A 56,645-nucleotide genomic window follows, 5' to 3' on the forward strand; every position below is an offset into this window, starting at 1 on the left:
CCCTGAGCCGAACTCCTGAAGCCGACGGTCCGCATCGTCCGGGAGCCATCGGGCGGGGGCGTGGATGGGCGGTGGTCGCGGGTGGACGGCGGGACCGCGCCGGGCGTCGAACGGACGCCGCCCGTGCTCCGGCTGCCTCCGCCCGGGGCGGCAGCGCCCCGGAGCGACCGGGGACGGAACGACGGCGACGTGCCCCGCGGGTCCTCACCGGGACCGTTCACGGTACGGACGCCGCCCGCGGCCGGCTCCCCGAACCCGCCTCAGTCCCCCACCACCACCGTCCGCTGGGCCGAGAAGTCCCCCCAGTTCCCGTCCGGGAGCCTGGCGCGCAGCTTCAGCGAGTGGCGGGTGCCGGGCGGGTCGGTCACGGTGAGGGTGTACTTCGCGGGACCGGGCGGGGGTTCGGCACCCCAGACGATGGTGGTGGCGAGTCTGCCGTCGAGGAAGAGCTGGTGCTCCCGGACCGGGACACCGGTCGCCGGTGGGGTCCAGGTCAGCTCGACCGTGTGGACGGAGGGGGCGGTGCGACGGATGGCCGCCGTGAACCCGGTGGGGGCCGTGTCGGGGCCGGCACCCGGGGCCCTGTCGGTCGTCAGGTCGAGCGGGGCGCTGTCGGGCGAGGAGTTGTCGGCCGCGTCCCGGGCACGGACGGTGAACGTGTAGACCGTGCCCGGACGCAGACCGGTGACCCGGGCCGTGGTGGCGGTTCCGGGCACGCTGTGGATGCGGGAGTCCGCCTGGTAGACGTCGTACGCCGTCACTCCCCGGTCGTCGGCCGAGGGCACCCAGGCCAGGGTGACCGCACGGCTCCCGTCGGCACGGCCCCGGAGCGCTCCCGGGCGGTCGGGCGGGCGCCGGTCCTCGACGGCGGGTTCGAGCGTGACGACGCGGACCGGCGCGCTCTGCGCCGAGGCGTTGCCTGCGGTGTCGAGGGCGCGGACGGTGAACGCGTACGAGGTGGAAGGGGTGAGGCCGTCGATGTCGGTCATCCGGGTGGCCGCCGGGAGGGACGTGACCTTCGTGCCGTCACGGAAGACCTCGTAGCCGCTGACGCCGGTGTCGTCCGTGGAGTGCTCCCACATGACGTGCACGGAGGTCGCGCTGCTCGCCTGGACGGTGGTGCCGCCCGGTACGGAGGGACTGCGGGTGTCCGCGGCCCCGGTGCCACCGCCGCATGCCGCGACCAGCAGCACGCACGTACACGTCGGCACGGGGAGGAACAGGGGGCGTTGCACCGGACTGCCTCCATCCGCCGGGGCAATGGTCCAGACCTGTATCGCACAGTCGGCCGCCCCGGGCAAGAGGGCGGAGGGCACGCGGGCGCGGGCGGGGCGGGGCGGAGGCTGCCCGGGAGTCAGGAGGGAGAGTCGCCCCCGGGGGCCTGACGTTCGCTGTGGCCCAGCGTCCTCCCGGGCGCGACCCGGTCCCTGACGGCCCGCTTCACGGCGGTCGGCTCGGGAAAGCCCTGTTCACGACGGTCCCAGACGACCTCTCCGTCGACCCGTACAACGAATACGCCCCCGATCCCCGGCCTCAGTGCCACCTCGACGAGCTCGGTGCGGTCGAAGGTGCCGAGGAGCTCCTGCGCCAGCCATGCGGCGCGGGGCAGCCAGCGGCACTGGGTGCAGTACTCGATCTGCAGCCGGTGGCCCGCCGTTTCGCACTCCGGCCCGGCTTCCGGCACCTCGTCCGCCGCGGACATCCGGCACCCTCACCTTCCCGTGCCGCGGCGGCGCGCCGCGGACCGTCCCACCGTCGCCCTCGCCGTCTTCGCGGCGTGCGCCGCCAAGTCTGCCACCCTGCCGTCCGGATGACGCCCCCGCAGGTCCTCCAGGACGCGGGCCGCGCCCGCCGGGTCCGTCTCCGCCAGTGCCGTCAGCAGGGACGGGGCGCCGCCCGGCCAGCCGGCGGCGGCCTCGTCGAAGGCGTCGACCAGGGCGGTGGGAACGGGCTCGGGGACGCGGTCCGCGTCGGCGGCGGCCACGAAGACCCGCATGTCCGCCGCCCAGCGGGCGTCCAGTTCCTCCAGCAGCAGCGTGGCCCGCGCGGTGAGGGGCACGAGGGCATCGTCCGCCGGTTCGCCCCGGGAGTGGAGGAGCCGGTGGGCGTGGGCACCGATGACGGGGTCGGTGAGCGCGGCCCTCAGGGGTCCGTCGGGGATGTGCGCCCGGTCCAGACGGTCGAACAGACCCGTCGTCAGGGTGCGGTGGAAGTCGGCGGACTTGGTCGCGGAGACGGCGTCGAGCAACTCGCTCCACGCCGCGTCGGTGGCGCCCCTGGCCGTCGTCCACGCCGTGACGGCCGCGGCGGCGACGGCCGGCGGCCAGTACTGGACGGCGGCGACGGCACGTGCCGCGCCCCAGGAGACGAGCTCGTGCTCGTCGGGGGCGGCGACGTGGCCCACGGCGAGTACGTGGCGGACGACGGCGTTGCCGAGCGGGGTGAGGCCGTAGGCGTCGCCGGTGCGGAAGACGCAGCCGGTGCGGGCCAGTTCGTCGACCACCGCGGCGAGCGCGCGGGCCGGGCCGTCGACCGCCGCGCGGTCGTCCTCGGTGAGACCGGGGACGCCGAGCAGCCCGGACAGTTCGGCGAGCGGCGGCGTCTCGTACCCGGGCGGGGCCGAGGCGGGGACGACGGCCGGGGCGTCCTCCAGATCGGGCGGGACGGTCAGGTCGGTGTGGCCGGACGCCTTGCGGGCCACGGACTCGGGGGTGCCGCCCCGCGCGTACAGCCCGTAGAGGACGTGCGCGGCATCGAGGGCGTACTCCTCGTCGGCGGCGCGGTCCGGGTCGGAGCCGGCGGCGATGCGCTCCACCACGGCGGCGAGGACGTCGGCGCCGAGTTCGACGAGTTCCTGCGGGGTGCCGCCGGTCCAGACGGCCTCGGCCGGTCCGGGGAAGCCGCACTGCTCGGCCACGTCGTGGACGTCGTCGCTCCCGGCCGCCAGTGCCGCGGGCAGCGGGGCCGCGTGCAGCAGCGCCCGGATCTCACCGGGGCCGGGCACGGCGGCGGGCGGGGGCAGCGGAGTGGCGGAGTCGCCGTGGTGGTCGAGGTGTTCGTCGAGGAAGCGGTCGGCGAGGACGACGTGCGGCAGGGCCTCGGGCCCGGGGGCCAGTCCCTCGTACGGACCGGAGAGCGCCTCGGCGAGGCCCGCCGCCGTCCAGCGGTCGGTCAGGGCCACCGCCAGCGCCTCCAGCTCGGACGTGAGCGCCTCCTCGGGGCGGGCGGCCTCCAGGGCGGGAGTCGCGGGCAGCAGCGGCCCGGCCGGTGAGGGTCCTTCGACGTCGTGGGCGAAGGCGGCCAGCAGGGCGTCGGTGAGGCGGATGCGGGCCGCGAAAGTGGCCGCGGTGACGTCCGAGCGGTGCAGGGGTTCGGGGAGCCCGGGCCGCTCCGCGTGGGGTGCGGAGTCGAACGCGGCGAGCCAGGCGCGTACCGCCTCGGGGTCGTCCGCCTCGACGCCGTCCGCCCGCAGCAGCGACGCGTACCAGCGGGGCCAGGTCAGATTGCGGGGGTCGCCCAGGGCCCGGAGGAACTCGGGTACGGCGTCGCCGGCCGCGGCGAGGACGCGGGCGTGGCGCTTGGCGTTCAGCCGGCCCGCGTCGCGCACGCGGTCCGCCAGCGCGGTGAGCACGGACGGGACGGCGGCGGCCTCGTCCGGGCTCGCCCACAGCAGCAGGGGCAGGTCCTCGACGAGGACCCGGCGCACCAGCTCGGGTGTCGGCTCGGGCACGCCCGCGCGGCGGTCCGCGCCGTGCAGCGCCAGCAGGGTCAGTACCGCGTCCGCGGGGCGGGGCGGCAGGGCGGTCTTCCGCTCCGTCTCCGCCCAGGCGAGGAATGCGTCGAGGCCGGTGTTCAGGGCAGTGGTACGGGTCACCTGGGGAGCGTATGGGCGTTACCCGGGCAGGAGGGCTTGCCCGTGCGGAGGATGGCCCGATCGGGCGAGGGACGGTCGCCGTCGCGCGGCACGCGCGGTCCCCCGTACGGGCCGCACGCCGTACGAGGGACCGCGCCCGGCCCGCGGGCCCAGGGCCGCACCGGGACGCGTCGGCCCGCGCGGCTTCGCCCGCGGCGGCTCCCCGCCGATGAGTTCCGGCCCGCCGGGAGGTCTGCACCTTCATGGAGACCGACAGCACCAACGGTACGAAGAGCGGGGGCACGCCGGACCTGGGTCCGGTGGCCGCCTCCGTGGCACGACTGGCCGAGGGGGTGACGGACGCGGGCCTCGGGAAGCCGACCCCGTGTCCGGAGTACGCCGTACGGGAACTGCTCGCCCATGTCATCGGGCTGTCCGCGGCCTTCCGGGACGCCGCCCGCAAGGACTTCGGGCCGTCGACCGCCGTCGACCCGGGAACCGTGGAGTGGGTCCTGCGGGACGGCTGGCGCTCGGACCTGCCGAGGCTGCTGCACGAGATGGTGAACGCCTGGCGCGACCCCGGGGCGTGGGACGGAGACACCCGGGCGGGCGGGATCGTCCTCCCGGCCGCCGTCGCGGGGAGGGTCGCCCTCAACGAGCTGCTCGTCCACGGCTGGGACCTGGCGCGCGCCACCGGCCAGGACTACGCACCGGACGAGGCCGCCCTGCGGGTGTCCTACGGCCTGCTGGCCCCGGCGGCGGACGACGGGGGCCGCGGCGGCATGTTCGGCCCCGTGGTCCCGGTGCCGGACGACGCCCCGCTGCTCGACCGGGTCATCGGCCTCAGCGGCCGTCGTCCGGACTGGCGTCCCGGAAACTGAGGCGGGCACCTCGCCCGGCCGTTCAGCCCGCAGGGGGCCGGGGCTGAACGGACGTGGGCCGGGCGGGCCGCGGGTGCGGCGGCCGGCGGCTCGTGCGGTCCGGCGGCTCGTACGGTCCGGCCGCTCGGCCTGTCGTCCTCACTGCCGTACGCGCCCCGGGCCCGGATCCGCCGTACGCACCCGTCCGTCGCCGCCGGGGCGGCCACGGACGGTGAAACCCGACCACGCACGGCGTGCGGTCGGCCGCACGCCGTCGCCGTACGGGACGGCGGGTCCCTCGGTGCATCGGAACCGGATCGGGCTCCCGTTCCGCCTCGGCAGGTGACGCCTCGCCGGTGCGGGTCCCGAGAGTCCACCGTCGCCGGGAGGTGTGTGCCGTGTTCTCGGCGCACGCCTCCCGGCGGCGGCTGCCGCGGACCCCGCTCGGGTCCGCGGCCCGCCGGCCGAGGGCCGTCCCCCTCGACCGGACTACCCGGGGTGTCAGGCCTGCGCGGCGATCCGCGCGAGGCGCTGGGCCTCGTCCCGCGTGGAGCGGGCGATGGCGTCCTCGTCGGCCTTGAGCAGCCGGCCGTTCTCGACGACCGGCTCACCGCCGACGAGGGAGAGCGTGACCGGGGCCGCCGCACCGAGGACGAGGGCGGCCACCGGGTCGGCGATGGAGGCGTGGGCGAGGGTGTCCAGCTTCCAGAGGACCAGGTCGGCGAGCTTGCCCGACTCCAGGGAGCCGATCTGCGAGGCGCGGCCGAGGACCCGCGCGCCGCCGTAGGTGCCCAGTCGCAGCGCCTGACGCGCATTCAGCGCGGCTTCGCGGTGCACCGGGTTGAGGCGGTTGACGAGCAGCGCGTTGCGCAGCTCGGTGTGCAGTTCGCCGGACTCGTTGGACGCGGTGCCGTCGACACCGAGGCCGACGGGGACACCGGCCCTCAGCATGTCGGGAACGCGGGCGATACCGGCGGCGAGGCGGGCGTTGGACGAGGGGCAGTGGGCGACACCGGTCCTCGTCCGGGCGAACGCCTCGATGTCGGAGTCGTTCATGTGGACGCAGTGCGCCATCCACACGTCCTCGCCGAGCCAGCCGGTCGACTCGAAGTAGTCGGTCGGGCCCATGCCGAAGAGTTCGTGGCAGAACTTCTCCTCCTCCACGGTCTCGCTGCCGTGGGTGTGGAGGCGTACGCCCTTGCGGCGGGCCAGCTCGGCGCCCTGCTTGAGCAGTTCGGTGGAGACCGAGAACGGGGAGCAGGGCGCGACCGCGATCTGCGTCATCGCGTCGAAGGAGGCGTCGTGGTGCGCGTCGATGGTCTCCTCGGTGGCTGCCAGGGCGCCTTCGAGGGTCTCGACGGCGAAGTCCGGCGGCAGGCCGCCGTCCTTCTCGCTGCGGTCCATGGAGCCCCGGGCCAGGGTGAAGCGGACACCCATCTCGGACGCGGCCCGGATGATGGCGCCGGAGAGGTCGCCGGAGCCCTTCGGGAAGACGTAGTGGTGGTCCATCGCGGTGGTGACGCCGCCGCGGGCCATCATCGCCAGGGAGCCCTGTGCGGCGGAGTACGCCATCTGCTCGTCGATGCGGGCCCAGGTCGGGTAGAGCGCGACGAGCCAGTCGAACAGGTTGTGGTCGGTGGCGAGGCCGCGGGTGATCCACTGGTAGAAGTGGTGGTGCGTGTTGACCAGGCCGGGGGTGGCGAGGTGGCCGGTGCCGTCGACGCGGCGGACCACGTTCTCCAGGTTCTCGGGGGCCCTGCCCGGACCGACCGACTCGATGCGGTTGCCGGCGACGACGATATGGCCGGAGGCGTACTCGGTGTCGTCGGCGTCCACGGTCGCGATCGAGCAGTTCTCGATGACGATGCGCGGGGCTGCTGCCGATGCTGCCATGGCGGTGCGTCCTTTGACTTTCAGTGGCGGTGCGGGCACGGCAGGACCCTGGAGGATTTGAGTGCCACGGCCCGGGGGCCGTGGGTGCCGAAGGAGTGGGAGGACCGGGTGGGCGGGACCGGCGCGGGCGTGTCCGCCCCACGTGCACGTGTCAAGGAAACCACCTGTTCCCCCGTGTCCGGTACGGCCCCGTCCGGTCCGGCGGTCGGGGCCGGTCCGGTCCGGTCCGACGGGCGGCTCCCCGGCCGCGTCGACCGGGGCGACCGGGGTGACCGTCAGAGGTTGGTCAGGTCGACCGGGATCCGCGCCTCGGCGCCGTCCCGCAGGATCGTCGCCTCGATGAGCCCGTAGGGCCGGTCGGCCGCGAAGTAGACCTCGTTGTCGTTCTTGAGCCCGAAGGGCTCCAGGTCGACGAGGAAGTGGTGCTTGTTCGGCAGGGAGAAGCGGACCTCGTCGATCTCCGCACGGTTGTTGATGATGCGCGCACCCATCTGGTACAGCGTCTGCTGCAGCGAGAGGGAGTAGGTCTCGGCGAAGGCGTGGAGCATGTGCTTCTTCACCTGCTCGTAGGACTTGTCCCAGTTGGGCGTCTTCTGCTCGTCGTCGGTCCAGTTGAACCGCCAGCGGCCCGAGACCTCCGTGGCCAGGATGCGGTCGTACGCCTCCTGGAGGGTCGTGTACTTGTCCTTGACGTAGCCCCAGAACTCGGAGTTCGTCGAGTTCATCACGACCAGGTCCTTCAGCCCGGAGACGACCTCCCACGACTCCCCGTCGTAGGTGATCTGGGTGAGACGGGTCTCCTGGCCCTTGCGGACGAAGGAGTGCCTGACCTCGTCGGCACCGATGAACTTGGAGTTGGCGTCGGAGGTCGCGATGCGCTCCCAGGCGTACTCCTCGATGCGGATGCGCGCGCGGTGGATCGGCTCCTGCGAGGTCACGAAGTGGCGGGCGAGGTGGATGCCGAACTGCTCGGCGGACTCGATGCCGTACTCCTTGGCGAACGCGTACACCGTGTTCTTGGTGGTGTCGGTCGGGAGGACGTTGGCGTTCGAACCGGAGTAGTGGACGTCCTCCATGTCGCCGGAGAGCGCGACCGAGACGTTCAGGTCCTTGATGTGGTGGGTGTCGCCGTCCCGCGTGATCTTCACGACGCGGTTCTCGGCCTTGCCGTACTGGTTCTGTCCCAGGAGTACGGGGCGGCCGGGTCGGGATGTGGCGGTCATTGTCTGCTAGCTCCCTCGGTAAACGGAGTAGCCGAACGGGTTGAGCAGCAGCGGTACGTGGTAGTGCTCACCCGGCACGACGGCGAACGTGATCGCCACCTCCGGGAAGAACGCACCGCTGTCCCGATGCGCGGGGGCGTCCTGCTGGGCCTCGGCTTGCTTCTTCGCGAAGTACGGCTCGGTCTCGAAGTCGAGCCGTACGTAGGTCGTGCCCTCCGGCAGTGCCGGCAGGTCCTTGCACCGGCCGTCCGCGTCGGTCGCGGATCCGCCGAGTGCCGCCCACTCGCCGCCGGAACCCTCGCGGGCCGACAGGGAGACGGCGACGCCCTCGGCGGGGCGGCCCCTGCTGGTGTCCAGGACGTGGGTGGACACGGACGCCGTTGTCTCGGTGCTCATGCGCTCTCTTCCTCCACGAGACGGGTGAGCCGGATCCGGTTGATCTTCCCCAGTTCGGTGCGGACGATCTCCCGCTCCTGCTCGGGCGAATGACCGATCCGCTCCCGGACGGCGTCCCTCATCTGCTCACCGGTACGACCGGTGGCACAGATCAGAAAGACATGGCCGAACTTGTCCTGGTAGGCCAGGTTGAGTTCGAGCATTTCGGCCCTGAGCTCCTCGGAGGCGCCGGCCATCCCGCTCTGCTCGCGGGAGGAGGTCGGGTCCCCGGGCTTCGGCCGGCCGATCGGCGGGTGTCCCGCCATCGCTTCGGCCAGGTCCTCGGCGGTCAGCTCCGCCATGGCGGCGTCGCTGGCGGCGAAGAGGGCCTCGACCGTGGCGTAGGGGCGCCGGGCCAGCAGTTCGCCGCCCCAGGCCGAGCTGGCGCACACCTCGTGCAGCACGGCCAGGGCCTCGCTGTCCGTCGAGGTGTTGAACCGGGTGAGGCCCGGTACGGAAGTCGAAGACACGGGAGCCTCCGTGGCTGTTCTGCAAGGTGCGTCGGACGGGCTGCGGATAGCTAACGCCTTCCCCGGACAGCCCGTCAACACTTTGTTGAAACTTCCTGGACGGAAAGGCCGCCGTCCCGACATACGGACGGCGGCCGCGTACGGTTCGTGACCGCCTAGTCACCCTTGGCGGCGTGCTCCCGGTTCAGGTAGTTGTAGACGGTGAAACGGCTGACCCCGAGCGCGCTCGCCACCGTCTCCACCCCGTGCCGTACGGAGAAGGCGCCGCGCGCCTCCAGCGTCCTTACGACCGACTGCTTCACCTTGCGGTCGAGGGCCGACAGCGGCATGCCGTAACGGCGCTCCATGGCGGCCAGGATGTGGTCGAGCGACTCGGACAGCTGCGGCAGCCGCACGGCCAGCACCTCGGCACCCTCCCAGGAGAGCACGACATCGTCCGGCTGGGCCTGGTCGGGGCGGAGGATCTCCGCACCCATCGCGTCCACCAGCGGCTTCACGGCGTCGACCAGGGGGTGGTCTCCCGACTCGGTCACTGCTCCCCCTCCTCGTCCTCGTCCGCGCCGTCACGCACCTCCGGCGCGGCGTCCTGCTCCCCGATCACGTTGAGCTGCAGCGAGACCCGGGTGGCGCCTGCCGCCAGTGCCCGGCGCAGCAGCGAGTCCACCGCGGTGAGCACGGCGTCCGCCCCGCCCTCGGCCGTGTTGCCGAAGGGGCCCACGTCCACGGCGTCCAGGTGGGCCGCCTGGATGACCTCGCGGGCGACCAGTGCGTGGGCCGGGGCCTCGTCGAGGTCGAAGGGTTCCGTCGTGAACTCCACTCGCAATCGCATGACCCCACGTTAAGCCCGCCCGCACGCCCGTCCGCCGCGTGGTACCGCAGAATCCGGCGCCCGCGTGCGACGGAACCGCTCGACTCCCGCGTAGAGCCGGATGACGGAGCCGCACGCCCGGGGGTGGCACGGCGGCAGGACGAGGGAGGGGTGGGCCGGCATGACAGGTCACGGCCGCAGAGCACTACGGGGAGCGGCGGTCGCCGCGACGGCGATGGCGGTGCTGACCGCCTCACAGGCGCAGGGGGCCCCGGCCTCCGCCCCCGCACCCGCCGAGGAGGCCGGGACGCCCGGGCCGAGCGTCTCGGGCGATTCCGCGTACCGCACCGAGCTGCCCCCGCTCCGGGTGCGAGGGCGGGGCGGCCCGGCCGACCGGGGTGCGGGCGAAGGGAGCGCACCGGCGGGCGCCGGCGCTCTCCCGGTCGGCGTGTTCGCCGCCTATCGGCAGGCCGAGTCGGAACTGGCGCGCAGCGCCCCCGGATGCGGGCTGCGCTGGCAGTTGCTCGCCGCGATCGGGCAGGTCGAGTCCGGGCATGCGCGCGGCGGGCGGGTGTGGCCGGACGGCACGACCGTCACGCCGATCCTCGGGCCCCGGCTGGACGGCAACGGCTTCGCACGGATCACCGACACGGACGGCGGCGCGTACGACGGGGACACGGTCTACGACCGTGCGGTCGGGCCGATGCAGTTCATCCCGTCGACCTGGGCGGTCTGGGGCACCGACGGCAACGGCGACGGCCGGGCCGACCCCTCGAACGTCCACGATGCGGCGCTCGCCGCCGGTCTCTATCTGTGCGCGGGCCGCCGGGACCTCTCGGACCCGGCCGACCTGGACCGCGCGATCCTCGGGTACAACCGCTCGACGGCCTATCTGCGCACGGTCTTGGCTTGGTACGGCTACTTCCTCCAGGGCCACCTGGTGGTGCCGGACGCGGGGGCGCGCGGCACCGCCGCGCCGCGCGCCACAGCGGCGCCCTCCCGCACGGCCCGGCCCGCCCCGCCCGGACCGAACGCCTCCGCGCGGCCGAAGGGGAACGGCGGCGCGGACAGCGCACGGCCGCCCCGGTCCCCCGCGTCGCCGCAGCCCCGGCCCGCGGAGCAGGACACCCTGGGCCCGTCCGCACCCGCGCTGCCCGCCGCGCCCGTGGCGTCCCTCCCCGCGCCCCGGGCTCCGCTGCCCGGCGGCGGCGTACCTTCCGGCACGGAGCCGCTGGTGGGCAACGGTACGGACTCGATGCGCGCCACCCCCTCCACAACCCCGGATACCCGGCGGTAATGTCGCCCCCCGCCGGGCAGGACGGGACCGGTGGGGCGAGCGCGAAGGGGCCCTCATGGCGACGGACACGCATACAGCGCATTCGGGCGGGCCGCGGGAGAGGGCCGCGGACGGCGGGCCGGACGAGCGGGCGGCATGCGGCGGGCCGCAGGAGCGGACGGCGCAGGAGCGCTGGCAGCGTGCCTGGAGCCATCGCGAGGACCTGCTCAAGGTGGCGCGCCGCCGGTCGATGAGCCCGGAGGACGCCGAGGACGCCGTGCACGAGGCGATGCTGCGGGCGGCGGAGAACCCCCACCTCGACGACGAGCGGCTGGGGGCGTGGCTGACGACGGTGACGATGCGGCTGTGCGTCGACCGGTACCGGCAGGTCAACCGGGAGGCGGAGGTGCGCAGCAGCCCGCGGCTGGTGGCGCCGCGGCCCGCGCCGGTCGACGAGGTCGTGTGCGACCGGGCCGAGGCCAGGTGGCTGGCCGTGCGCAGCGGTGAGCTGCCCGCGCGGCAGGCGGAGGCGCTGCGGCTGAAGTCCGAGGACCTCGACGTCGGGGAGGTCGCCCGGGAGATGGGGCTGAGCTACCGGACGGTGGAATCGCTGCTGGCCCGGGCCCGGCGGACGCTGCGGGCGTCGCTCGCGGGCACGCTGGGACTGGTGCTGTGGCTGCTGGGGCGCAGGCCCCGGACGGGGGGCCAGACTCATCTGGTGGTCGCGGCGTCGACCGCGGCGACCCTGGCGGTCGCCGGTTTCGTCGTGCCGTACGGCTACGACGGGGACGGGCCGGAACCCCGCCCCGCCACGTCCGAGACCGCCGACGAGTGGTCGGCGGACGACGACCGGGGCCGGGGCGCCGACGGGCCGGGGACCTCCGCCGGCCCCCCGGCTCCCGCCCCGGGTGCGGCGCGGACGCCCGGCGGCAGCCGGCCCCTCCCGCTGCTCCTGCCGGACCCGGCGCTGCCCTCGCTGCCGCCGGTGCCCCCGCCCGCGGTGCCGTCGGTACCGGACGTGCAGGGCGTGCCGGACGTGCAGGGCGTGCCGTCGGTACCGGACGTGCCGGGGGCGCCCGAGATCTCCGGGATCCCGGCGCTGCCCGACCTGACGGCGGCCGAGGACACCACCGTCCGCGACGCACCCCCCCTGCCACGGGCCGTCGTCTCCGGGGGCCCCGCGCCGGGAGACGACGGCCCGTCCCGCGCCGTGCCGTCCGATGCGCCGTCCGCACCGTGGGCTCCGGGAGACGCACCCTCGCCCTGAGCCCCCGGGGCGCATCCCCGTCCACGCGCTCGGGCCCGGAGCAGGCATCCGCCCACGAGACTCCGCACCGGTCGCGCGGCGAGCGCACCGGTCCCGTCCGCGCCGACGCGGCCCCCGGCGCACCGGTGCGGCCACCCCGCCGCCCCCCGCCCAAAAAAGTCGGTCCTCGCCGCGACGGACGCCCCGCCCCTCCCCGTAGAGCAGATGTCGTAGCTGCTCAACGGCTGAAGGGTGTACCGGATGGGTGTCGAGATCCGTGTGGAGGGGCTGACCAAGTCCTTCGGCCGGCAGGTCATCTGGCAGGACGTGTCGCTGACGCTGCCCGCCGGGGAGATCTCGGTCATGCTCGGCCCCTCGGGCACGGGGAAGTCGGTGTTCCTCAAGACCCTCGTCGGACTGCTCAGGCCCGACCGCGGGTCGGTGCGGATCGCTGACCGGGACATCACCCGGCTTCGCGAGCACGACCTGTACGAGGTGCGGAAGCTGTTCGGCGTCCTCTTCCAGGACGGCGCGCTGTTCGGGTCGATGAACCTGTACGACAACATCGCCTTCCCGCTGCGCGAGCACACCCGCAAGCCGGAGACGGAGATCCGTCGGATCGTCCTCGAGAAGATGGACATGGTCGGCCTGATAGGCGCCGAGGAGAAGCTGCCCGGCGAGATCTCGGGCGGCATGCGCAAGCGGGCGGGGCTGGCGCGCGCCCTGGTGCTCGACCCGGAGATCATCCTGTTCGACGAGCCGGACTCGGGACTCGACCCGGTGCGGGTGGCCTATCTCAACCAGCTGATCGTCGACCTCAACGCGCAGATCGACGCCACCTTCCTCATCGTCACCCACGACATCGCCTCGGCCCGTCAGGTCCCGGACAACATCGGGCTCCTCTTCCGCCGGGAGCTGGTGATGTTCGGGCCCCGCGAGCGGCTGCTGACCAGTGACGAGCCGGTCGTGCGGCAGTTCCTCCACGGCCGGATGCAGGGTCCGATCGGGATGGCGGAGGAGAAGGACGCCGCCCAGGTCGAGCTGGAACTCGCGCAGCTGGACCGGGGCGCGGCGGCCGACGACGGCGTCGACGCCCGGGTGGTCACTCCCCGCCTGCTGCCGAGCCCCGGCATCACCCGCCCGCCCCGCTGGGAGGCCATCGCGCGGCGCGAGGCGGAACGGCACGGTCGCAAGGAGGTTGCGGGAACATGAGCCTCTCCCCCACCGGGGCCCTGCGGCACTCCGGCAGCCTGTTCGCGATGGCCCTGGACGTCCTCCGGACGCTGCCCCGGCGGCCTTTCCAGGTCCGGGAGTTCATCCAGCAGGCCTGGTTCATCGCCAGTGTGACGATCCTTCCGACCGCTCTGGTCTCCATCCCCTTCGGCGCGGTCATCGCGCTGCAGATCGGCAGTCTGACCCGGCAGCTCGGCGCCCAGTCCTTCTCGGGCGCGGCCTCGGTGCTCGCCGTGCTGCGGGAGGCGTCGCCGATCGTGACGGCCCTGCTGATCGCGGGAGCCGGCGGCACGGCGATCTGCGCGGACCTCGGCGCCCGCAAGATCCGCGAGGAGATCGACGCGATGCAGGTGCTGGGCATCGACCCGATCCACCGCCTGGTCGTCCCCCGGGTGCTGGCGTCGATGGTGGTCGCGGTGCTGCTCAACGGCCTGGTGTCGGTGGTCGGGGTCGCGGGCGGCTACTTCTTCAACGTCGTCCTGCAGAACGGCACTCCCGGCGCCTATCTGGCGTCGTTCACCACGCTCGCCCAGCTGTCCGACCTGTGGGCGGCCGAGCTGAAGGCCCTGGTGTTCGGGGCGATCGCGGCGATCGTCGCCTCGTACAAGGGGCTGACGGCCAAGGGCGGACCGAAGGGCGTGGGCGACGCGGTGAACCAGTCGGTGGTCATCACCTTCATGTTGCTGTTCGTCACGAACTTCGTGATGACCGCCGTGTACTTCCAAGTCGTTCCGCAGAAGGGCTGACCGTGGCGCTGATCGACCGTCTCGTGGGACGACCGCTGCGTTCCCTGGAGGAGCTGGGCGCCCAGCTGTCCTTCTACGGGCGCTCGCTGGCCTGGACCGGACGTACCCTCCGCCGCTACAAGAAGGAGGTCCTGCGGCTGCTGGCCGAGGTCAGCTTCGGCCGCGGCGCGCTCGCCGTCGTCGGCGGGACCGTGGGCGTGATCGCGTTCCTGTCCTTCTTCACCGGAACCGAGGTGGGACTCCAGGGGTATGCGGCGCTCAACCAGCTCGGCACCTCCAACTTCGTCGCCTTCCTGTCCGCGTACTTCAACACCCGGGAGATCGCCCCGCTGGTGGCGGGACTGGCTCTGTCGGCGACCGTCGGCGCCGGGTTCACCGCCCAGCTCGGTGCGATGCGGATCAACGAGGAGACCGACGCCCTGGAGGTGATGGGCGTCCCGTCGCTGCCGTTCCTGGTGACGACCCGGATGATCGCGGGGTTCGTCGCCGTCATCCCGCTGTACGTCGTCGGGCTGCTGTCCTCCTACTTCGCGGCCCGGACGATCACGACGGGCTACTACGGCCAGTCTGCCGGCACCTACGACCACTACTTCCAGCAGTACCTGCCGCCCGTCGACGTGCTCTGGTCGTTCGGCAAGGTGATCGTCTTCGCCGTCGTGATCATCCTGGTGCACTGCTACTACGGCTACTACGCCGGTGGCGGACCAGCGGGCGTCGGCGTCGCGGTCGGTCGCGCGGTGCGCACCTCCATCGTCGCCATCAACATCCTGGACTTCTTCCTCAGCCTGGCGATCTGGGGAGCCAGCACGACCGTACGGATTGCGGGGTAGTGCCGATGTCCGTCCGACTGCGGATCAACGGAATCGTCTTCATCGCCGTGCTGGGGCTGCTGCTGTCGCTGTCCGTGGCCGTCTACCGGAAGGCGTTCACCCCCGTCGTCCGGGTCACGCTGGAGACCGGCACCCTCGGCAACCAGCTGGAGCCCCAGGCCGACGTCAAACTGCGCGGGCTGCTTGTCGGCGAGGTCCGCGGGGTGCGGGCCGACGGGGAGAAGGCGTCGCTGGACCTCGCCCTCAACCCGGAGCACGTGCCGCGGATCCCGTCCGACGTCCGGGCCCGGCTGCTGCCCAAGACCCTGTTCGGGGAGAAGTACGTCGACCTGGTCCCCCCTGGCGGCACCCGGGCGCGGGCGATCCGCGCCGGGGACGTCATCACCCAGGACCGCACCGCCGTCGGCATCGAGGTGCAGCAGCTGATGAACGATCTGCTGCCGCTGCTGCGCACGGTCCGCCCCGCCGAACTCAACGCCACGCTCACGGCGTTCTCCACCGCACTGGAGGGCCGGGGCGACCGGATCGGCGCCAACCTGGCCCGGGTGGAGGACTATCTGCGCCGGCTCAACCCCCATATGCCGTCGCTGCAGGAGGACATCTCGCGGTTCGCGGACGTGGCCGAGGTGTACGGGGACGCCGCACCGGACCTGATGAGGATCCTGCGCAACACCCTCACCACGAGCCGCACCGTGGTGGAGAAGCGGGAGCAGCTGGCCGCCCTGTTCACCTCCACCACCGGCGCCGCGAACACCGCGAACGGGTTCCTCGACGACAACGGCGAGCGGCTGATCACCCTGGGTCGGGTCTCGCGGCCCACGCTGGCGCTGTTCGCCCGCTACTCGCCCGAGTACCCCTGCCTGCTGGACGGTCTCGTCCGGCAGGAGGCCGCGTCGGCACAGACCTTCAGAGGCGGAAAGATGCGTATCACCCTTGAGTTCGTCCATCCGCGGCCCGGGTACCGTCCCGGGGAGGAGCCCCGCTGGGGGGAGCGTTCGGGCCCCGACTGCCACGGCATGCCCCGGCCGCGGGTCCCGGCACCGGACGTCAAGCTGGACGACGGCACCGCCCGGGTCGGGCCGGCCGGCGCGGCGGGACGACAGGTGTCCGCGACCGGGGCCGAGCAGCGTGCCGTCGGATCGCTCGTGGCGCCGGTCCTGGGCGTACCCGCGGACGAGGTGCCCGCGGTGGCCACCCTGCTGTTCGGCCCGATGGCCCGCGGGACGGCGGTGAGCGTCGCATGAGGGCCGGGTCCCTGCGGCGGGCCGGGGAGACCGCCTCGCCGCTGATCAAGTTCGGTCTCTTCGCGGTGGTGACGGTGCTCGCGACGGCGCTGCTCGCCGCCACCATCGCCACCGTCTCCTTCACCCCCGAGCACACCTACCGCGCGGTGTTCAGCGATGTCACCGGCCTGGAGGAGGGCGACGACATCCGCGTCGCCGGCGTGCGGGTCGGCGAGGTGCGGGAGATCGGCGTCAAGGACCGGACGCTGGCGGAGGTCACGTTCACCGTGAGCGAGAACCGCCCGCTGCTCACCGGCACCGGCGCGGTCATCCGCTACCGCAATCTGGTCGGCTCGCGTTACGTCGCGCTGACGGAGGGCCCCGGCGACGGGGCGACACTGCCGCCCGGGAGCCGGATCCCCCTCTCGCGCACCCAGCCCGCGCTCGATCTGAACGCCCTGCTGGGCGGGTTCAAGCCGCTGTTCGCGGCGCTCAGCCCCAAGGACGTCAACCAGCTCGCCACCGAGATCGTCAGGACGCTGCAGGGCGAGGGCGGCACGGTGAACAGCCTGCTCGCGCACACCGCCTCGCTCACCAGCACCCTCGCCGACCGCGACGAGCTGATCGGCTCGGTGATCGACAACCTCAACACCGTGCTGGCGACGCTGGACAAGCGCGGCGCCCGGTTCTCCGCGCTGATCAAGCAGCTCCAGCGGGTGGTCTCCGGTCTCTCCGCCGACCGGAAGCCGATCGGCGAGTCGCTGGCGAACATCAACAGCCTGACGGAGGCCACCTCCGGCCTGCTGGAGGACGCCCGCCCGCCGCTGCGCGACGACATCGCGGAACTGCGAGAACTGACCGGGACGCTGAACGACAACGAGAAGACCGTGGAGGGCGTGCTGAAGCGGCTGCCGAACAAGCTCGACAAACTGACCAGGACCGCCTCCTACGGTTCCTGGTTCAACTTCTACCTCTGCGACTTCGACGGCCGTGTGGTGCTGCCGAGGACCCGGGAGGTCATCACCCCCGAACTCCACGTCGCCCGGGCGAGGTGCGCATGAAGGGGCGTCCGAGGACCCGCATGATCCCGTTCCGGGAGCGCAACCCCGTGACCATCGGCGCGGTCGGCCTCACCACGCTCGCGCTGCTGGCCGTCGCCGCGTTCAACGCCGACGACCTGCCGCTGATCGGCGACGGTGAGAGCTACAGCGCCGCGTTCTCGGAGGCGGGCGGGCTGAAGCCCGGCGACGAGGTGCGGGTCGCCGGGGTGAAGGTCGGCAAGGTCGACGAGGTGGACCTGGACGGGGACCACGTCAGGGTGGTCTTCCGCGTCAAGGGGGAGCCGGCTTTCGGCACCCGGACCGGTGCCGCCATCCGCGTCAAGACGATCCTGGGCTCCAAGTACCTCGCCCTGGAGCCGAAGGGCCCGGGGCAGTTGAGGCCGGGCAGCGAGATCCCGCTGAGCCGCACCACGCCCGCGTACGACGTCGTGACGGCGTTCAGCGACCTGACCACCACGACGGAGCAGATCGACACCGAGCGGTTGGCCACGGCGCTGGACACGATCTCCACCACCTTCGAGGACTCCCCGGCCGAGGTGCGGGAGTCGGTCGAGGGCCTGTCGCGGATCTCCCGTACGGTCGCCTCCCGCGACCAGGCACTGCGCGAACTCCTCGAACACGCCGACGGGGTCAGCACGGTTCTCTCCGAGCGCTCCCGGGAGTTCTCCACGCTGGTCAAGGACGGCGACGCGCTCTTCCAGGAGATCTCGCGGCGGCGGGCGGCGATCCACGCCCTCCTCAAGAGCTCCGCCTCGCTCGGGGTCCAGCTGTCGGGCCTGGTGAAGGACAACAGCAAGGAGATCGGGCCCGCGCTGAAGGGCCTGAACCAGGTCGTCGACATGCTCGAACGCAACCAGGCCGCACTCGACCGCAGTGTCCGGCTGCTCGCGCCGTATGTGCGCGTCTTCGCCAACACCCTCGGCAACGGGCGCTGGTTCGACAGCTACATCCAGAATCTGGTCGCCGCTCCGGTGGTCCCGCGGACGGGAGGTCCCTCGTGAAAGCGCCCCTGTCGCGCATACGCCTGCCCCGCACGGCTCTGGCGCGCATACCTCTGCCCCGCATACGTGTGATGCGCACGGCTCTGGCGCGCATACGTCCGCCCCGCACGTCCCTGGCGCGCACACGTGTGCCGCGCACACCCCTGATGCGGGGGGTGGCGCTGGTCGCGGCCCTGGCACTGGTCGCGGTGGGCCTGCTGCTGTGGCCGCGGCAGGAACCGGTCCGGGTCACCGCGTACTTCCCCCGGACGGTCGGCATCTACCCGGGCTCGGACGTCCGGGTGCTCGGTGTCCGCATCGGCGAGGTCAAGGAGATCACTCCGGAGGGCCGCCGGGTGCGGGTGGTCCTGGAGTACGGGCCCGAACGGAAGGTGCCCGCCGGGGCGAAGGCCGCGATCATCAACTCGTCGGTGGTCAGCGACCGTTACGTGCAGCTGCTGCCCGTGTACCGGGGCGGCCCGGTGATGCGCGGCGGCGCCGTCATCCCGGAGGAGCGCACGGCCGTACCGGTGGAGCTGGACCGGGTCTTCGAGAGCCTGCACACCACCTCCGAGGCGCTCGGCCCGCGCGGCGCGAACGACGACGGCGCGCTGTCGCGGCTGCTGGGTGTGAGCGCGGACAACCTCCAGGGGCAGGGCGAGGCGATCCACCAGTCGGTGGAGGACCTCTCCCTGGCGGTGACCACCCTGTCGGACGGGCGGCAGGACCTGTTCTCCACCGTCCGCAACCTCCAGGTGTTCACGGCGGCGCTGGCCGCGGACGACAAGAACGTCCGGTCCTTCAACGACAGCCTCGCGAAGGTGGCCGGACAGCTCGCCGCGGAGCGCAAGGACCTTGCGGCGGCGCTGCGACACCTGGGCGTGGCGCTCGCCGACGTATCCGACTTCGTCCGGGCGAACAAGCGGTCGCTGGCGTCGAACGTGGAGGGTCTGAGCAAGGTCACCAAGGTGCTGGTCACCCAGCGCGCCGCGCTCGCGGAGCTGCTGGAGGTCGCCCCGGCCGGGCTGTCGAACCTGCAGAACGCCTACAACCCGTCCGCCGGGACGCTCGACACCCGCAACAACGTCGAGCACCCGCAGGACCCGGCCTCGCTGCTCTGCTCGCTGCTGCGCACGACCGGGGAGGCGAAGGCCAAGGACTGCGGGGACCTGCACAAACTGTTCGAGTCCCTGCCGGAGCTGGAACCGGCCGGCACCCGGGCGGTCTCCGGCACCGGCCCGGTCGACCGGACGCTCGGCGGAATCCTGGAGGCCCGCGCATGAGGACACTGCGCACCGGCACCGCGGCGTGGGCGGCTGCCGGCTCGCTGCTGCTGACGGGCTGTGAGTTCAGCGGTCTGCACGACGTCGCCCTGCCCGGCGGCGCCGCGGCCGACGGCAACGCCTACCGGGTGACCGTCGAGTTCAGGGACGTGCTCGACCTGGTGCCCCAGTCGGCGGTGAAGGTGAACGACGTCACGGTCGGCGCGGTCGAGAAGGTCGAGCTGGACGGCTGGCACGCCCGGGTGCGGCTGCGGGTCGCGGACTCGGTGGCGCTGCCCGCCAACGCGGTGGCCGAGCTGCGGCAGACGAGCATGCTCGGCGAGAAGTACGTGGCGCTGTCCTCACCCGCGGACGCCGCCCCGGCCGGCCGGCTGGAGGACGGCGACCGGATCCCGCTCTCCCGCAGCGGCCGCAACCCGGAGATCGAAGAGGTGCTCTCCGCGCTGTCGGCGCTGCTCAACGGCGGCGGGGTGGCCCAGCTGAAGACCATCACGACCGAGCTCAACAAGGCGCTGGAGGGCCGGGAGAACCGGGTCAAGTCCCTGCTGACCGAGCTGGACACCTTCATCGGGGGTCTCGACGGCCGACGCAAGGAGATCGTCCGGGCGCTGGCCGGCATCGACCGGCTCGCCGAGCGGCTGGCACAGGAGAAGAAGACCATCGCCGGGGCCCTCGACACGGTGCCTCCGGCGCTGAAGGTCCTGGCCGACCAGCGGCGCAGCCTGACGGCCATGCTCACATCGCTGTCGAAGCTGGGGAAGACCGGCAGCCAGGTGATCAACGCGTCGCGGGACGACACCGTCGCGAACCTGAAGAGCCTGCGGCCGATCCTGGAGCAGCTCAACGCGGCAGGTGCCGATCTGCCCAACGCCCTGGAACTGCTGACGACGTATCCGTTCCCGCGGAACGCCGTCGACGCGATCCACGGCGACTACGTCAATCTGAAGATCACCGCCGATCTCGACCTCGCCTCGGTCTACGGCAATCTCGCCGACGAGCCGTCCAGGCCCGGTGTGCCGGAGGTGCCCGGCGTACCGGATCTGCCGGACCCGCCGGAGCTCCCGGACGTGCCCGGCATCCCGGACGTGCCCGGCGTCCCGGCGCCCACGGCGCCGCCGGGCGGGCCGGGCGCGCCTTCCGCCCCGAGCCTCCCGGGCGGCGGAGGCGGTCTGTGCCCGCCGGTGTGCACCACCGGGCACGCGTCGTACGGGAGCGGCGACGGCGACGGACGTCCTCCGGGGGTCGATCTCGCCCTGGCGGAGCTGATGCTGAAGGGGATGCAGCCGTGATCACACGCATGGTCAGGATCCAGCTCGCGGCCTTCGCCGCGGTCACGGCGATCGGCGTGTCGTACGTCGGGGCCCGCTACACCGGCCTGGTGGACGCCGTCCTCGACCGCGGTTACACCGTGCGCGCCGACCTCGCCGACTCGGGCGGGGTGTTCCAGGGCGCCGAGGTCACCTACCGGGGAGTGCCCGTGGGCCGGGTCGGGGAGCTGCGGCTGACCGGGCGGGACGGCGTGTCCGTGGACCTGGACATCGAGGACGGTGCCCGCATCCCGGCGGACACGGTGGCGGTGGTGGCGAACCGCTCCGCGGTCGGCGAGCAGTACGTCGACCTGCAGCCGCGCGGAACGGGCGGCCCGTACCTGCGCGAGGGGAGCGTCATCGCCCGCGGTGACACCCGGGTGCCGCTGCCCACCACCGACGTCGTCCTCAGTCTGGACCGGCTGGTGAACTCGGTCGGCAAGGAGGACCTGCGGATCACGGTAGACGAACTCGGCAGGGCATTCGCGGGCACCGGTCCGGAGCTGAGCAGGCTGGTGGACTCCGGCAACAGCCTGGTCGAGTCGGCGTCCGAGTCGCTGCCGCAGACGATCGCCCTGATCGAGGACTCCCGGAAGGTACTCGGCACCCAGGCCGAACAGGGCTCGGCCATCCGGTCCTTCTCACGGGACCTCGCGGCGCTCACCGCGGAGCTGAAGTCCTCCGACGGTGACATCCGGCGGCTCGTCGGCGCCGGGGCGCCCGCCGCGCAGGAGGTCGACTCGCTGCTCTCGGAGACCCGGCCCCATCTGCCGGTCCTGCTGGGCAACCTGATCAGCGGCGGCCAGATCACGCTGGCCCGGCTGCCCGGTGTGGAACAGGCCCTGGTCACCTTCCCCGTGGTGGTGGCGGGCAGCTGGACGGTGATCCCCGGGGACGGCACCACCCACTTCGGCATGGTGACGAACGCCGACGACCCACCGGCGTGCCGGCAGGGCTACGACACCCGGCGCCGCGACCCCTCGGACACCTCGGACCGGCCCGCGAACACCGCGGCGCGCTGCTCGGCCCCGCGCGGTGGCCCCACCTCGGTCCGCGGCGCGCAGAACGCGCCCGGCTCCTCGGGGCACTCCGGCGGCGGTGCGGGCCCGGCGGCGTACGTCACCCCCTACGACCCGGAGACCGGCGCGGCGGCCGGACCGGACGGAACGGCTGTCGAGATCGGCTCGACGGGCGGCGAACAGAGCGTGTTCGGAAAGGAGTCATGGCAATGGCTGCTCGTGGGACCGATGGCATGACGGACGTGGCGGCGGAGAGCGCGGAGACCCGCGCCTCGGCGGTCACGGCGACAGACGGCGGCAGGACCGCCCCGGCGGCCGACGGCGGGAAGACCGACGCGACGGCCGACGGCGACGGCACCGCACCGGAGACGGACGGACACGGGACCGACCCGTCCGCAGGGACGGCGACAACGGCACACGAGGCGGACGGCAGGCGCGCGGGGCCGGTGGTGAGGACCGTACGGGCGCTGGCACGGCTCGGGGCACGGGCGGCCTCGGCCGCCCGGCACGGCAGGGCGGTGGCCGCCGTTCTCGCGGTGGCGACCGTCGCGACGACGGCGCTGTCCCTGTGGCTCGGACTCCAGGTGTACGAGCAGCGCGCCGACGAGGAGCGCCGCCAGGACATCCTGGCCGCGGCCCGCCGGTCGGCGCTGAACTTCACCTCGCTCGACTACCGGCACTACGAGCGGGACAGCGCGAACGTCCTCAAGGGCGCGACCGGCGACTTCAAGGAGCAGTTCGCGGCACAGACCGCGGAGCTGACCAAGCTCGTCGCCGCGAACAAGTCGGTCTCCCAGGGGCAGGTGCTGGAGGCCGGCGTCGCCCGTGCCGACGAACGCACCGCCAGGGTGCTGGTCGTCGCCGACAGCAAGGTGACGAACTCGGCCGCCCCGGAAGGCCAGTCCCGTACCTACCGGCTCCAGCTCGACCTCGTGCTCGAAGGCGGCCGCTGGCTGACGTCGAACGTCGAGTTCGTCGGCTGACCCGCACCCGCCGTCGCGCCAGTACGCCCCACAGTGAGGAGAATCCCCGTGGCGAACACGACGACCCGCGGCCGTGGCGCCGGCTCCCCCGCCCGGCGCTCGATGACCGCCGCGGCCCGGGCGGCGGCCAAGCGTGCCGAGCAGGCCCAGCAGACCGGGGGCGGCCGGCGGCCGGCGCCCGGCGCGGACACCTCCGGCCCGCCCGGCGACTCCGGCGCCCTGGTGTCCGGACGGACCCTGCGCGCCGAGGACCCCCCGGCCGAGGGCACCGAACCCGACTGGGAGGCACCCGACTGGGAAGAGCCGGAGCGGGAGCCGGGCTCGGGGCCCTCGGCCGGTGCCCCGGCCGGGGAGGACGGCGGCCCACAGGGCCGGCGGTCCCCGCGACGCCGGCTGCTGGTCTGCGCGGTGCTGGCCCTGCTGACCGTCGCCGGGCTGGTCGCGGCGGCCCTCCTGGGCACGGCGTACGCGCACGGCCGGCAGGCCGACGAAGGACGCGCCCGCGCTCTGGCGGCGGCGCGGAAGGCTGCGCCGGCCGTGCTCTCGTACGACCACCGGCATCTGGACCGGGACTTCGCCGCCGCCCGCGGCCATCTCACCGGGCCCTTCCTCGAGGAGTACCGCAGGACGACGACGAAGGTCGTGGCGCCCACGGCGAAGAAGTACCAGGGGGTGGTCACGGCCTCGGTGGTGACGCCGCCCGGCGGCGGCAGCCCCGCCGCCTCGGTGGTGTCGGCGTCGCCGGACCGGGCCGTGGTCCTGCTGTTCGTCAACCAGGTGACGCGGAGTACCCGGGTCGACGGCCCCCGGGTGGATCTGAACCGCGTCCGTATGGAGCTGACCCGCACCTCAGGCGGGTGGAAGGTCAGCGCGGTCGACGCGCTGTAGCGCCGCCGGGGGCCCGGTGCCTCCCGGGTGGACGGGGAACGACCGTGCAGGTCGCCCCCGGTCCACCCGGGAGGCCCTTTTCTTCTCCCCGGCAGACCCGGGGACCCCTTTCGTGCCCCCGGGGGGCCTTTTCGTGCTCTCCGGCGGACCCGGGGGGCCTCTTCCGCCTCCCCGGCAGGCCCGGGCTCCTCGTGCCCGCCCCGGCCGGCGGGGCCCTTCGCGTCCGACCCGCTCCCCCACGACCCGTCCCCGTCCCGTACACCCCGGCCCTCCACGGCCCGCCCCCGGTCGCCCGGACGCGTTTCCGCCGCCTGTACGGCCTCCTCCGTCCGCGCCCGTCCGCCCGGGAACATCTCCGTCGCAGGTCCCGTCCGCGCGAGCCCGCACACCGCTTCCCGAGTCCGCCCGTCCCGGGGCGCCTTCCGTACCGCCGGGAAGCTCCCTGTCGTGCCCGTCGCCCCGTGGGCCCCCGGGCCGCCGGCGGGAAGCGGTCCACATGTCGGTCGGATGACGGCCCGGTCTTGACAGCTCTCACCCCGCCAGGCAATCTTCCATTAAGCAGAAATGAGTTTCCGCAATACGGAAGGAGCGCAACTCCCTCATGGGATACACGGACCAGCGCTTCGATGTGAACCTCTCGATCCTCTTCACGGAACTCCCGCTGCTGGAGCGCCCCGCGGCCGCCGCCGCGGCGGGCTTCACGGCGGTCGAGCTGTGGTGGCCCTGGATCGACACCCCCACGCCCGACCAGAGCGAACTGGACGACCTGCGGCAGGCGCTCAAGAACTCCGGCACCCGGCTGGTGGGCCTGAACTTCTACGCCGGCCGGCTTCCGGGCCCGGACCGCGGCGCCCTCTCCGTGCCCGGTGAGGAGTCGGACCGCTTCCGCGCCAACATCGACGTGGCCGCGGACTTCGCCGCCTCGGTCGGCTGCAAGGCGCTCAACGCCCTGTACGGCAACCGGGTCGAGGGCGCGGATCCGGCGGCACAGGACGAACTCGCCCTGGAGAACCTGGTGACGGCGGCCCGCGCGGCCGACCGGGTGGGCGCGATCCTGCTGATCGAGACCCTGAACAAGCCGGAGTCCCCGCTCTACCCACTGGTGAGCGCGCCCTCCGCGATCGAGGTCGTGGACAAGGTCAACGCCGCCACCGGCCTCGGCAACGCCAAGTTCCTGCTCGACATCTACCACCTGTCGATGAACGGCGAGGACGTCGCAGCCGTCATCGACGCGTACGCGGCGAAGACCGGCCATGTGCAGATCGCGGACAACCCGGGCCGCGGCGCGCCCGGCACCGGCTCCCTGCCGCTCGAGGAGCTGCTGGACCGGCTGAGGAAGGCCGGCTACGACGGCTGGATCGGCCTGGAGTACAAGGCCGGCGACCGTCCGAGCGCCCGGTCCTTCGACTGGCTCCCCAAGGGCGCCCGGCCCGCGCGCTGACCCCCGGCCCGCCGCCCGCCGACTCCCTTTCGTACCACCGCTCCAAGAGAGGCATCCCGATGAGCACCCTCGCAGACTCCTCCCGCTCCTCCCGCCCGAACCTGCCCAAGATCGCGTGGATCGGCCTCGGCATCATGGGCTCGCCCATGTCCGAGAACCTGATCAAGGCGGGCTACCAGGTGACCGGGTACACCCTGGAGCAAGAGAAGCTGGACCGACTCGCGGCCGCCGGCGGCACCGCCGCCGCCTCGATCGCCGAGGCCGTCGGGGACGCCGACGTCGTGATCACCATGGTCCCCGCCTCACCGCAGGTGGAGGCCATCGCGTACGGTCCGGACGGGATCCTGGAGAACGCCAGGCGTGGCGCCCTACTGATCGACATGTCCTCGATCACCCCGCAGACCTCCGTCGACCTGGCGGCGAACGCCGCCGGCAAGGGAATCCGCGTACTGGACGCCCCCGTCTCGGGCGGTGAGGCCGGCGCCGTCGAGGCGGTGCTGTCGATCATGGTCGGCGGCGGGCAGGACGCCTTCGACGAGGCCCGGCCGATCCTCGAGGCCCTGGGCCGGACGATCGTCCTGTGCGGTCCGCACGGCTCCGGCCAGACGGTGAAGGCCGCCAACCAGCTGATCGTCGCCGTCAACATCCAGGCCTGCGCCGAGGCCGTGGTCTTCCTCGAGAAGTCCGGCGTGGACCTGCGGGCGGCCCTGGACGTCCTCAACGGCGGACTGGCCGGCTCCACCGTCCTGACCCGCAAGAAGGACAACTTCCTCGACCGCGACTTCAGGCCGGGCTTCCGCATCGACCTCCACCACAAGGACATGGGCATCGTCACCGACGCCGCCCGCAACGTCGGTGCCGCACTGCCGGTCGGGGCCGTCGTCGCCCAGCTGGTCGCCTCCCTGCGCGCACAGGGCGACGGCGGCCTGGACCACTCGGCACTGCTCCGCGCGGTCGAGCGCCTGTCCGGCTCGCCGGTCGCCTGATCCCGCCGCGAGAGACCGCTCGCCGGTCGCCTGATCCCGCCGCCGGAGACCGCTCGCCGCGCACCCGCCCCCCAGCACGCACCCACCGGGCCACCCGCCCCGCGACACGCTCCCACCCGGGCCACCCGGGCCTGCGGTCCGCCGCGGCCGACCGGGTCCACCCCCGAAGGGACCGTCCACCCCGCTCCGGCCTGGGGTCCCCCGACCCGGGGTCACCATCGACCCCCTCTCAGACGTCCGGGCCGTGGCCGCGCTGACACCTGTCCTGTCGCGCCCAAGCGCAGCCACGGCCCGGATTCACACCCTTGACTTCAACAAACTGTTGACGTTTTCTCGGACGCGTACTTACGCTCCAGACACCTCAGCAGCTCCCGCACGGAAGGCCGCCCTCCCACCCATGACGCAGCGCGTGCTTACGACCGAGTCCGGCGCTCCGGTCGCCGACAACCAGAACTCCGCCACCGCCGGCGTCGGTGGCCCGCTCCTCCTCCAGGACCAGCACCTGCTGGAGAAGCTCGCCCGCTTCAACCGCGAGCGCATCCCGGAGCGAGTCGTCCACGCACGCGGCTCCGGCGCGTACGGCTACTTCGAGGTGACCGACGACGTCGGCGGCTTCACCCGGGCCGGCTTCCTGGACACGGTCGGCAAGCGCACCGAGGTCTTCCTGCGCTTCTCCACCGTCGCCGACTCGCTCGGCGGCGCGGACGCAGTCCGCGACCCGCGGGGCTTCGCGGTGAAGTTCTACACCGAGGAGGGCAACTACGACCTCGTCGGCAACAACACCCCGGTGTTCTTCATCAAGGACCCGGTCAAGTTCCCGGACTTCATCCACTCCCAGAAGCGCGACCCGTTCACCGGCAAGCAGGAGCCGGACAACGTCTGGGACTTCTGGGCCCATGCGCCGGAGGCCACGCACCAGATCACCTGGCTGATGGGCGACCGCGGCATCCCGGCCTCGTACCGCCACATGAACGGCTACGGGTCGCACACCTACCAGTGGACGAACGCCGAGGGCGAGGCCTTCTTCGTCAAGTACCACTTCAAGACGAACCAGGGCATCCGCTGCCTGAGCGGCGAGCAGGCCGCCGAGGTCGCGGGCACGGACCCCAACTCGCACCAGACGGACCTGCTCCAGGCGATCGAGCGCGGCGTGAACCCGTCCTGGACGCTGTACGTCCAGATCATGCCCGCGGCCGAGGCGGCGGACTACCGCTTCAACCCGTTCGACCTCACCAAGGTGTGGCCGCACGCCGACTACCCGCTGCAGCGCGTCGGCCGGCTGGTCCTCGACCGCAACCCGGACAACGTCTTCGCCGAGGTCGAGCAGGCGGCGTTCTCACCGAACAACTTCGTGCCGGGCATCGGGCCCTCGCCGGACAAGATGCTCCAGGGGCGCCTCTTCGCCTATGCGGACGCCCACCGCTACCGTCTCGGCGTCAACCACACCCAGCTCCCGGTGAACGCGCCGAAGGCCGTGCCGGGCGGAGCCGACAACTACGGCCGCGACGGGCTCATGGCCACCCGCAACGGCTCCCGCCACGACAAGAACTACGAGCCCAACTCGTACGCGGGCCCGGTGCAGTCGGACGCCGCCCTGTCGGCCCCGCTGGCACTCTACGGCCACACCGGCACGCACGCCGCACCGCAGCACGCCAAGGACGACGACTTCCACCAGGCCGGTGAGCTCTACCGCCTGATGTCGGAGGAGGAGAAGTCGCGTCTGATCGCGAACATCGCCGGCGGCCTGTCCCAGGTCTCCCGTGACGACGTGATCGAGAAGAACCTCGCCCACTTCCACGCGGCCGACCCGGACTACGGCAGGCGCGTGGAGGCGGCGGTCGCCGCCCTGCGCGAGGACTGAGACTCGGCTCCCCGTCCCCGCCGCGATCGTCTCGACCGCGGCGGCGGACGGGGTGCTGGGACCGAGACCGCGTACGCACGCAGACCGGGAGGTCCCGCCTGCGTACGCCGTCCGAACCGCCGGCCCGGATGAGGGGTGGCCGACGGCGAGGACACGGCGCCGGCCGCACGGCCGGCGCCCGCCGGAGGACCGCGGCGGTGTGCGAGCCGGTGCGGTGGTAAGGGCCGACCCGGCCCCCTTCCAGACCTGAGGGAGGGGCCGTCGGGAGAGCCCATCGCCCCGCCGCGGTCCCGGCGGAACCCCGGCGGCCCGGTCCGAGAAGGCCCTCCCCGACTCGGCTCCGGGCACCCGACCTCAGGGCTCCGCGAGCCTCCGGCTCCGGCTCCGCAGCACCCACGAACCCCGCCCGGCGGCGCGAACGTCCTGTCGCGCCAGCCTCGCACCGTCGGGCGGAACCACCTCCCCGGACCGGGCGGGACGCTCGCGCAAGCGGTACCAGCCCGGAGGGCGCGCACCCGGGACGGGCGGTGCGCCAACGCGCTGCCGCCCCGGGTACGGGCCGGCGGACGGTTCACCGGCCGGGCCCCCTACGATGAGCCCATGACCCGCCGCACGACGAGCCGCACGCGCCCCGCAGGGCGTGGGCTCGCGCTGCTGGTGCTGGCGGTACTGGCGGGCGTACTGGGCATGCACGCCCTGGCGCCCGCCGGGGTTCCCGGGTCCCAGGCACGGGCGCACGGCGCTGCGACCACCGTCCACACCTCGACCGTCCACACCTCGCCCGCCCACGGGCAGTCCGCCCACGCGCAATCCGTGCCCGAGCCGTCCGTACCCGAGGCCGGTCCGGGCTGTTCGCACACGGACGGTGGGGCGGACCACCTCGACCACACGGACGGGACGTGCGCCGCAGCGGGGGTCGGCTCCCCGTACGCACCCCCGGAGCCTGCCGCCGCGCTCGGTGCCCCGCCCTCGGTCGCGACGCCGAACGGGGCCGGTCGCACACCCCCGGACGGGCGGGCCCCGCCCGATCTGGCCGAACTGCAACTCCTGCGCATATAGGGCACGCGGCACGGCGCCTCCCGTTTCGCGCCCCGGCCCGGGCGGTGAGCGGCGCCGCGCCTCCGCACGCCCTCGTTCCCGCGATCCCGCGCGTCCGATCCAGGTCGCGCGTCAAGGAGTTGCACCAGCATGACCAGCAAGCATTCCCCTGCCCGACGTACCGTCGCCATGGCCGCCGCCGGCGCGGCCGCCTTCGTCCTGGCCTCGTGCGGCGGCGGCACCGACACGTCGAGCGGCCACGGCGGGCACGCGGCGGCGACCCCGCCCGCCGCGGCCTCCGCCCCGCGAGGGCGGCACAACGCGGCCGACGTCGCCTTCGCCAACGGCATGATCCCCCACCACCGACAGGCGGTGGAGATGGCGGAGCTCGCGGCGGCCCGAGCGGAATCGGCCGAGGTGAGGAAGCTCGCCGAGGACATCCGGAAGGCCCAGGGCCCGGAGATCAGGACGCTGTCCGGCTGGCTGTCCTCATGGGGCGAGGACGTCCCCGCGGAGGACGGTGCGGACCATGCCGCACACGGCGCAGAAGGGATGATGAGCCCCCGGGAGATGGCCCGACTGGAGCAGTCCTCGGGCAAGGCGTTCGACACCGCCTTCATGGAGTTGATGATCGAGCACCACGAAGGCGCGGTGGCCATGGCCGAGGCCGAGCGCGCCGGCGGCGCCGACGCGGCCGCGAAGCAGATGGCGGGCGACATCATCACCGCGCAGACCGGCGAGATCTCACTGATGAGGAAGCTGCTCGGCCGGGGCTGACCCCCGCGGCGGGGAGGGGGCCGGCGGGCCCCCTCCCCGTTCTTTTCGACCATTCCCGGAATACCCCAGGCCGCCGGATCCGTCCGTCGACCCATGGCCGTGCGCCGGTCCTTGTCCGTGCCGCTGCCGGGACGACCGCGCCGAGTCGCCGTGGCCACCCTGCCGCCCGCCGCCCGTGCGGAAGACGCCTCACCGCGCTCCACGCCGGTACGCGGCCGGCCGCGGGCACCCCGGACGGCGGGGCGGCGCCCCCTCGGCTGCCGCGCACCGAACCGGACGGGGATCGTCGGCGACACGTTCCAGGACTCGCCCTCCCCGCGCTCGGCCGCCGCCACGAGTTCGCTCGGGCCGGAAGGCCCGCTTCCCGGCGCACCGTCGCTCCGGCGTGCAGCCGGGAAGGCGGAACCACGCGGACGCGGCCGTCCTCAGTCCGCCGGGGGGAAGCCCCTCAGGCGCAGGCTGTTGCCGACGACGAAGACCGACGAGAAGGCCATCGCCGCGCCCGCGATCATCGGGTTCAGCAGTCCCGCCGCGGCGAGCGGAAGCGCGGCGACGTTGTAGGCGAACGCCCAGAAGAGGTTGCCCTTGATCGTGCCGAGCGTCCTGCGGGACAGCCGGATCGCGTCCGCCGCCGCCCTCAGGTCGCCGCGCACCAGCGTCAGGTCGCCCGCCTCGATGGCGGCGTCGGTTCCGGTACCCATGGCCAGGCCGAGGTCGGCCTGGGCGAGCGCGGCAGCGTCGTTGACCCCGTCGCCGACCATGGCCACCGTCCGGCCCTCCTCCTGCAGGCGCCGCACCACGTCGACCTTGTCCTCGGGCATGACCTCGGCGACGACCCGCTCGATGCCGACCTCCGCCGCGACCGCCTCGGCGACGGCCTTGTTGTCGCCGGTCAGCAGGATCGGCGTCAGCCCGAGGGCCCGCAGTCGCCGCACCGCCTCGGCGCTCGTCGGCCTGACCGCGTCGGCGACCTCCAGGACCGCCCGGGCCTCGCCGTCCCAGGCCACGACGATCACGGTCCGGCCCGCTGCCTCCGCCTCCGTTCCGGCCCGCTCCAGTTCGGCCGGGAGCACGATGGACCACTCGGCGAGAAGGCGTTCGCGGCCGACGAGGACGGCATGCCCGGCGACCACGCCCCGCACGCCGAGGCCGGGGACGTTCACGAAGTCCTCGGGTGCGGGGAGCGCCCCGACCCGCTCGGCCGCTCCGGTCGCCACGGCCTGGGCGATGGGGTGCTCGGAGGCGTGTTCCAGCGCCCCGGCCAGCCGCAGGGCCTCGGACTCGTCGGTCCCTTCCGCGGTGTGGACCCCGAGGAGGGTCATCCTCCCGGTGGTCACGGTGCCGGTCTTGTCGAGGACGATCGTGTCGGCCCTGCGCGTGTTCTCCAGGACCTCGGGCCCCTTGATCAGGATGCCGAGCTGCGCGCCGCGCCCCGTGCCCACCATGAGCGCGGTGGGCGTGGCGAGACCCAGCGCGCAGGGGCAGGCGATGATCAGGACGGCGACCGCGGCGGTGAACGCGGCCGTCCATCCAGCCCCGCTGCCGAGCCAGAAGCCGAGCGTGCCCACGGCCAGGACCATGACGGCGGGCACGAACACGGCGGAGATCCGGTCGGCCAGCCGCTGCGCCGCGGCCTTGCCGTTCTGCGCGTCCTCGACCAGCTTCGCCATGCGCGCCAACTGGGTGTCCGCGCCGACCCGGCGGGCCTCGACGACGAGCCGGCCGCCGGCGTTGAGGGTGGCTCCGGTGACGGGGTCGCCGACGGACACCTCCACGGGTACGGACTCGCCGGTGAGCATGGACGCGTCCACGGCGGAGGAGCCTTCGACGACGGTGCCGTCGGTGGCGATCTTCTCTCCCGGGCGCACCAGGAAGCGGTCGCCCACGGCCAGTTCGGCGACGGGGACCAGCCGTTCCCCACCGCCGCGCAGCACGGTCACGTCCTTCGCGCCGAGCTCCATCAGGGCCTTCAGCGCGGCGCCGGCCCTGCGCTTGGAGCGGGCTTCGAAGTACCGGCCGGCCAGGATGAACGCGGTCACGCCGGCGGCGGCTTCGAGGTAGATGTTGCCGGCGCCGTCGGTGCGGGTGATGGTCGGCTCGAAGCCGTGGGTCATGCCCGGCTCACCCGCGGTGCCGAAGAACAGGGCCCACAGCGACCACAGGAACGCCGCCGAGGTGCCGACCGAGACGAGGGTGTCCATGGTGGCGGCCCCGTGCCGGGCGTTGGTGAGGGCGGCGCGGTGGAACGGCCAGGCCGCGTACGTGACCACGGGCGCGGCCAGGGTCAGCGAGAGCCACTGCCAGTACTCGATCTGCAGGGCCGGGACCATCGCCATGGCCACGACGGGCACCGACAGCACCACCGCGGTGACCAGTCGCTGCCGCAGCGTCCGCAGCCCGCCCTCCTCCCCCGTCCCGGCGTCACCGGGTTCGGTACGGGTGCGGGGCGGCGGGGGCTCGGTCGCGGTGTAGCCGGTCGCCTCGACGGTGGCGATCAGATCGCGGACGGAGACCTCGTCGTCGCGGTAGGAGATCTTCGCCTTCTCGGTGGCGTAGTTGACCGTGGCCTCCACACCGTCCATGCGGTTGAGCTTCTTCTCCACACGGGCGGCGCACGAGGCGCAGGTCATGCCGCCGATCGCGAGTTCGACCTCGGCGGTGCCGTGGACCGTGGCAGTCATCCCTGCTCCTGAGCTCGTGGATGGGGCGGGCCGGCCGCCGGCGGGGCTCCCCTCGTCCGGCGCCCGATCCTCCCGGGAACTATACCCCCTAGGGGTACGCTTCGACGTCCATACACACCCCCCACCCGTATCCGACCGCAAGCGCCTTCCAGGACCCGGGAGGAGCCGCGGCTTCTCACCGCCTCAGGCAATCCGCTCACCCCGGCGTCGCATCGCGCTGGGGCCGCCGACGGCATCCGCAGCGCCCCGGTCGACCCGCCCGCCCACCGGGCCGGCCCGGCGAGCCGGGCGTCGCGGGCACCACGACGGCCGCCCGAGCGGCCGGGCCGGCCGCCTGAGTGGTCGGGCCGTCGCCGCCCTCCGACACTGGACCTGAGGACACCACACACGACGGCCGGGCACGAGCGCCGCCCCGTACCCGACCGGCCAGGACACGGCGCTCAGGAGGCGACGGCATGGGTACGTTCTCACCCGGCTTCCACGGTCGCGGACGCGGCCTGGCGGAGAAGCTGCCTCCAGGGCAGTACCCGACGGAGTCGTTCCCGGTGCTGTCCGCAGGCCCCACACCCCGTGTGCCGACCGAGACCTGGACCTTCACCGTGACGACGGAGAACGGCGACTCCCGCGGCTGGACGTGGGACGAGATGATGTCGCTGCCCCAGGAGGACACGGTCCACGACATCCACTGCGTGACGCGGTGGTCCAAGTTCGGCACCCCGTGGCGGGGCGTCCCGGTCGACGCCTTCCTGGAGGACGTCGAGACCGCCGCCGACCACGCCGTGGCCGTCAGCCACGGCGGCTACACCACGAACCTTCCGCTGGAGGACCTCCTCGACGGCAGGGCATGGGTCGTCCACACCTACGACGGCTTCCCGCTGTCCCCCGAACACGGCGGCCCCGCGCGGCTGCTGGTGCCGCACCTGTACTTCTGGAAGTCGGCCAAGTGGGTGCGGGAACTGCGGCTCACGATCGAGGACGAGCCCGGTTTCTGGGAGAGCGTCGGTTACCACAACTACGGCGACCCCTGGCGCGAGCAGCGCACCTGGGACGACTGACGATGGCCGCCGACTGGCGCCGCGCCCACCTCGTGGAGCGCCTGCCGCAGACCCCCACCGCCCGCTCGCTGACCTTCAGCGTGCCGGGCTGGCCCGGTCACCTGGCCGGCCAGCACGTGGACGTGCGGCTCACCGCCGACGACGGCTACCAGGCCGCACGCAGCTACTCCCTCGCGGCGCCGGCCGACGGGGAACGCATCGAACTGGGCGTGCAGGCCGTCGCCGACGGGGAGGTCTCGCCCTACCTCGCCGACGGCCTCCCGCTGGGCGCCGACGTGGAGGTGCGCGGACCGCTCGGCCACTGGTTCGTCTGGCGGCCCGGGCAGACCGGTCCGGTGCTCCTGGTGGGCGGCGGATCGGGCGTCGTCCCGCTGACCGCCATGATCCGCGCCCACCGCGAGGCGGAGTCCCCCGTCGGCTTCCAGCTGGTGTACTCGGTGCGCACCCCCGAGGACTTCTGGTACCGCGACCTGCTCACCGGCGGGGCGGACCGGCTGGACCTCGACGTCCTCTACACCCGCCGTGCACCGCCGGACACCGCCCGCGCGCCGGGCCGCGTCTCGGCCGCCGACCTGCGCGGACACGTCTCGCGGCTCGCGGGAGCCGGGACCGTCTTCGTGTGCGGCCCCACGGCGTTCGTCGAAGCCGTCAGCGACCACCTCGTGGACCTGGGACGCGCCCCCGCCACGATCCGTACCGAGCGATTCGGCTGACGGCGGCTCGCGCCTCGCCTCGACCGAACCCATCACCTCATCCGGGAGGCCCACCATGGAAGACACGCCCCTCCACCGCGACGGGAACTGGCTGGCCGGCCCGCTCTCGGAAGTCCTCTCCGTCGAGCCCACCCAGGCGTGGTGGCGCTGCCCCACATGCGCCATGGCCGGCCCTCTCGCCCAACTCCACGTCTACGGGCCCGAGCCGGGCCTCACCGCCCGCTGTCCCGGCTGTGCCCGGGTCGCCCTGAGACTCGTGAAGGAGGCCGACCACATCTGGCTTACCCTGGGCGGCGCGACGGGCGCCTTCCGCTTCCGTACCGCCTGAGCTCCGCGGGAGAGTCCCCGTCCGGCGTGGACACCGGGGCGCCCGGTTCACGCACGGCGGATGCCACGGGCTCCGGCCCACGGGCGCGGGCTGCCGTACGGGGTGCTCCCGGCCCGGCCGCGGTGAGCCGCGGCTCAGGGCATCCCGCCGAAGTCGTCCCCCACCGTCAGCGTGACCAGGCCCTCGGGCGCGTCGGCGCGCTCCGCCACGGGGGTTCCGGGCAGCCGCGAGGCCAGGGCACGGGCCTGCTCTCCGAGCCCCGCCGGGTGAGTGACGGAGGTCCGGGCCGCAGCCGCTGACGCGTCGCCGGTTCCGGTGACGGTGAATCCGGCCCGGCGCAGCGCCTGGGCGGCCTCCCAGGCGAGACCCGGCGTGCCGGTGCCGTCGAGCACCCGCACCCGGACGGTGCTCGCGTACAGGGGCTTCTCCCCGGCGGCGGCGACGGTCTCCTCGCGGACCTCCCGGTCCCGGGCGAGTGCCGTGAACAGATCGGCGGCCGCCGGGTACTGCCAGACGACGTTCGCCGCGTCGGACGGCACGTCCATGCTGCGGGGGTAGTTGGGCACGGTCACGAACGTCAACCGGCCGGGCGGGATCGCCTTGAGCCGGGAGACGAGACCGTACAGGGGCTGGATCCCGGCGAGCGCCTTGTCCGTGGTGAGCGACTTGGTGGCGGACTCCAGCAGCCCGTACATCGCGCCGGGGCTGGTCAGCTTCTGCTGGGCCCGGTCGGCCAGGGCGCGCATGAACTCCTGCTGCCGGCCGATGCGTCCGAGGTCGGAGCCGTCGCCGACGCCGTAGCGGGCGCGTACGTAGCCGAGCGCCTCCTCGTCCCGCACGGTCTGGCAACCGGCGGGGATGTCGAGGCGGGCCTTCGCGTCACGGATCGCGGCCGTGGGGCAGACCTCCATCCCGTCGAGGGCGTTGACCATGCCCTTGAACCCCTGGAAGTCCACCGACATGAAGTGGTCGATGCGCAGTCCGGTGTTCTGCTCGACCGTCTTGATCGCGCAGGCGGCGGCGCCCGCGACCTCGCCGCCGGAGCCCCCGATCGCGAACGCCTCGTTGATCTTGGCGTGGTGGGGGCTCGAGGTGCCGCCGTCGCCGCGGTCGCACGCCGGCACCTTCACCCACGAGTCGCGGGGGAAGGACACCACGGTCGCCCACTTCCGGCTCGCCGCGAGGTGAAGGAGCATCAGCGTGTCGGACCGCATGGTGGTCAGATCCCTGCCGTACCGGGCATTGGCCCCGGCCCGGGAGTCGGAACCGACCACGAGGATGTTCTTGGAACCGGGACTCATATTGGGCGGGCGGTCGTCGCCGATCCTGTCGTCCACGTCCGCGGACCGGATGTTGCCCTGCAGGTCCCGGTAGACCCAGACGCCGGCGGCCGTGGCGACGGCGAGCAGTACCGCGAGTGCCGCCACGCCCCTCGGTGTCCTCCGGCGGCGCCGGGCAGGGCCGCCGACCGGGCCTCGCTGCCGGCTCCGCCCGCCGGCCGCCACCGGCCGCCCCCGTCCCGTCCTCGACGGGGGCTGCCGGGTCGTCCGGGAAGGCCGGGCTGACGCGGCCCGGGGCCGCGTTCCCGCGGGAGGCGGGGGCGTCGCAGGAGAGGGGCCCGCCGGGGGCTGCCCGGGCGCATCGCTCACGTCGAAGTTCCTCCACTGCCCGGGCGGATCGGCGCCCGCCCGTCGTCGGCACGTGCTCTCGGCGGACGGGAAGGTCCAAGCACTGTACTTCCGTGTAGAAGGCATCGGGCCACGACGACACCCGGGCCGCGCAAGGCAGGCGGGGTGCGGGGCCGACGGCCGCTCGCGAGCTCCCCCTTCGGAATCGTCCGCACGGAGCACGGCGGCGCGGTGCACGGGCGGGACGGCGACGCCGGGGACGGCAGCGGCCCCGCCCTTACGGACGCGCGTCGCCCGCCGGGGCGCGGAGGCGTGGGGAGGCACGGCATCAGGAAGTCGTGAAGACTGCCGTAACACGGCAATGAAATCCGCCCGGCGCGCATGGGACGATGCGTCCATCGGGGCGTTCAAGGAACAGGGGGGTCTGCTGGTATGGGTTTGTTTCTCGGTCTCGGCATCGTGGGCATCGTCCTGCTGGCGCTCTCACTCGTCCTCGACGGAGTGCTGGAAGGTGTCCTCGGCGGCGTGCTGGACGGCCTGTTCGACGGCTGGCTCTCGCTTCCGGTGATCGCCGGCTTCACCTCGATGCTCGGGTTCACCGGCGCGATCGTGCTGGGCACGACGGGCCTGGGCCCGACCGCCGCCACGGTGGCGGGAGTTCTCGCCGGCCTGCTCGCGGCCCGGCTGACCTGGCTGCTCAGCCGCGTGCTCATGCGGGACCGGAGCGCCGCCGCCCCGCGGGGCGACGACCTCCTCGGCACCGGAGGGTCCGTGGTGACGGCCATCCCGGCCGGCGGCTACGGCGAAGTGCTGCTGCGCGTGGCCGGTCAGCCCGTGAAGTTCGCCGCCAGGTCCACCACGCCCGTCCCGCGGGGCGCGGAGGTCTGGGTGGAGGCCGCCCTGTCGGCCACCTCCGTCCTCGTACGCCCCGTCGAGCGCTGACGTTCCGTCACGGCGCCCGTCCCGTTCGACATTCGACACCTGATCTGCCGCCCTCCGGGAGGCAGGGGGGAGCACCATGAGTCCAGTCGTCATCGCCGTGGTGGGAGTCGCCGTACTCCTCGTCCTGCTGGCCCTCGTCGTCATCACGCGATACAAGGTCGCAGGCCCCAGTGAGGCGTTCATCATCACCGGCCGGCGCGGCAAGGAGGCCACCGATCCCGAGACCGGGCGGGTCTTCACCGACAACAGCGGCCAGAAGGTCGTCGTCGGCGGCGGCGTGTTCGTCGTGCCCTTCGTGCAGCAGAGGTTCACCCTCGACCTCTCCAGCAGGCACATCCCCGTCGCCGTCCGGGGCGCGGTGACGCTGCGTGGCATCAAGGCCAACCTGGAGGGCGTGGCGATCGTCAAGGTCGGCGGGAGCGAGGACTCGATCCGGGCCGCCGCCCAGCGGTTCCTCGTCCAGCAGGACGGAATCGTCGGCTTCACCCAGGAGGTGCTCTCCGGCGCGCTGCGCTCCATCGTCGGCCGGATGTCGGTGGAGGACATCATCCGGGACCGGGCCGCCTTCGCCGGCCAGGTCGCGGAGGAGGCCGAGGCCAGCCTCTCGGGACAGGGCCTCGTGCTGGACGCGTTCCAGATCCAGGACATCACCACCGAGGGCTCCTACCTCGAGGACCTCGGACGCCCGGAGGCGGCGCGGGCCAAGCAGGAGGCCGACATCGCCGAGGCGGTGGCCCGGCGGGCGTCGGAGCAGGCGCGGCTGAAGGCCGAGGAGGAGATCGCCGTCGCGCAGCGGACGTTCGCCCTCAAGCAGGCCGAGATCAAGGCGGAGACGGACGAGGCGGCGGCGAAGGCCGCCGCGGCCGGGCCGCTCGCCGAGGCCGACCGGCAGCAGGAGATCCTCAGCCAGCAGGAGAAGGTCGCGGAACGCCGGGCGGCCCTGACCGACAGGGAACTCGACACACAGGTCCGCAAGCCGGCCGACGCGGCCCGGTACCAGGCCGAGCAGGAGGCCGAGGCGCGTCGTGTCGCCCTGGTGAAGCAGGCCGAGGCCGATGCCCAGCGCGCCCGGCTGACCGGTGAGGGCGAGAAGGCGCACCGCGCGGCGCTCGCCGACGCGGTCCGTATCGAGGGCGAGGCGGAGGCCGCGGCGATCGCCGCCAAGGGGTCCGCCGAGGCGGAGGCCATGCAGAAGAAGGCAGACGCCTTCGACCGGTACGGCGACGCCGCGGTGCTGCAGATGCTCGTCGAGGTACTGCCGCAGGTGGTCGGCAAGGCCGCCGAACCGCTCGGCGCGATCGACAAGATGACCGTCATCTCCACCGACGGCGCCGGCAAGCTGCCGCGAGCCGTGGCGGACAACGTCGCCCAGGGACTGGAACTCCTGGGTTCCACCACGGGGGTCGACCTCGCCGAGCTGCTGCGGGGCATCACCCAGAAGGGTCCGAAGCCGGAGCCCGCCAAGGCCGTGGAGAACGGGTCGGTGCCGATCACCTGAGCCGGACCACGGGCCGGCGGGACGGCGAGCCGGGACCTCGGGACGGGGCCGGGACCGCCCGCCGGAGGGGACGGGGACGCCACTCCCCCGGAGCGGTGGCGGACCGCGCCGGGCAGCCCGTAAGGGCGTGCCCGGCGCGGTCCGCCGCTGTTCGGGCGAGCACCCCGGCACCGGCAGGTGGTCTTCGGCGAGCGCCCCGCACGGACAGGCGCGCCCTTCGGGAGGGCGCGCCCGGCGCGGCAGACTCCCTCCGGCAAGCACGCCCGGCGCCCCCGGGGCCCGTCGGTGGCGCTTCCGTGGGGCACAGCACCGTTCGACCCCTCGGCCCTCCGACGGGCGGCGTTCGGCGGGCGTCATCCTCCGGCACGCGTCACATCCTCCGACGCGCGGCGGTCGGCGGGCGTTGAGCCGTCGGTGGGCGGACGGTTCGCTTCGGGGCGGCGTGTACGCCGGCTACGGCCCGGCCCCGGCGGTTCCGCCGACGAACACGCCCACCCGCCCCGGAGCCCCGTCGGCGGACGCGGCTACCGGGCCCGGGGCCCGAGGAGTTCCGCGAGACCACGGCGCGTGGCGGCGACGACCACGCGGTCACCGGGGCGCAGCAGGTGTCCCGGGTGGAGGTCGAAGAGCAGACCGGTGGTGTGGTGCGTCCCGTCGTCGGGCGGGGCGGCGGAGAGGTCCGGACGCCGGTCGCCCGGCGCCGTCATGTCCAGGGCGAGCACCCGCCATCTGCCCGGACTGATCGCTTCTGCGATCGTGTGGCCCTCCAGCTGCGGCAGGTCGGCCACTTCGAGTGCGGCGAAGAGGAGCACCCGGCGCTCGACGGAGACGGCTCCAAGTACCTGACGGCCCATCATGGCTCCGGCGAAGGCGGGGGCGGAGAGCGACGTCACGCTTCTGCTGCGGGTGAGTGCCCCGGGATGCGCGGCACGCAGCGTCCGGTAGACGGCGGTGGCGAAGTCGTCGTCGTACAGCCGCAGTGCCACCCGGAGGTCGGGGGCGATCGAGCGGGCGTAGAGGGCGGCTTCGAGATTGGTGGTGTCGGAGCTGGTGAGGGCGAGCAGCGCGTGCGCCCGGTGGGTCCTGGCGGCCTCGAGCACGCCCTCCTGTGTGACGTCCCCGATGATCACGGGCACGCGCAGCCGGCGGGCGAGGGCCACGCCGCGCGCCTCGGGGTCGTTCTCGACGCAGACGACGGGCGTGCCGAGCTCACGCAGCCGGCCGAGCACACGGGTGCCGACCTTGCCGAGGCCCAGCAGGACGACGTGCCCGCTCAGACCGCGTGGAGGCCGGCGCAGGGCGGTCGCCGAGCGGAAGGAGCTGAGTGCTTCCAGCACGGCGGCGACGAGCAGGGGCAGCAGGAGGAGTCCCACGAGCCCGGTCAGCAGCTGAAGGACCTGACGGTCGGGCTCCCCGCCGACCGCGGGGTCGTTGATGGAGAAGAGGTCGAGGAGCGTGATGTAGGCGGCGTGGAGCGGGTGGCCGCCCATGGTGAGCCAGGACGCGACGGCCAGGGCGGTGACGGCCGCGCCGACGCCCGCGAACGACCAGCGCACCCGGCGGGAGAAGAGCTCCCGGAACGGCAGTGCGGGACCGCTCAGACGGCTGCCGGGCCCGGCTTCCGGGCCGGTGACGGCTTCGAGCACGATCCTCCCGCGGCCGGACGCCGCGGCCACGGCCCCGTCGTCGGGCAGCAGGAGCGGCCCGTCGGAACCGCTGCCGTCGGATCCCTCCACGCCGGCGGGGTCGCTGCTGGTGGAGGACAGCAGCGCCAGGGTGCACAGACCCTGGTCCACGGTCCCGCCGCGTCCCGGCGGGGGCCTCTCGGAGGTGCGCAGGAGCAGCCCGTCGGCCTGGACGATCTTGCTGGTTCCGGTGACGGCGGTCGCGGCGAGCGCCGGAGCGGCGGTGTCGGCGTCCGACAGGACGGTGGTGGACGCGTCGATGTCGTCGGCGTCCATCCCGGGTACGGCGAGTACGGCCGCCTGGTCCAGCAGCTCCTCCAGGTGCTGGCCGAGCTTGCGGTTGTAGAGGCGGATGACCAGACGCAGACGGGGGTTCAGCCGGCGGGCGGTGAGCGCGGCACGGATGTTGGTCTCGTCGTCCTCGTGCACCAGGGCGAGCGCCTGCGCGGTCTCGACCCCGGCGTCCCGGAGCGCGACATCGTCGGGATCGTCCGTTTCCCTCACGGACACGGGCATCTCCTCCGGACGACCGGCTCCGCCGTTCACGGCCGAACGGCCCGCTCCCGTACGGACGATGCCCGCCGACACCCTGCCGAGGAGGGCGAGGGCCCGGCCGCCCGACGGGGCGTTCGCGTCGGCGGGCGGACCCGTGGACGAGCGGCTGGGCGGGACGAGGAGCGTGACCTGCTGCCGGTAGACGTCGCGGAGTTCGGCGGCGAGCCGATGGGCGAGGGCGTCGTCACCGCTGACGAGCATGTGGCCCGGGGCGGGCCGCGCCTGCTGAGGAATGGGATGCACATGCCATACATTGCCGTGCCGTCCCCCCGCGGCGCACCTCAACACGGTCTCGGGTCGGGTCCGTTGGCCTGCCCGAGGCGTCCCTGCGCGGGCCGGACCGTCGGGTACGGGCGTGACGGAAGTCTTACGTCCTGGCGTGGGAGCGGGCAGGCGGCGGAGACGGCCCCTAGCGTCGGCGGCATGCGCGTACTCGTCACAGGAGGCGCCGGCTTCATCGGCGCACACATCGTCTCGGCACTCATCGGGCGGGGGCACGAACCGGTGGTCCTGGACGCCTTGCTGCCCACCGCGCACCACGGGCCTCCGGCCCCGCCGGAGACCGGGTTCGTCCACGGCGACGTCCGCGACACGACCGTTCTCGCGGCGGTTCTGCACGGAGTGGACGCGATCTGCCACCAGGCGGCGATGGTGGGGCTCGGCAAGGACTTCGCCGATGCGCCCGGCTATGTGAGCTGCAACGACCTGGGGACGGCGACGCTCCTCGCCGCGGCGGCCGAGGCGCGGGTGCGTCAGGTGGTGCTCGCCGGCTCGATGGTCGTGTACGGGGAGGGGCGCTACACATGCCCCCGCCACGGCGCGGTGCGGCCGGGGCCGAGGTCGGCGGCCGATCTGGCGGCGGGGCGGTTCGAGCCGGCGTGCCCGCGGTGCGGCGCGGAACTGGCCCCGGGTCTCGTCGACGAGGACGCCCCGTGCGACCCGCGCAACGTGTACGCCGTGACGAAGCTGGCGCAGGAGCACCTCACGGCCGCATGGGCACGTGCGACGGACGGCCGGGCCGTGTCCCTCCGTTACCACAACGTCTACGGGCCGGGGATGCCCCGGGACACCCCGTACGCGGGAGTGGCCTCCTTCTTCCGGTCGGCGCTGGCCCGGGGTGAGGCGCCCCGCGTGTTCGAGGACGGTGCCCAGCGACGGGACTTCGTCCACGTCCGGGACGTCGCCGAGGCGAACGTCGTGGCCCTGGAGGCGGTCGCCGAACGGGAGGCGGGCGTTCTCACCGCGTACAACACGGGCAGCGGGGAGCCCCGCACCGTCGGCGAGATGGCGGCGGCCCTGGCGGCCGCGTGCGGAGGGCCCGACCCGGTCGTCACCGGTGAGTTCAGGCTGGGGGACGTCCGGCACATCACGGCGGACTCACGCCGGTTGCGCCGCGACCTCGGATGGTCGTCCCGCACGGGATTCCGCGAGGGCATGGCCGAGTTCGCCCGTGCGGCGCAGCGCGCACCCGGCGCCGCACACGCCGCCGGCACTTCGCCGTCCTGAGTCCGGGGCCCGAGGACCAGGCGTCGGCGAGACGGCGGGGCGATCGCCGTGCGGCGGCTGCCGGGCATCCAGCGCGGCCCTGCCGGCTGCGGCGCGGGCGGCCCGCCCGACAGCGCAACGGCCCTGCCCCCGCGCGGACACCACCGGCGGCGGCGCGGGACGTCCGGTCACCGCGTCGCGCCGCTCCCGGCCCCCGGTACGCGGCACCCGGCGGACCGCGGCGGACGGGGTGCGTTCCGGCGACGCGGTACGGCACCGCTGCTCACGGAGGATGACGTCCGCGTTTCGTAAGGGGTCGATGTCCGCTTTGTTCGCCGCCGATTCGTACGGTGAAAGTCGTGACCACTGACGTCGTACTTCCCTGTCTGAACGAGGCCGGGGCGCTGCCCTGGGTCCTCGAACGCGTCCCCGCCGAATGGCGCGCCATCGTCGTCGACAACGGCTCCACGGACGGCTCCGCCGGAATCGCCCGCGAGTTGGGGGCGACCGTCGTGCGCGAGGAACGGCGGGGCTTCGGGGCGGCCTGCCACGCGGGGCTGCTGGCCGCGGAGGCGGACATCGTGTGCTTCTGCGACTGCGACGCGTCCCTGGACCCCGGACTCCTCGTCCCCTTCGTCCGTGCCGTGGCGGAAGGCGAGGCCGACCTGGTGCTGGGGCGGCGACGGCCCGCCGGCCGGGGGGCCTTCCCGGCGCACGCCCGCGCGGGGAACCTCGCGCTGTCCTGGATGCTGCGCCGGCGGACGGGTCTGAGGCTCCACGATCTGGGTCCGCTCCGGGCGGCGCGCCGCGAGGGGCTGTTGGGGCTGGGTCTGACGGACCGTCGCAGCGGCTATCCGCTGCAGATGGTGGTGCGTGCCGCGGACGCCGGCTGGCGGGTGCGGGAGGAGGACGTGCCCTATCTGCCCCGGACCGGGAAGTCGAAGGTGACCGGGACCTGGCGCGGCACCTGGCAGGCGGTGCACGACATGCGCCGGGTGCTGGGCGAGGCCGGTGGTGCCCGGTGACCACGCTTCTCGTCATCGCCAAGGAACCGGTACCGGGCCGGGTGAAGACACGGCTGTGCCCTCCCTTCAGCCCGGCGCAGGCGGCGCTGCTCGCCGAGGCCGCGCTCGCCGACACCCTCGCGGTGGTCGCCGGGCTTCCCGCGGAGCGTCGTGTGCTCGTCCTGGACGGGACGGCCCGCGACTGGCTGCCGTCGGGCTTCGACGTGGTGCCCCAGGGCACGGGCCGGCTCGACGAGCGGCTGGCCGCGGCGTTCGCCCTGTGTACGGGCCCGGCGCTGCTGGTGGGGATGGACACCCCGCAGCTCTCGGCGGACGTCCTCGCTCCTGTGCTCGCGCCGCGGGCGTGGCACGAGCACGACGCCTGGTTCGGGCCCGCGGCCGACGGCGGCTTCTGGGCGCTGGGACTGGCCGCACCGGATCCGGAACTGCTGCGCGGAGTACCGATGTCCGTGCCCGGGACCGGGGCCGCGCAGCGCCGCCGGCTGGTCGGCGCCGGTCTGCGCGTGGGCGACCTGCCCACCCTGCGCGACGTGGACACCGCCGCGGACGCGCGGCTGGTGGCCCGGGAGGCGGCGGGAAGCCGGTTCGCGGCCGTGTACGCCCGGCTGGTCCCGGCGTCGACCGGACCGGACCGCGCGGACCGGTCCCGGACCCGGCCCGCCGCCGCGCGACCCGGAGACGGTCGTTCGCCGGCGGGTCCGCGATGACGGCGACCGCGTGGCGCGCCGACCCCTACACGAACGCGCTGCGCACGGGCCGCGGGCCGCTCTTCCTGCGTCGTCGCGACGGGTGGTTGCTGCCCCTGGAGGTGGAGCGCTGGTGCGAGGGACCGGACTCCGCCGACCTGACCGTGCTCAGCCGCTGCCACGGGCCCGTGCTGGACATCGGCTGCGGCCCCGGCCGGCTCGTCGTCGCGCTCGGGGCGAGGGGACGCCGCGTGCTCGGGATCGACGTGAGTCCGGAGGCGGTGGCCCGTACCGTCCGGGCGGGCGGAACGGCCCTCCTCCGGTCGGTCTTCGAACCGTTGCCCGACGAGGGCCGCTGGGGAACGGCGCTGCTGATCGACGGCAACATCGGCATCGGCGGAGACCCGGCCGAGCTCATGCGGCGCGTGTCCGAGGTCACCGCGCCCGGAGCGGTGCTGATAGCCGAGACCTCCGCGGAGGACGAGGACGCCGACGAACGCGTCGAGGTCACCGTCGTCAACGGCAGGGGGGAACGCGGGGCCCCGTTTCCCTGGGCGCGCCTCGGGGCCCGCGCCCTGTGCGAGCACGCGGCGGGCGCCGGCTGGACCCCGGCCGGGCGGTGGACGGCGGCCGGGCGCAGCTTCGTCGAACTGCGCGGCTCCGCTCAGCGCCGCGGGGCCTGACGCGCCCGCCCGCCGTCGTCCTCCGTGTCCCGCGGTCCGCGGCGAAGCCTCCGGACGATGAGGACCAGGCAGGCGACGCCGGCAACCGCTCCCAGCACGATCACCAGGTTCCGTCCGTAGGGCAGGGGCAGGGCCGACGGGTTGGGCGGGGTGCCGGGGCGGAGCAGCAGCGGCAGCGTGATCAGCACGAGGGAGCCGCCCACGACGAGCGCCCCGCGCACCACGCCCCGGGCGGGCAGGGCCGCGACCAGCATCCCCACGCCGAGAACGAGCGGAGCGAGCACCGCGTCGTGCAGCACGAGCGCTCCCCCCAGCCACACCACCACTCCCCAGGCGTCGCGGGCGGAGAGGACCAGCCCCGTGCCCACGGCCATCAGCACCACCCCCAGGCCTCCGACGGCGTACCGGAGCAGCGCGGGGCGTGGAAGCCGCGGCATCACAGGACCTCCAGTCGGGTGACCCACTTCGTCTGCAGCACACCGGGACGGTTCGGGGCGATGATCCGTGCCGGGAAGCCGTGGTCGGCCGACAGCACCTGTCCGTTGAGGGTCAGCGCCAGGAGGGTCAGCGGGTCGTGGGCGTACTCGCGGCCCATCTCCATCACGCGGTAGGCGCCCCGCACCTCCAGCGAGACCACGCGCAGCCCCGCGTCCCCGTCGGCGCCCGCGCGCTCCAGGAGGTCCCGGACGCGTACGCCTCCCCAGTGCGCCGAGGCGCTCCATCCCTCGACGCAGGCGATCGGCAGTACGGCCTCGGCCTGTGGAAGTGCCCGCAGTTCGTCCAGGGTGAGCGTGTAGCGGCGCGGCCCCAGCACCTCCAGGCGCCAGTCCCGGACCATCGCGGCGGTGACGCCCGCGGCGGCGGCCGTCCGGTTCACCGGCAGCCCCTGCGGACCGATCCCGGGATGTCTCGGTGCCAGCAGGTCGAGTCTCTTCAGCGGAGTGAGCGCCTGACCGACGGTGGTGAGGGTCACGGCGGTGACCGCCGCGCCGACGGCCACGAGCAGCGACCTGCGGTCCGGGGCGTCCTCCGGCGGCAGTGTGAGCGTGCCGGGCGACCTGCGGCTCCAGTGGTCCCTGATCTCTGGCGCCTTGACGGCCACGTGCAGCAGCACCGCACCGGCGACCAGCCAGGCGACGGCGAAGTGGACCGGTACGAACGAGAACGGCCACGGATACCACTCGACGATGTTCAGCAGCCCGGTGAACAGCTGGAACACGGCCGCGGCGACCAGGACCCCCACCGAGAGCCGTTCCAGGCCGTGCTTCACGGAACGCACCGGCGGCCACACCCACAGCCGCGGGTACACCGCCCAGAGCTTCGCCAGGAGCAGCGGGATGGCCGCCAGGCCGGAGGCGACATGGAGCCCCTGGGTCAGCCGGTAGCCCCACACCGGCCGCGACGGCAGCTCGTTCGCGAGCCATCCGGGCGGGTGCTGCAGGTAGTGGCTGATGAGGCCGGTGAGGAAACACACGGCGATCGCGGCGCCCAGCCAGCGGCCGATCGCCGTGGCCGTTCGGGCGTCGTGGAGTCTGCCGGAGAAGGACGGTGCCCGTAGTCGCGGTCTCATGTATCCATGAGACCGCCGGGACGGCCCGGACGGCGGCTCGGACACCTTACGAAACGCGGACGGCGCATCCCACGTGCCGTTCCCGCGTCCGCGGCGCTGCCAGGCTGGGCGCCATGACCAGCCGCCGCACCGCCGCGACCGTCCTGCTCCTCGCCGGCCTCGTCGCCGTGCTCGTCGGCACCGTGCGCGCGGACGACTACCACTCCGCCCCCGGACGTCTGTCCCTGTGGTACGCGGCCGCCTGGCTGCTCTTCGCGGCGGTTCTGTGGGCGCTGCGGAAGGTCCCGGACCGGACCGCGGTGGTGCTCGTCATGGCCGGCGCGGTCGCCGTCGCCGCGACGGGTCTGGTCGCACCGCCGCGCACCAGCACCGACTCCTACCGGTACGCCTGGGACGGCCGGGTGCAGGCGGCCGGCATCTCTCCGTACGACCACGTGCCCGCGGCCCCCGAACTGGTCCCGCTGCGCGACGCCTGGCTCTTCCCCGAGGGCCGTGCCGCCTGCGCCGGACCCGACCGGGCGGCCGTGGGCGACGGCGTGTGCACCCGGATCAACCGGCCCCGGGTGAACACCGTCTACCCACCCGTCGCGGAGGGCTACTTCCTCCTGGTGGAGACCCTGTCGCCCGAGGGCGCGCGGCACAAGCCGCTGCAGACCGGCGGGGCGTTGCTCTCGGTCGCCACCGCGGCCGCGCTGCTGCTGATGCTGCGTCGCCGCGGTGCGCCGTGGAGAGCGGCCTACTGGGCCTGGTGCCCGGCGGTGCCCGTCGAGGCGGTGAACAACGCCCACGTCGACGTGCTCGGCGTGCTGTTCTCCGTCGCCGCCCTGGCCGCCGTCGTCCGGCACAGGGCGGCGGGCGGGGCCCTGCTGGGCGTGGCCGTGGCGACGAAGCTGCTGCCCGCCGTGCTGATCCCGGGCGCGCTGTCCGGCGTGCGGCGCGCCCGGGACGCCCTGGCCGTGCTGCTGCCGGCGGCCGGCGTCGTCGTCGTGCTCTATCTGCCGTACGTGTTGGCGTCGCGGGGCTCGGTCCTCGGTTTCCTCGGCGGCTACGTCCGGGAGGAGGGTTACGACGACGCTTCCGCCAGGAACCGCTATGCGCTGCTGCGTCTGCTCCTGCCGGACGACTGGGCGCTGCCCGCCGTGGCCGCGGCGATTCCGGCCGTCGTGGCGTACGTGGTCCTCCGGGGGGACCCGCAGCGGCCGTGGAGCGGTGCCCTGGTGGTCACCGGGACCGCCTTCCTCCTCATGACGCCCGGCTATTCCTGGTACGCCCTGCTCCTCGTCGCCCTGGTCGCCCTCGACGGCCGCTGGGAATGGCTCGGCATCGCCGTCGCCGGAGCGGCGAAGTACGTCACCGGCCCCGCCTTCCCCGGGCACGGCGACACCGTGGGCACCATCGCCTACGCGACTGCGGCGGCCGCGGTCCTCGCCGGGTGGGCGCTGCGCGGGCGGACCGCCCGCGGCCGGCCTTCAGGGACTCGTCCGTCCCGACCTGCGGCCTCCGCGGAGCCGTCGGGAGGCAACGGGAGGAGCGCATGATCACGCACCCGTCCTGACGGGTCGTCGGGCACCGGTCCGGGCGCGGACACGACGGCGTGACGGCGGGACCGGTCGCCCCACGGCGGACCGGCCCCGCCGTACCGGGGGAAACCGGGTCAGCTCCTCAGCGGCACGATCGCGGTGGGGGCGTGGCCCGGCTCCGTCGCGATCTCCTCGAACTCGGTGACGTCGCTGATGTCCGCGGTCCGGCTCATCGCGATGTTGGTGATCCGTTCCAGGATCGCCTCGACGACGACCGGAACCCGGTGCTCGGCGGCGAGCTTCCCGGCCTGCTCGAAGGCCGCACCGAGTTCGCTCGGGTCGGTGACGCGGATCGCCTTGCAGCCCAACCCCTCGGCGACCTTGACGTGGTCGACCCCGTAGACGCCCAGCTCCGGGGAGTTGATGTTCTCGAACTCCAGGTTGACCTGGAAGTCGATGTCCAGGCCGAGCTGCGCCTGCCGGATCAGTCCCAGGTAGGAGTTGTTCACGAGGACGTGGACGTACGGGATCCGGTGCTGCGCGCCGACCGCCAGCTCCTCGATGAGGAACTGGAAGTCGTAGTCGCCGGAGAGGGCGACGACCGGGGTGTCGGGGTCGGCGGTGGCCGCGCCCAGGGCCGCCGGGATGGTCCAGCCGAGCGGGCCCGCCTGACCGCAGTTGATCCAGTGGCGCGGCCGGTAGACGTGCAGCATCTGGGCGCCGGCGATCTGGGAGAGGCCGATGGTGGTGACGTAGCGCGTCTCCGGGCCGAAGGCCTTGTTCATCTCCTCGTAGACGCGTTGCGGCTTCATGGGGATGTCGTCGAAGTGCGTACGGCGCTGCAGGGTGGCCCTGCGCTCCTGTGTGGAGGCGGCCCATGCGGAGCGGTCGGGCAGCCTTCCGGCCGCCTTCAGCTCCTTGGCGACCTCCACGAAGAGCTGCAGCGCGGCCCCGGCGTCCGAGGTGATGCCGTAGTCGGGGGCGAAGATCTTGCCGATCTGGGTGGGCTCGATGTCGACGTGGACGAACTTCCGGCCGTGGGTGTAGACGTCGAGCTTGTAGCCGGTGTGGCGGTTGGCCCAGCGGTTGCCGATGCCGAGGACGAAGTCGGACTCCAGGAAGTTCGCGTTGCCGTAGCGGTGGGAGGTCTGCAGGCCGACCATGCCGGCGTTGAGCTCGTGGTCGTCCGGGATCGTGCCCCAGCCCATCAGGGTCGGGACGACCGGGGTGCCGGTGATCTCGGCGAACTCGACCAGCAGATCGGATGCGTCGGCGTTGATGATGCCGCCGCCCGCGACGATCAGCGGACGCTCCGCCTCCAGCAGGAAGGAGAGCGCCTTCTCGATCTGGGCGCGGGTCGCGGCGGGCTTCCACACCGGAAGCGGCTCGTACGTCTCGGGGTCGAACTCGATCTCGGTGAGCTGGACGTCGATCGGCAGGTCGACGAGGACCGGGCCGGGGCGGCCGGAACGCATCAGGTGGAAGGCCTGCTGGAAGACGCCGGGGACCTGAGCGGCCTCCAGGACGGTCGTGGCGGCCTTGGTGACCGGCTTGGCGATCGACGCGATGTCGACGGCCTGGAAGTCCTCCTTGTGGATCACGTTCGTCGGCGCCTGGCCGGTGATGCACAGGATCGGAATCGAGTCACCGATGGCGGAGTAGAGACCGGTGATCATGTCGGTGCCGGCGGGACCCGACGTGCCGATGCAGACACCGATGTTGCCCGGCGCGGCGCGGGTGTAGCCCTCGGCCATGTGCGAGGCGCCCTCGACGTGGCGGGCGAGGGTGTGGTCGATGCCGCCACCCTCCTTGAGGGCCTTGTAGAAGGGGTTGATCGCCGCGCCCGGCACACCGAATGCGTGGCTGACGCCTTCACGCTTGAGGATCTCAACGGCCGCTCGGGCGGCGGTCATACGGGGCATGGAGTGCTCCTGCTTCGGCCTGGCGGATCGGGCTCTGTCGCGCCACCTGAGAGCGTCGATTCCGTGCTGGTTCCCTGATCGTCTTCCGTAGCCTCGCGGCTTCTTCCATAATGCGGAAGACATCTTCTACTATTCGGAAGTAATGTAGGTGGCGTGCCGGACCGCGTCAAGGGAAGGGCGGGCCGCCGATGGCCGAACTCCCTCCCCAAGGGTTCGCGGTTGGTGGACGATGGAGCACGAGGCGTGCCCGGAAGCGCCGGAGGGGGACGGACATGGGAGATCACGTACCGGTGCGCTGTCCGGTGTGCCGCCGCTCGCACACGTTCGCGTCGCCCGTCTATCCCTGTGCCTGCGGGGCGCCGTTGGCACCGCCGCTGCTGCAGGGGGCGCCGGCCGAACCGATCCGCCACCGCACCTGGACCGACGACTGGGTCACCGTGCGCTGCCTGGCGTGCGGGCGACAGGACCAGTGGCCGCAGCCGGAGCTCGGCTGCCCCTGCGGCACGGTGCTGCGGATCCCCGTACGACCGGTGACCGCCACGCCGGAGTCGTCGGAGGGCGCGGCCGCGGCGCACCGGACCACCACCACCGCCTCGGGCGCCGGAGGCGCCTTCGCGGCCTCCGGGACCGGCGGGCCGGGTGGGGCGGGTGACCCGGACGGACCCGGCGCCTCCGACTCGGTCACCTTCGCTTCCCGGGATTCCGGGCCCACGGATCCGGCCGATCCGGTCGTCCCGCCTGCCAAGACCCCGCTGCCGTCCGGCTCCGCGGACGGGACGGCGAAGGACGTCCCCCTGCCCGTGCCGCCGCACGCCGTTCCGGCGACCCGCCCCGCCTTCCGTCCGGTCACGATCCGCACGGCACGCGACGCGGTCACGGCCGCTGCCCTCTATCTGCGCTGGCTGGGTTTCCAGCAGGTCGTACAGCCCGAGGAGCGGACCACGTCCGGGATCGATCTGCGCGCGCGGGGACTCGTCGCCCAGGTGGACCCGACCACCCGGCCCGTCACCCTGCGCGCGGTGGAATGCCTCTGGCTGAACGGGCTGAACTCCTCGGCCAGGAGCGTCGTCTTCTCGCTCGCGGGCTACTCGGCGGACGCCCGCGCACGAGCGGACGACCTCGGAGTCCCCCTGTTCGCCATGGATCTCACGGGCGCGCCCGAGCCGGTGAACGGACCGGCGAGGGACCTGATCTCCACGGGCGCCTGACCGGGCCGTCCGGAGCCGACGGTCGGGGAGCCGGGGCTCAGCGTCCGTACGTCGTGCGCAGTTCCACCTTCCGCACCTTTCCGCTGACGGTCATCGGGAAGGCGTCGAGGATCTCCAGCCGCCGGGGGATCTTGTAGTGGGCGAGCCGTTCGTGGCAGAACGCGGTGAGGTCCTCCAGCGTCGGCGGGTCGGCCGGGTTCCGGGGGACGACACAGGCCAGGATCTCCTCGCCGTACCTCTCGTCCGGGACGCCGACCACCTGGACGTCCGCGACCTTGGGGTGGCCGTACAGGAACTCCTCGATCTCGCGCGGGTAGACGTTCTCCCCACCGCGGATGATCATGTCCTTGATCCTTCCGACGATCTGGACGTATCCGTCCTCGCGGATCACGGCAAGGTCTCCCGTGTGCATCCAGCGTCCGGCGTCGACCGCCTCAGCGGTCCTCTCCGGCTCGTTCCAGTAACCGAGCATCACGCTGTACCCGCGGGTGCACAGCTCACCCGCCTCGCCCCGGGGAACGGTGACCCCGCTGACCGGGTCGACCACCTTGACCTCGAGGTGCGGGAGAACCCGGCCGACGGTGCCGGTACGCCGCTCCAGGTCGTCCTCGCGCCGGGTCTGGGTGGACACCGGGGAGGTCTCCGTCATCCCGTAGCAGATGGACACCTCCGCCATGTTCATCTCCGAGACGACCCGCTTCATCACCTCCACCGGGCAGGGGGAACCGGCCATGATGCCGGTGCGCAGCGAACTCAGGTCGTACGTCGCGAAGTCCGGGAGGTTCAGTTCGGCGATGAACATCGTCGGGACGCCGTAGAGCGATGTGCAGCGCTCCTCCTGCACCGCGCGGAGCGTGGCGGCCGGGTCGAAGGAGGGCGCCGGGAGGACGATGCAGGCACCGTGCGAGGTGGCCCCGAGGTTGCCCATGACCATGCCGAAGCAGTGGTACAGCGGCACGGGGAGACACACCCGGTCCTGCTCGGTGTAAGCGATCATCTCGCCCACGAAGTAGCCGTTGTTGAGGATGTTGTGGTGGGAGAGGGTCGCCCCCTTGGGGAATCCGGTGGTGCCTGAGGTGTACTGGATGTTGACCGGGTCGTCGCAGGACAACTCCGCCGCGCGGGCCTCCAGTTCTTCCGGCCCGGCGGCGTCCGCCGACGACACCAGTGCGTTCCAGCTGTCGTCGCCGATGTAGTGCACCGACCGCAGCACCGGGCAGTCGCCCCGGACCTCCTCGACGATCGCGCGGTAGTCGCTCGACTTGTGGGAGAGGGAGGCGACCAGCAGGGAGATCCCCGACTGGTTCAGCACGTACTCCACCTCGTGGGCGCGGTACGCGGGGTTGATGTTCACCATGATCGCGCCGATGCGTGCCGTGGCGTACTGGACGAGCACCCATTCCGGACAGTTCACGGCCCAGATGCCCACCCGGTCGCCCTTGGCGACACCGCGTGCGAGCAGCGCCCGGGCCAGCTCGTCGACGTCCGCGCCGAGTTCCGCGTACGTCCATCGGCGTCCGGACGGGACGTCGACCAGCGCCTCCCGCTCCGGATGCGCCTCGATCACCCGGGCCAGACTGCGGCCGATCGTGTCGCCCAGCAGCGGGAGGGTGCCCGTGCCGTGCGTGTAGGACAGGGTCATCGGAAGTCCCCCTCGTCGTACTCGGCCGTGGAGCCCTGGGCCGTGCGCTCACGGAGCTCGATCCTGCGGATCTTCCCGGAGACGGTCTTCGGCAGCTCGGCGAACTCCAGCCGCCGGACGCGCTTGTACGGCGCGAGGACGGCCCGGCAGTGCTCGAAGATCTGCCGGGCGGTGCCGGCGTCCGGCTCCCAGCCCTCCGCGAGCACCACGTACGCCTTCGGGACGGCGAGCCGCAGCGGGTCGGGCGCGGGCACGACCGCGGCCTCGGCCACCGCGTCGTGCCCCAGGAGGGCGCTCTCCAGCTCGAACGGCGAGATCTTGTAGTCGGACGCCTTGAAGACGTCGTCGGTGCGGCCGACGTAGGTGATGTAGCCGTCGGGGTCGCGCGCACCGATGTCGCCGGTGCGGTAGTACCCGCCGGCCATCACCTCGGCCGTACGGTCGGGGTCCCCGTGGTAGCCGGTCATCAGCCCCACCGGGTCGGCCGACAGGTCCAGGGCGATCTCCCCCTCGTCCGCGCCGGGCTTTCCGCTGACGGGGTCGAGGAGTTCGACGCGGTACCCGGGGCTGGGGCGGCCCATCGAGCCGGCCTTCAGCAGCTGTCCGGGGCTGTTGGAGACCTGGACGGCCGTCTCGGTCTGCCCGAAGCCGTCGCGGATGGTCACGCCCCAGGCCCGGCGCACGGCCTCGATGACCTCGGGATTGAGCGGTTCACCGGCGGCGACGACCTCGCGCGGCGGGGTGCGCAGCTGGGTCAGGTCCGCCTGGATCAGCATCCGCCACACCGTCGGGGGCGCACAGAAGCTGGTCACGCCCGAGCGGTCCATCTCCGCCATCAGCCGGCCGGCGTCGAAGCGGGCGTAGTTGTGGATGAACACGGTCGCCTCCGCGTTCCACGGGGCGAAGAGGTTGGACCAGGCGTGCTTGGCCCAGCCGGGCGAGGAGATGTTGAGATGGACGTCTCCGGGCTTCAGCCCGATCCAGTACATGGTGGCCAGATGACCGACCGGATAGGACACGTGCGTGTGCTCGACGAGCTTGGGCCGCGCCGTCGTACCGGAGGTGAAGTAGAGCATCAGCGGCTCGTCCGCCCGGGTGGGGCCGTCGGGAGCGAAGCTCTCCGGCGCCGCGTGGGCGTCCTCGTACGGCAGCCAGCCCACGGCGCCGCCGCCGACGGCGATCCTGGTGTAGGTGCCCGGCACCTCGTCGAACTTCGCGGTGTCGTCGGTGCGGGCGATGACGTGCCGGACCCGGCCGCGCTCGATGCGGTCCCGCAGGTCGGCGGTGCCGAGGAGCGGCGTGGCGGGGATGACGACCGCCCTGAGCTTCATCGCCGCGAGGGCGGTCTCCCACAGCTCGGCCTGGTTGCCGAGCATCACCAGGACGCGGTCGCCGGCGCCGACACCCTGCCGCCTGAGCCAGTTCGCGGCGCGGTCCGAGCGGGTCCGCACCGCGTCGAAGGAGAGCACGGTGGCGGTGCCGTCCTCCTCGGCGATGTGCAGCGCCGGGCGGTCGTTGCCGTCGGCGACCGCGTCGAACCAGTCCAGCGCCCAGTTGAACCGCTCGAAACGGGGCCAGGTGAAGCCCTCGTACGCCGCCGCGTAGTCCTCCCGGTGCCGGAGCAGGAAGTCCCGGGCCGCCCGGAACCTCGCCGTCTCGTCGCCTGACGTCATGTGTCCTCCTCGTTGCGGGACCGCTCACAGGCATCGTGTAATCAGTGACGCAGGTCTCACTACCCCCGTACGGGGGTGCTCCTTCCCCCTCGTGGGGGTGGTGTGCTGTCGGGAGGACCGGAACCCATGACATCGGCGAGCTCGGCGACACGGGGGCCGGACGCGGTGGAGATACGGGCCGCGCTGCTGCGGCTCCGCCGTTCCACCGGCCTGCGGATGGCGTTCGGCGGGCTGCTGCAGGAGCCGCTCGGGATGCGGATAGCGGAGCTGAACGGCGCGGTGACCGGAGCACTGCGTGGGCTGGTCGCCCGGTCCGGCAGCGGTCTCGGCGGCAAGGCCATCGCCCTCTCCCGCCCGTGCGCGGTGACCGACTACGGCGAGGCCCGGCACATCAGCCACGAGTACGACGTACCGGTGGCGGCCGAGGGCCTGCGCTCGGTGCTCGCGGTGCCCGTCGTCGTACGCCGCAAGGTGCGCGGCGTGTTGTACGGGGCCGCCGACCGTGCGAAGGGCCGCAGGCCGAGGCCGTCGCACAGACTGTGGGTTCGGAGGGTGCAACGCATCGTGACCATGCGGGACTCCATGAGCCCCGAGGGCTCCCGCGGACCCGGTCTCCCGGCCCGGCCGGGAGGGGGACTCCGCGGCCGGGTCGGGGCGCGGACGCACCGGCGGTCCGCCATGCCGCCGCCGGTGAGCCCGGATATCCTGCCCGTGCCGGTCAGGAACGCATGTACACGGCGTGAGCGCGGGTAGAGGGGCGGGTAGCAGAGCGCGGCGTGCGCCTCGCTCGCACGGGAGGTGACCCAGGATGCCCCGACGAACCCGTTCCGCCCCGGCCCCGAAACGGCAGTCGTGGCGCCGCCGGGTCTCCCCCACCGCTTCCCCGCCGAGGCCCCCGGAGCCCGCGGCGCCGGCGGCGGCGGCCGAACGGGCACGTGCGGAGCAGGACCGGCGCAGCATCGTCCAGGCGGTGCTCTACCGCGACGGGCGCCGGGTCTCGTCGCCGTCGTCGCTCGCCGAGACCTTCCGACTGCTGAGGGACGACCCGGCCGGGATGGCCTGGATCGGCCTCCACCGGCCGACCGACGCGGAACTACGGGCCCTGGCGGAGGAGTTCGACCTGCACGAACTGGCCGTCGAGGACGCCATGGAGGCCCACCAGCGGCCCAAGCTGGAACGGTACGGGGAGACCCTCTTCGTCGTCCTGCGCGCCGCCCGCTACCTCGACGCCCTGGAGGAGGTCGACTTCGGCGAGTTGCACGTCTTCGTCGGCCGCGACTTCGTGATCACGGTCCGGCACGGGGCGGCGCCGGACCTCTCGGCGGTCCGCCGCCGCATGGAGGCCGACCCCGAACTGCTCGCCCTCGGCCCCGAGGCGGTGCTGTACGCCATACTCGACGCGGTCGTGGACGGGTACGCGCCCGTCGTCGCCGGTGTGCAGAACGACATCGACGAGATCGAGACGGAGGTCTTCGGCGGCGATCCCGCGGTGTCCCGCCGCATCTACGAACTGTCCCGCGAGATGGTCGAGTTCCAGCGCGCGACCCGGCCGCTGGTCGGCATGCTGCACGGCCTGATGGCGGGTTTCGCGAAGTACGGCACGGACGAGGAACTCCAGCGCTACCTCCGCGACGTCGCCGACCACGTCACCCACATCAGCGAGCGCGTCGACGGGTTCCGCCAGGCCCTGGCGGACATCCTGACGGTCAACGCGACATTGGTGACGCAGCAGCAGAACGCGGAGATGCGGGCGCTGGCGGAGGCGGGCTTCGAGCAGAACGAGGAGATCAAGAAGATCTCGGCGTGGGCGGCGATCCTCTTTGCCCCCACGCTGGTGGGAACCATCTACGGCATGAACTTCCAGAACATGCCCGAGCTGAACTGGGGGTTCGGCTACCCCTTCGCGATCCTGCTGATGGCGGCGGTGTGCCTGACCCTCTACTTCGTCTTCAAGCGGCGGGACTGGCTCTGAGTCCCTCTTGCCGAGCTCAGCTCTTGTGCGGCCTTTGCTCTCGCACCGTTCACGGATCGGGGTGAAATCAGCCCTGGGGAGTCTCTGGGGAGAAGTGATCCGGGTGATCTCCTCTACCTGCCTCTGTTACGCCTCTGACCAGCACTTTTACCCTCCTGAAGCCGCTGGGGAGAATCCGGGGAGAATCCGCCGACGGCACGGGCCCTGCGTCAGCGACTCCATCCCTATCCCGTTCCCCGCAAAGCCTGCCGCCGAGCGCCCTTGCCCCCATCTGCAACGGACACAGACAGTGACATTGACTCCTTGGTTGAAGCCACCAGCCCGCGACCCTATGCGCCCGCCATAATGGAGGCATGGCCTCCCACCCACAGCACACCGGACCCGGGCCGAGGATTCTCTCGGGCGCAGACGCCGAGGACCTCGCGCTGTACCGGGAAAAGTTCCGGCGCCGTCT

General features: G+C 73.2%; 50 protein-coding genes and 1 pseudogene (2 of these 51 only partly in view). 34 read left to right on the plus strand and 17 right to left on the minus strand.

The window, feature by feature from the left end; genetic code table 11:
* Positions 1-6: the 3' end of a glutaminyl-peptide cyclotransferase gene (locus tag O7595_RS05630; RefSeq protein WP_269727621.1), read on the plus strand. The gene continues 849 nt to the left of window position 1, outside the view; the window shows 6 of its 855 coding nt (coding positions 850-855); its start codon lies beyond the left edge, outside the window; its stop codon occupies positions 4-6.
* A gap of 254 nt (positions 7-260) precedes the next feature.
* On the opposite strand, the gene O7595_RS05635 is transcribed toward O7595_RS05630, so the two are convergent.
* The 3 genes from O7595_RS05635 to O7595_RS05645 all read right to left on the minus strand — a co-directional run bounded on the left by O7595_RS05635 (position 261) and on the right by O7595_RS05645 (position 3,874).
* On the minus strand, positions 261-1,235 hold the full coding sequence (locus O7595_RS05635; protein WP_443071563.1) for a fibronectin type III domain-containing protein: 975 nt from the start codon (positions 1,233-1,235) through the stop codon (positions 261-263).
* 119 nt (positions 1,236-1,354) lie between these two features.
* Positions 1,355-1,702, minus strand: coding sequence for a SelT/SelW/SelH family protein (locus O7595_RS05640; RefSeq protein WP_269727622.1), 348 nt, complete (start codon positions 1,700-1,702; stop codon positions 1,355-1,357).
* 9 nt (positions 1,703-1,711) lie between these two features.
* Positions 1,712-3,874, minus strand: a complete 2,163-nt coding sequence (locus tag O7595_RS05645) for a hypothetical protein (RefSeq protein WP_269727623.1) — start codon at positions 3,872-3,874, stop codon at positions 1,712-1,714.
* A 242-nt stretch (positions 3,875-4,116) separates the two neighbouring features.
* Between O7595_RS05645 and O7595_RS05650 the strand changes: the two genes are divergently transcribed.
* Complete coding sequence (locus O7595_RS05650; RefSeq protein WP_269727624.1) at positions 4,117-4,734, plus strand: TIGR03086 family metal-binding protein; 618 nt, start codon at positions 4,117-4,119, stop codon at positions 4,732-4,734.
* A 480-nt stretch (positions 4,735-5,214) separates the two neighbouring features.
* Here O7595_RS05650 and O7595_RS05655 read toward each other — a convergent pair whose 3' ends face one another.
* From O7595_RS05655 to O7595_RS05680, 6 genes are all read right to left on the minus strand, one after another.
* Positions 5,215-6,606, minus strand: a complete 1,392-nt coding sequence (locus tag O7595_RS05655) for an 8-oxoguanine deaminase (protein ID WP_269727625.1) — start codon at positions 6,604-6,606, stop codon at positions 5,215-5,217.
* Positions 6,607-6,881: 275 nt separating this feature from the next.
* A complete protein-coding gene (gene pucL, locus O7595_RS05660) occupies positions 6,882-7,829 on the minus strand; it encodes a factor-independent urate hydroxylase (RefSeq protein WP_269727626.1) in 948 nt (315 codons plus the stop codon).
* A gap of 6 nt (positions 7,830-7,835) precedes the next feature.
* On the minus strand, positions 7,836-8,225 hold the full coding sequence (uraH, locus tag O7595_RS05665; protein WP_269727627.1) for a hydroxyisourate hydrolase: 390 nt from the start codon (positions 8,223-8,225) through the stop codon (positions 7,836-7,838).
* Positions 8,222-8,734 (minus strand): 2-oxo-4-hydroxy-4-carboxy-5-ureidoimidazoline decarboxylase, encoded by a 513-nt coding sequence (gene uraD, locus O7595_RS05670; protein ID WP_269727628.1) that lies wholly within the window; start codon positions 8,732-8,734, stop codon positions 8,222-8,224. Before uraD ends, uraH begins: the two co-directional genes overlap by 4 nt.
* A 155-nt stretch (positions 8,735-8,889) precedes the next feature.
* The gene (locus O7595_RS05675) at positions 8,890-9,267 is read right to left on the minus strand and encodes a helix-turn-helix domain-containing protein (protein ID WP_269727629.1); all 378 of its coding nucleotides are present in this window, start codon (positions 9,265-9,267) and stop codon (positions 8,890-8,892) included.
* Positions 9,264-9,563, minus strand: a complete 300-nt coding sequence (locus O7595_RS05680) for a hypothetical protein (protein ID WP_269727630.1) — start codon at positions 9,561-9,563, stop codon at positions 9,264-9,266. Before O7595_RS05680 ends, O7595_RS05675 begins: the two co-directional genes overlap by 4 nt.
* Positions 9,564-9,723: 160 nt before the next feature.
* On the opposite strand from O7595_RS05680, the gene O7595_RS05685 reads away from it, so the two are divergent.
* The 18 genes from O7595_RS05685 to O7595_RS05770 all read left to right on the plus strand — a co-directional run bounded on the left by O7595_RS05685 (position 9,724) and on the right by O7595_RS05770 (position 29,720).
* The gene (locus O7595_RS05685; RefSeq protein ID WP_269727631.1) at positions 9,724-10,839 is read left to right on the plus strand and encodes a lytic transglycosylase domain-containing protein; all 1,116 of its coding nucleotides are present in this window, start codon (positions 9,724-9,726) and stop codon (positions 10,837-10,839) included.
* Positions 10,840-10,894: 55 nt separating this feature from the next.
* Positions 10,895-12,085 (plus strand): RNA polymerase sigma factor, encoded by a 1,191-nt coding sequence (locus tag O7595_RS05690; RefSeq protein WP_269727632.1) that lies wholly within the window; start codon positions 10,895-10,897, stop codon positions 12,083-12,085.
* Between the two features lie 240 nt (positions 12,086-12,325).
* The gene (locus O7595_RS05695; protein ID WP_269727633.1) at positions 12,326-13,276 is read left to right on the plus strand and encodes an ABC transporter ATP-binding protein; all 951 of its coding nucleotides are present in this window, start codon (positions 12,326-12,328) and stop codon (positions 13,274-13,276) included.
* Complete coding sequence (locus O7595_RS05700; RefSeq protein WP_269727634.1) at positions 13,273-14,043, plus strand: MlaE family ABC transporter permease; 771 nt, start codon at positions 13,273-13,275, stop codon at positions 14,041-14,043. The genes O7595_RS05695 and O7595_RS05700 overlap by 4 nt, the downstream gene beginning before the upstream one ends.
* A gap of 2 nt (positions 14,044-14,045) precedes the next feature.
* Positions 14,046-14,873, plus strand: coding sequence for an MlaE family ABC transporter permease (locus O7595_RS05705; RefSeq protein ID WP_269727635.1), 828 nt, complete (start codon positions 14,046-14,048; stop codon positions 14,871-14,873).
* Positions 14,873-16,117, plus strand: a complete 1,245-nt coding sequence (locus O7595_RS05710) for an MCE family protein (protein WP_443071564.1) — start codon at positions 14,873-14,875, stop codon at positions 16,115-16,117. Before O7595_RS05705 ends, O7595_RS05710 begins: the two co-directional genes overlap by 1 nt.
* Positions 16,114-17,157, plus strand: coding sequence for an MCE family protein (locus O7595_RS05715; protein WP_269727637.1), 1,044 nt, complete (start codon positions 16,114-16,116; stop codon positions 17,155-17,157). Before O7595_RS05710 ends, O7595_RS05715 begins: the two co-directional genes overlap by 4 nt.
* A 20-nt stretch (positions 17,158-17,177) precedes the next feature.
* A complete protein-coding gene (locus O7595_RS05720; protein WP_269727638.1) occupies positions 17,178-18,158 on the plus strand; it encodes an MCE family protein in 981 nt (326 codons plus the stop codon).
* Between the two features lie 146 nt (positions 18,159-18,304).
* Complete coding sequence (locus O7595_RS05725) at positions 18,305-19,420, plus strand: MCE family protein (protein ID WP_269732378.1); 1,116 nt, start codon at positions 18,305-18,307, stop codon at positions 19,418-19,420.
* Positions 19,417-20,709: an MCE family protein gene (locus O7595_RS05730; RefSeq protein WP_269727639.1), complete on the plus strand. Its 1,293-nt coding sequence runs from the start codon at positions 19,417-19,419 to the stop codon at positions 20,707-20,709. Before O7595_RS05725 ends, O7595_RS05730 begins: the two co-directional genes overlap by 4 nt.
* On the plus strand, positions 20,706-21,983 hold the full coding sequence (locus O7595_RS05735) for an MCE family protein (protein ID WP_269727640.1): 1,278 nt from the start codon (positions 20,706-20,708) through the stop codon (positions 21,981-21,983). The genes O7595_RS05730 and O7595_RS05735 overlap by 4 nt, the downstream gene beginning before the upstream one ends.
* The gene (locus O7595_RS33625; RefSeq protein ID WP_332328122.1) at positions 21,956-22,729 is read left to right on the plus strand and encodes a hypothetical protein; all 774 of its coding nucleotides are present in this window, start codon (positions 21,956-21,958) and stop codon (positions 22,727-22,729) included. The genes O7595_RS05735 and O7595_RS33625 overlap by 28 nt, the downstream gene beginning before the upstream one ends.
* Positions 22,730-22,777: 48 nt before the next feature.
* Positions 22,778-23,617 carry a hypothetical protein gene (locus O7595_RS05745; protein ID WP_269727641.1) on the plus strand — a complete coding sequence of 280 codons (840 nt, stop codon included), beginning with the start codon at positions 22,778-22,780 and terminating at the stop codon, positions 23,615-23,617.
* A 601-nt stretch (positions 23,618-24,218) separates the two neighbouring features.
* Positions 24,219-25,058, plus strand: a complete 840-nt coding sequence (locus O7595_RS05750; RefSeq protein ID WP_269727642.1) for a TIM barrel protein — start codon at positions 24,219-24,221, stop codon at positions 25,056-25,058.
* Positions 25,059-25,117: 59 nt separating this feature from the next.
* Positions 25,118-26,044, plus strand: a complete 927-nt coding sequence (locus O7595_RS05755) for a 2-hydroxy-3-oxopropionate reductase (RefSeq protein WP_269727643.1) — start codon at positions 25,118-25,120, stop codon at positions 26,042-26,044.
* A gap of 397 nt (positions 26,045-26,441) precedes the next feature.
* Positions 26,442-27,905: a catalase gene (locus O7595_RS05760; RefSeq protein WP_269727644.1), complete on the plus strand. Its 1,464-nt coding sequence runs from the start codon at positions 26,442-26,444 to the stop codon at positions 27,903-27,905.
* Between the two features lie 600 nt (positions 27,906-28,505).
* On the plus strand, positions 28,506-28,964 hold the full coding sequence (locus O7595_RS05765) for a DUF6153 family protein (protein ID WP_269727645.1): 459 nt from the start codon (positions 28,506-28,508) through the stop codon (positions 28,962-28,964).
* Positions 28,965-29,093: 129 nt separating this feature from the next.
* Positions 29,094-29,720: a DUF305 domain-containing protein gene (locus O7595_RS05770; protein WP_269727646.1), complete on the plus strand. Its 627-nt coding sequence runs from the start codon at positions 29,094-29,096 to the stop codon at positions 29,718-29,720.
* A gap of 425 nt (positions 29,721-30,145) precedes the next feature.
* Here the strand turns inward: O7595_RS05770 and O7595_RS05775 are convergent, their stop codons facing one another.
* The gene (locus O7595_RS05775) at positions 30,146-32,401 is read right to left on the minus strand and encodes a heavy metal translocating P-type ATPase (RefSeq protein WP_269727647.1); all 2,256 of its coding nucleotides are present in this window, start codon (positions 32,399-32,401) and stop codon (positions 30,146-30,148) included.
* Positions 32,402-32,856: 455 nt separating this feature from the next.
* On the opposite strand from O7595_RS05775, the gene O7595_RS05780 reads away from it, so the two are divergent.
* Genes O7595_RS05780 through O7595_RS05790 form a run of 3 tightly spaced genes read left to right on the plus strand, consistent with a single transcriptional unit; the run spans position 32,857 to position 34,497 of the window.
* Complete coding sequence (locus tag O7595_RS05780) at positions 32,857-33,456, plus strand: molybdopterin-dependent oxidoreductase (protein ID WP_269727648.1); 600 nt, start codon at positions 32,857-32,859, stop codon at positions 33,454-33,456.
* Positions 33,457-33,458: 2 nt separating this feature from the next.
* Complete coding sequence (locus O7595_RS05785) at positions 33,459-34,169, plus strand: FAD-binding oxidoreductase (protein WP_269727649.1); 711 nt, start codon at positions 33,459-33,461, stop codon at positions 34,167-34,169.
* Between the two features lie 55 nt (positions 34,170-34,224).
* Positions 34,225-34,497, plus strand: a complete 273-nt coding sequence (locus O7595_RS05790) for a DUF6510 family protein (protein WP_269727650.1) — start codon at positions 34,225-34,227, stop codon at positions 34,495-34,497.
* 134 nt (positions 34,498-34,631) lie between these two features.
* Here O7595_RS05790 and O7595_RS05795 read toward each other — a convergent pair whose 3' ends face one another.
* Positions 34,632-36,002: an LCP family protein gene (locus O7595_RS05795; RefSeq protein WP_443071565.1), complete on the minus strand. Its 1,371-nt coding sequence runs from the start codon at positions 36,000-36,002 to the stop codon at positions 34,632-34,634.
* 555 nt (positions 36,003-36,557) lie between these two features.
* On the opposite strand from O7595_RS05795, the gene O7595_RS05800 reads away from it, so the two are divergent.
* The gene (locus O7595_RS05800) at positions 36,558-37,067 is read left to right on the plus strand and encodes a hypothetical protein (RefSeq protein WP_269727652.1); all 510 of its coding nucleotides are present in this window, start codon (positions 36,558-36,560) and stop codon (positions 37,065-37,067) included.
* A 76-nt stretch (positions 37,068-37,143) separates the two neighbouring features.
* Complete coding sequence (locus O7595_RS05805; protein ID WP_269727653.1) at positions 37,144-38,565, plus strand: flotillin family protein; 1,422 nt, start codon at positions 37,144-37,146, stop codon at positions 38,563-38,565.
* A gap of 524 nt (positions 38,566-39,089) precedes the next feature.
* Here O7595_RS05805 and O7595_RS05810 read toward each other — a convergent pair.
* Positions 39,090-41,006 (minus strand): potassium channel family protein, encoded by a 1,917-nt coding sequence (locus tag O7595_RS05810; protein WP_269732380.1) that lies wholly within the window; start codon positions 41,004-41,006, stop codon positions 39,090-39,092.
* 222 nt (positions 41,007-41,228) lie between these two features.
* On the opposite strand from O7595_RS05810, the gene O7595_RS05815 reads away from it, so the two are divergent.
* From O7595_RS05815 to O7595_RS05830, 4 genes are all read left to right on the plus strand, one after another.
* Positions 41,229-42,311 carry an NAD-dependent epimerase/dehydratase family protein gene (locus tag O7595_RS05815; protein ID WP_269727654.1) on the plus strand — a complete coding sequence of 361 codons (1,083 nt, stop codon included), beginning with the start codon at positions 41,229-41,231 and terminating at the stop codon, positions 42,309-42,311.
* Positions 42,312-42,640: 329 nt separating this feature from the next.
* The gene (locus O7595_RS05820; protein ID WP_443071566.1) at positions 42,641-43,315 is read left to right on the plus strand and encodes a glycosyltransferase family 2 protein; all 675 of its coding nucleotides are present in this window, start codon (positions 42,641-42,643) and stop codon (positions 43,313-43,315) included.
* Positions 43,312-44,022, plus strand: coding sequence for a TIGR04282 family arsenosugar biosynthesis glycosyltransferase (locus O7595_RS05825; protein WP_269727656.1), 711 nt, complete (start codon positions 43,312-43,314; stop codon positions 44,020-44,022). The genes O7595_RS05820 and O7595_RS05825 overlap by 4 nt, the downstream gene beginning before the upstream one ends.
* Positions 44,019-44,684: a class I SAM-dependent methyltransferase gene (locus tag O7595_RS05830; protein WP_269727657.1), complete on the plus strand. Its 666-nt coding sequence runs from the start codon at positions 44,019-44,021 to the stop codon at positions 44,682-44,684. Before O7595_RS05825 ends, O7595_RS05830 begins: the two co-directional genes overlap by 4 nt.
* On the opposite strand, the gene O7595_RS05835 is transcribed toward O7595_RS05830, so the two are convergent.
* Both O7595_RS05835 and O7595_RS05840 read right to left on the minus strand, forming a co-directional pair.
* A complete protein-coding gene (locus tag O7595_RS05835) occupies positions 44,666-45,121 on the minus strand; it encodes a hypothetical protein (protein WP_269727658.1) in 456 nt (151 codons plus the stop codon). The two genes, O7595_RS05830 and O7595_RS05835, sit on opposite strands and share 19 nt — an antisense overlap.
* On the minus strand, positions 45,121-46,254 hold the full coding sequence (locus O7595_RS05840) for a molybdopterin-dependent oxidoreductase (protein WP_269727659.1): 1,134 nt from the start codon (positions 46,252-46,254) through the stop codon (positions 45,121-45,123). The genes O7595_RS05835 and O7595_RS05840 overlap by 1 nt, the downstream gene beginning before the upstream one ends.
* Positions 46,255-46,367: 113 nt before the next feature.
* Between O7595_RS05840 and O7595_RS05845 the strand changes: the two genes are divergently transcribed.
* Positions 46,368-47,792 (plus strand): glycosyltransferase 87 family protein, encoded by a 1,425-nt coding sequence (locus O7595_RS05845; RefSeq protein WP_269727660.1) that lies wholly within the window; start codon positions 46,368-46,370, stop codon positions 47,790-47,792.
* 116 nt (positions 47,793-47,908) lie between these two features.
* On the opposite strand, the gene gcl is transcribed toward O7595_RS05845, so the two are convergent.
* The gene (gene gcl, locus O7595_RS05850) at positions 47,909-49,696 is read right to left on the minus strand and encodes a glyoxylate carboligase (RefSeq protein ID WP_269727661.1); all 1,788 of its coding nucleotides are present in this window, start codon (positions 49,694-49,696) and stop codon (positions 47,909-47,911) included.
* A 302-nt stretch (positions 49,697-49,998) separates the two neighbouring features.
* Here gcl and O7595_RS05855 point away from each other — a divergent pair, with 302 nt between their 5' ends.
* A complete protein-coding gene (locus tag O7595_RS05855) occupies positions 49,999-50,904 on the plus strand; it encodes a hypothetical protein (RefSeq protein WP_443071822.1) in 906 nt (301 codons plus the stop codon).
* A gap of 37 nt (positions 50,905-50,941) precedes the next feature.
* On the opposite strand, the gene O7595_RS05860 is transcribed toward O7595_RS05855, so the two are convergent.
* On the minus strand, positions 50,942-52,546 hold the full coding sequence (locus O7595_RS05860; RefSeq protein WP_269727663.1) for an AMP-binding protein: 1,605 nt from the start codon (positions 52,544-52,546) through the stop codon (positions 50,942-50,944).
* Complete coding sequence (locus tag O7595_RS05865; RefSeq protein WP_269727664.1) at positions 52,543-54,219, minus strand: AMP-binding protein; 1,677 nt, start codon at positions 54,217-54,219, stop codon at positions 52,543-52,545. The genes O7595_RS05860 and O7595_RS05865 overlap by 4 nt, the downstream gene beginning before the upstream one ends.
* Positions 54,220-54,345: 126 nt before the next feature.
* Here O7595_RS05865 and O7595_RS05870 point away from each other — a divergent pair.
* From O7595_RS05870 to O7595_RS05880, 3 genes and pseudogenes are all read left to right on the plus strand, one after another.
* Positions 54,346-54,714: pseudogene (locus O7595_RS05870) on the plus strand (GAF domain-containing protein); the annotation flags it as partial.
* 313 nt (positions 54,715-55,027) lie between these two features.
* The gene (locus O7595_RS05875; protein WP_269727665.1) at positions 55,028-56,191 is read left to right on the plus strand and encodes a magnesium and cobalt transport protein CorA; all 1,164 of its coding nucleotides are present in this window, start codon (positions 55,028-55,030) and stop codon (positions 56,189-56,191) included.
* Between the two features lie 353 nt (positions 56,192-56,544).
* On the plus strand, positions 56,545-56,645 hold the 5' portion of the coding sequence (locus O7595_RS05880; RefSeq protein WP_269727666.1) for a hypothetical protein. Its footprint extends 292 nt past the window's final position; 101 of the gene's 393 nt are visible here — the first part of the coding sequence; it begins with the start codon at positions 56,545-56,547; its stop codon lies off the right edge, out of view.

This window comes from Streptomyces sp. WMMC940 (assembly GCF_027460265.1).
In the GTDB taxonomy this organism is placed as follows: Bacteria; Actinomycetota; Actinomycetes; order Streptomycetales; family Streptomycetaceae; genus Streptomyces.

What these genes read in the sequence shown, in the direction of transcription:
- O7595_RS05640 (WP_269727622.1), bottom strand. Translation starts at nt 1,702, where the DNA reads ATGTCCGCGGCGGACGAGGTGCCGGAAGCCGGGCCGGAGTGCGAAACG.
- O7595_RS05650 (WP_269727624.1), top strand. Translation starts at nt 4,117, where the DNA reads ATGGAGACCGACAGCACCAACGGTACGAAGAGCGGGGGCACGCCGGAC.
- O7595_RS05655 (WP_269727625.1), bottom strand. Translation starts at nt 6,606, where the DNA reads ATGGCAGCATCGGCAGCAGCCCCGCGCATCGTCATCGAGAACTGCTCG.
- pucL (WP_269727626.1), bottom strand. Translation starts at nt 7,829, where the DNA reads ATGACCGCCACATCCCGACCCGGCCGCCCCGTACTCCTGGGACAGAAC.
- uraH (WP_269727627.1), bottom strand. Translation starts at nt 8,225, where the DNA reads ATGAGCACCGAGACAACGGCGTCCGTGTCCACCCACGTCCTGGACACC.
- O7595_RS05680 (WP_269727630.1), bottom strand. Translation starts at nt 9,563, where the DNA reads ATGCGATTGCGAGTGGAGTTCACGACGGAACCCTTCGACCTCGACGAG.
- O7595_RS05685 (WP_269727631.1), top strand. Translation starts at nt 9,724, where the DNA reads ATGACAGGTCACGGCCGCAGAGCACTACGGGGAGCGGCGGTCGCCGCG.
- O7595_RS05690 (WP_269727632.1), top strand. Translation starts at nt 10,895, where the DNA reads ATGGCGACGGACACGCATACAGCGCATTCGGGCGGGCCGCGGGAGAGG.
- O7595_RS05695 (WP_269727633.1), top strand. Translation starts at nt 12,326, where the DNA reads ATGGGTGTCGAGATCCGTGTGGAGGGGCTGACCAAGTCCTTCGGCCGG.
- O7595_RS05700 (WP_269727634.1), top strand. Translation starts at nt 13,273, where the DNA reads ATGAGCCTCTCCCCCACCGGGGCCCTGCGGCACTCCGGCAGCCTGTTC.
- O7595_RS05715 (WP_269727637.1), top strand. Translation starts at nt 16,114, where the DNA reads ATGAGGGCCGGGTCCCTGCGGCGGGCCGGGGAGACCGCCTCGCCGCTG.
- O7595_RS05720 (WP_269727638.1), top strand. Translation starts at nt 17,178, where the DNA reads ATGATCCCGTTCCGGGAGCGCAACCCCGTGACCATCGGCGCGGTCGGC.
- O7595_RS05725 (WP_269732378.1), top strand. Translation starts at nt 18,305, where the DNA reads ATGCGGGGGGTGGCGCTGGTCGCGGCCCTGGCACTGGTCGCGGTGGGC.
- O7595_RS05730 (WP_269727639.1), top strand. Translation starts at nt 19,417, where the DNA reads ATGAGGACACTGCGCACCGGCACCGCGGCGTGGGCGGCTGCCGGCTCG.
- O7595_RS33625 (WP_332328122.1), top strand. Translation starts at nt 21,956, where the DNA reads ATGGCTGCTCGTGGGACCGATGGCATGACGGACGTGGCGGCGGAGAGC.
- O7595_RS05750 (WP_269727642.1), top strand. Translation starts at nt 24,219, where the DNA reads ATGGGATACACGGACCAGCGCTTCGATGTGAACCTCTCGATCCTCTTC.
- O7595_RS05755 (WP_269727643.1), top strand. Translation starts at nt 25,118, where the DNA reads ATGAGCACCCTCGCAGACTCCTCCCGCTCCTCCCGCCCGAACCTGCCC.
- O7595_RS05760 (WP_269727644.1), top strand. Translation starts at nt 26,442, where the DNA reads ATGACGCAGCGCGTGCTTACGACCGAGTCCGGCGCTCCGGTCGCCGAC.
- O7595_RS05765 (WP_269727645.1), top strand. Translation starts at nt 28,506, where the DNA reads ATGACCCGCCGCACGACGAGCCGCACGCGCCCCGCAGGGCGTGGGCTC.
- O7595_RS05770 (WP_269727646.1), top strand. Translation starts at nt 29,094, where the DNA reads ATGACCAGCAAGCATTCCCCTGCCCGACGTACCGTCGCCATGGCCGCC.
- O7595_RS05775 (WP_269727647.1), bottom strand. Translation starts at nt 32,401, where the DNA reads ATGACTGCCACGGTCCACGGCACCGCCGAGGTCGAACTCGCGATCGGC.
- O7595_RS05780 (WP_269727648.1), top strand. Translation starts at nt 32,857, where the DNA reads ATGGGTACGTTCTCACCCGGCTTCCACGGTCGCGGACGCGGCCTGGCG.
- O7595_RS05785 (WP_269727649.1), top strand. Translation starts at nt 33,459, where the DNA reads ATGGCCGCCGACTGGCGCCGCGCCCACCTCGTGGAGCGCCTGCCGCAG.
- O7595_RS05790 (WP_269727650.1), top strand. Translation starts at nt 34,225, where the DNA reads ATGGAAGACACGCCCCTCCACCGCGACGGGAACTGGCTGGCCGGCCCG.
- O7595_RS05800 (WP_269727652.1), top strand. Translation starts at nt 36,558, where the DNA reads ATGGGTTTGTTTCTCGGTCTCGGCATCGTGGGCATCGTCCTGCTGGCG.
- O7595_RS05805 (WP_269727653.1), top strand. Translation starts at nt 37,144, where the DNA reads ATGAGTCCAGTCGTCATCGCCGTGGTGGGAGTCGCCGTACTCCTCGTC.
- O7595_RS05810 (WP_269732380.1), bottom strand. Translation starts at nt 41,006, where the DNA reads ATGCTCGTCAGCGGTGACGACGCCCTCGCCCATCGGCTCGCCGCCGAA.
- O7595_RS05815 (WP_269727654.1), top strand. Translation starts at nt 41,229, where the DNA reads ATGCGCGTACTCGTCACAGGAGGCGCCGGCTTCATCGGCGCACACATC.
- O7595_RS05830 (WP_269727657.1), top strand. Translation starts at nt 44,019, where the DNA reads ATGACGGCGACCGCGTGGCGCGCCGACCCCTACACGAACGCGCTGCGC.
- O7595_RS05835 (WP_269727658.1), bottom strand. Translation starts at nt 45,121, where the DNA reads ATGCCGCGGCTTCCACGCCCCGCGCTGCTCCGGTACGCCGTCGGAGGC.
- O7595_RS05840 (WP_269727659.1), bottom strand. Translation starts at nt 46,254, where the DNA reads ATGAGACCGCGACTACGGGCACCGTCCTTCTCCGGCAGACTCCACGAC.
- O7595_RS05845 (WP_269727660.1), top strand. Translation starts at nt 46,368, where the DNA reads ATGACCAGCCGCCGCACCGCCGCGACCGTCCTGCTCCTCGCCGGCCTC.
- gcl (WP_269727661.1), bottom strand. Translation starts at nt 49,696, where the DNA reads ATGCCCCGTATGACCGCCGCCCGAGCGGCCGTTGAGATCCTCAAGCGT.
- O7595_RS05860 (WP_269727663.1), bottom strand. Translation starts at nt 52,546, where the DNA reads ATGACCCTGTCCTACACGCACGGCACGGGCACCCTCCCGCTGCTGGGC.
- O7595_RS05865 (WP_269727664.1), bottom strand. Translation starts at nt 54,219, where the DNA reads ATGACGTCAGGCGACGAGACGGCGAGGTTCCGGGCGGCCCGGGACTTC.
- O7595_RS05875 (WP_269727665.1), top strand. Translation starts at nt 55,028, where the DNA reads ATGCCCCGACGAACCCGTTCCGCCCCGGCCCCGAAACGGCAGTCGTGG.